At 53.4% G+C, this 57671-nt stretch carries 51 protein-coding genes and 4 tRNA genes (2 of these 55 only partly in view); 38 read left to right on the top strand and 17 right to left on the bottom strand.

Annotated elements, in window-relative coordinates; all coding sequences use genetic code 11:
- Positions 1 to 1302, top strand: the 3' portion of a protein-coding gene (gene rep / locus KKH3_RS18840) for a DNA helicase Rep (RefSeq protein WP_039363261.1). The gene continues 720 nt to the left of window position 1, outside the view; only the last 1302 of its 2022 coding nucleotides appear in the window; its start codon lies off the left edge, out of view; its stop codon occupies positions 1300 to 1302.
- A 22-nt stretch (positions 1303 to 1324) separates the two neighbouring features.
- Here the strand turns inward: rep and ppx are convergent, their stop codons facing one another.
- Entirely contained in the window at positions 1325 to 2821 is a 1497-nt protein-coding gene (gene ppx / locus KKH3_RS18835) for an exopolyphosphatase (protein WP_039363258.1), read from the bottom strand.
- Positions 2822 to 2827: 6 nt separating this feature from the next.
- Positions 2828 to 4117 (bottom strand): ATP-dependent RNA helicase RhlB, encoded by a 1290-nt coding sequence (gene rhlB, locus KKH3_RS18830; RefSeq protein ID WP_039363256.1) that lies wholly within the window; start codon positions 4115 to 4117, stop codon positions 2828 to 2830.
- Between the two features lie 118 nt (positions 4118 to 4235).
- On the opposite strand from rhlB, the gene trxA reads away from it, so the two are divergent.
- The 18 genes from trxA (at position 4236) to KKH3_RS18740 (ending at position 21161) form a co-directional block, all read left to right on the top strand.
- Positions 4236 to 4562, top strand: coding sequence for a thioredoxin TrxA (trxA, locus tag KKH3_RS18825; protein ID WP_010283883.1), 327 nt, complete (start codon positions 4236 to 4238; stop codon positions 4560 to 4562).
- Positions 4563 to 5053: 491 nt separating this feature from the next.
- A complete protein-coding gene (gene rho / locus KKH3_RS18820) occupies positions 5054 to 6313 on the top strand; it encodes a transcription termination factor Rho (protein ID WP_010283881.1) in 1260 nt (419 codons plus the stop codon).
- A gap of 290 nt (positions 6314 to 6603) precedes the next feature.
- On the top strand, positions 6604 to 7701 hold the full coding sequence (gene wecA, locus KKH3_RS18815) for a UDP-N-acetylglucosamine--undecaprenyl-phosphate N-acetylglucosaminephosphotransferase (RefSeq protein WP_139338669.1): 1098 nt from the start codon (positions 6604 to 6606) through the stop codon (positions 7699 to 7701).
- A 21-nt stretch (positions 7702 to 7722) separates the two neighbouring features.
- Positions 7723 to 8769 carry an ECA polysaccharide chain length modulation protein gene (gene wzzE / locus KKH3_RS18810; protein WP_039363250.1) on the top strand — a complete coding sequence of 349 codons (1047 nt, stop codon included), beginning with the start codon at positions 7723 to 7725 and terminating at the stop codon, positions 8767 to 8769.
- Between the two features lie 67 nt (positions 8770 to 8836).
- On the top strand, positions 8837 to 9961 hold the full coding sequence (gene wecB / locus KKH3_RS18805; protein WP_039363247.1) for a non-hydrolyzing UDP-N-acetylglucosamine 2-epimerase: 1125 nt from the start codon (positions 8837 to 8839) through the stop codon (positions 9959 to 9961).
- A 168-nt stretch (positions 9962 to 10129) separates the two neighbouring features.
- Complete coding sequence (wecC, locus tag KKH3_RS18800; RefSeq protein ID WP_039363243.1) at positions 10130 to 11392, top strand: UDP-N-acetyl-D-mannosamine dehydrogenase; 1263 nt, start codon at positions 10130 to 10132, stop codon at positions 11390 to 11392.
- On the top strand, positions 11383 to 12456 hold the full coding sequence (rffG, locus tag KKH3_RS18795) for a dTDP-glucose 4,6-dehydratase (protein ID WP_181939673.1): 1074 nt from the start codon (positions 11383 to 11385) through the stop codon (positions 12454 to 12456). The genes wecC and rffG overlap by 10 nt, the downstream gene beginning before the upstream one ends.
- A 42-nt stretch (positions 12457 to 12498) precedes the next feature.
- Entirely contained in the window at positions 12499 to 13230 is a 732-nt protein-coding gene (wecD, locus tag KKH3_RS18790) for a dTDP-4-amino-4,6-dideoxy-D-galactose acyltransferase (protein ID WP_039363240.1), read from the top strand.
- A 4-nt stretch (positions 13231 to 13234) separates the two neighbouring features.
- Entirely contained in the window at positions 13235 to 14365 is a 1131-nt protein-coding gene (rffA, locus tag KKH3_RS18785) for a dTDP-4-amino-4,6-dideoxygalactose transaminase (protein ID WP_039363236.1), read from the top strand.
- A gap of 1 nt (position 14366) precedes the next feature.
- Entirely contained in the window at positions 14367 to 15617 is a 1251-nt protein-coding gene (gene wzxE / locus KKH3_RS18780; RefSeq protein WP_039363233.1) for a lipid III flippase WzxE, read from the top strand.
- On the top strand, positions 15614 to 16699 hold the full coding sequence (locus KKH3_RS18775; protein WP_039363229.1) for a TDP-N-acetylfucosamine:lipid II N-acetylfucosaminyltransferase: 1086 nt from the start codon (positions 15614 to 15616) through the stop codon (positions 16697 to 16699). Before wzxE ends, KKH3_RS18775 begins: the two co-directional genes overlap by 4 nt.
- A complete protein-coding gene (gene wzyE / locus KKH3_RS18770) occupies positions 16696 to 18075 on the top strand; it encodes an ECA oligosaccharide polymerase (protein ID WP_039363226.1) in 1380 nt (459 codons plus the stop codon). Before KKH3_RS18775 ends, wzyE begins: the two co-directional genes overlap by 4 nt.
- Positions 18072 to 18821, top strand: coding sequence for a lipopolysaccharide N-acetylmannosaminouronosyltransferase (gene wecG, locus KKH3_RS18765; protein WP_039363223.1), 750 nt, complete (start codon positions 18072 to 18074; stop codon positions 18819 to 18821). The genes wzyE and wecG overlap by 4 nt, the downstream gene beginning before the upstream one ends.
- Positions 18822 to 19107: 286 nt before the next feature.
- Complete coding sequence (thrP, locus tag KKH3_RS18760) at positions 19108 to 20499, top strand: bifunctional threonine/serine APC transporter ThrP (protein WP_039363220.1); 1392 nt, start codon at positions 19108 to 19110, stop codon at positions 20497 to 20499.
- A 139-nt stretch (positions 20500 to 20638) separates the two neighbouring features.
- Positions 20639 to 20715 (top strand) — tRNA-Arg (locus tag KKH3_RS18755).
- A 121-nt stretch (positions 20716 to 20836) separates the two neighbouring features.
- A tRNA-His gene (locus KKH3_RS18750) sits at positions 20837 to 20912 on the top strand.
- A 42-nt stretch (positions 20913 to 20954) separates the two neighbouring features.
- Positions 20955 to 21041: transfer RNA gene (locus tag KKH3_RS18745), tRNA-Leu, on the top strand.
- A gap of 43 nt (positions 21042 to 21084) precedes the next feature.
- Positions 21085 to 21161 (top strand) — tRNA-Pro (locus tag KKH3_RS18740).
- 121 nt (positions 21162 to 21282) lie between these two features.
- On the opposite strand, the gene KKH3_RS18735 is transcribed toward KKH3_RS18740, so the two are convergent.
- Positions 21283 to 22590 (bottom strand): histidine-type phosphatase, encoded by a 1308-nt coding sequence (locus tag KKH3_RS18735; protein WP_039363216.1) that lies wholly within the window; start codon positions 22588 to 22590, stop codon positions 21283 to 21285.
- 248 nt (positions 22591 to 22838) lie between these two features.
- Between KKH3_RS18735 and purB the strand changes: the two genes are divergently transcribed.
- From purB to KKH3_RS18705, 6 genes are all read left to right on the top strand, one after another.
- Complete coding sequence (gene purB / locus KKH3_RS18730) at positions 22839 to 24203, top strand: adenylosuccinate lyase (RefSeq protein ID WP_039363213.1); 1365 nt, start codon at positions 22839 to 22841, stop codon at positions 24201 to 24203.
- A gap of 9 nt (positions 24204 to 24212) precedes the next feature.
- Positions 24213 to 24755, top strand: a complete 543-nt coding sequence (locus KKH3_RS18725) for a GNAT family N-acetyltransferase (protein WP_039363210.1) — start codon at positions 24213 to 24215, stop codon at positions 24753 to 24755.
- Positions 24752 to 25543 (top strand): amino acid ABC transporter substrate-binding protein, encoded by a 792-nt coding sequence (locus tag KKH3_RS18720; RefSeq protein WP_039363207.1) that lies wholly within the window; start codon positions 24752 to 24754, stop codon positions 25541 to 25543. Before KKH3_RS18725 ends, KKH3_RS18720 begins: the two co-directional genes overlap by 4 nt.
- 80 nt (positions 25544 to 25623) lie before the next feature.
- Positions 25624 to 26295: an amino acid ABC transporter permease gene (locus KKH3_RS18715; protein WP_039363204.1), complete on the top strand. Its 672-nt coding sequence runs from the start codon at positions 25624 to 25626 to the stop codon at positions 26293 to 26295.
- 9 nt (positions 26296 to 26304) lie between these two features.
- Positions 26305 to 27066: an amino acid ABC transporter ATP-binding protein gene (locus KKH3_RS18710; RefSeq protein WP_039363201.1), complete on the top strand. Its 762-nt coding sequence runs from the start codon at positions 26305 to 26307 to the stop codon at positions 27064 to 27066.
- A gap of 74 nt (positions 27067 to 27140) precedes the next feature.
- On the top strand, positions 27141 to 28298 hold the full coding sequence (locus KKH3_RS18705; protein ID WP_039363198.1) for a M20 peptidase aminoacylase family protein: 1158 nt from the start codon (positions 27141 to 27143) through the stop codon (positions 28296 to 28298).
- Positions 28299 to 28355: 57 nt separating this feature from the next.
- Here KKH3_RS18705 and KKH3_RS18700 read toward each other — a convergent pair whose 3' ends face one another.
- The 7 genes from KKH3_RS18700 to KKH3_RS18670 form a co-directional block, all read right to left on the bottom strand.
- Positions 28356 to 29156, bottom strand: coding sequence for an amino acid ABC transporter ATP-binding protein (locus KKH3_RS18700; RefSeq protein WP_080756562.1), 801 nt, complete (start codon positions 29154 to 29156; stop codon positions 28356 to 28358).
- Positions 29157 to 29198: 42 nt separating this feature from the next.
- Positions 29199 to 30308 carry an amino acid ABC transporter permease gene (locus tag KKH3_RS18695; protein ID WP_039363195.1) on the bottom strand — a complete coding sequence of 370 codons (1110 nt, stop codon included), beginning with the start codon at positions 30306 to 30308 and terminating at the stop codon, positions 29199 to 29201.
- Positions 30309 to 30318: 10 nt separating this feature from the next.
- Positions 30319 to 31542: an amino acid ABC transporter permease gene (locus KKH3_RS18690; protein ID WP_039363192.1), complete on the bottom strand. Its 1224-nt coding sequence runs from the start codon at positions 31540 to 31542 to the stop codon at positions 30319 to 30321.
- A 125-nt stretch (positions 31543 to 31667) separates the two neighbouring features.
- The gene (locus KKH3_RS18685) at positions 31668 to 32720 is read right to left on the bottom strand and encodes an amino acid ABC transporter substrate-binding protein (protein ID WP_039363188.1); all 1053 of its coding nucleotides are present in this window, start codon (positions 32718 to 32720) and stop codon (positions 31668 to 31670) included.
- A 221-nt stretch (positions 32721 to 32941) separates the two neighbouring features.
- Positions 32942 to 33703: a sulfite exporter TauE/SafE family protein gene (locus KKH3_RS18680; RefSeq protein WP_039363184.1), complete on the bottom strand. Its 762-nt coding sequence runs from the start codon at positions 33701 to 33703 to the stop codon at positions 32942 to 32944.
- 75 nt (positions 33704 to 33778) lie between these two features.
- On the bottom strand, positions 33779 to 35104 hold the full coding sequence (locus KKH3_RS18675; RefSeq protein ID WP_039363182.1) for an MmgE/PrpD family protein: 1326 nt from the start codon (positions 35102 to 35104) through the stop codon (positions 33779 to 33781).
- Between the two features lie 64 nt (positions 35105 to 35168).
- Positions 35169 to 36521, bottom strand: a complete 1353-nt coding sequence (locus KKH3_RS18670; RefSeq protein ID WP_039363174.1) for an MmgE/PrpD family protein — start codon at positions 36519 to 36521, stop codon at positions 35169 to 35171.
- Positions 36522 to 36858: 337 nt separating this feature from the next.
- Between KKH3_RS18670 and KKH3_RS18665 the strand changes: the two genes are divergently transcribed.
- Positions 36859 to 37509: a GntR family transcriptional regulator gene (locus KKH3_RS18665; protein ID WP_039363171.1), complete on the top strand. Its 651-nt coding sequence runs from the start codon at positions 36859 to 36861 to the stop codon at positions 37507 to 37509.
- Positions 37510 to 38108: 599 nt separating this feature from the next.
- Here KKH3_RS18665 and hemY read toward each other — a convergent pair.
- From hemY to hemC, 4 genes are read right to left on the bottom strand one after another with little or no spacing between them, the layout of a single operon-like run.
- Positions 38109 to 39302: a protoheme IX biogenesis protein HemY gene (gene hemY, locus KKH3_RS18660; RefSeq protein ID WP_039363170.1), complete on the bottom strand. Its 1194-nt coding sequence runs from the start codon at positions 39300 to 39302 to the stop codon at positions 38109 to 38111.
- 2 nt (positions 39303 to 39304) lie between these two features.
- Positions 39305 to 40429, bottom strand: coding sequence for a uroporphyrinogen-III C-methyltransferase (gene hemX, locus KKH3_RS18655; RefSeq protein WP_039363167.1), 1125 nt, complete (start codon positions 40427 to 40429; stop codon positions 39305 to 39307).
- A gap of 23 nt (positions 40430 to 40452) precedes the next feature.
- Complete coding sequence (gene hemD / locus KKH3_RS18650; RefSeq protein ID WP_039363165.1) at positions 40453 to 41193, bottom strand: uroporphyrinogen-III synthase; 741 nt, start codon at positions 41191 to 41193, stop codon at positions 40453 to 40455.
- Positions 41190 to 42131, bottom strand: coding sequence for a hydroxymethylbilane synthase (gene hemC, locus KKH3_RS18645; protein WP_039363164.1), 942 nt, complete (start codon positions 42129 to 42131; stop codon positions 41190 to 41192). Before hemC ends, hemD begins: the two co-directional genes overlap by 4 nt.
- 332 nt (positions 42132 to 42463) lie before the next feature.
- Here hemC and KKH3_RS18640 point away from each other — a divergent pair, with 332 nt between their 5' ends.
- Together KKH3_RS18640 and KKH3_RS18635 are read left to right on the top strand one after the other, a co-directional pair.
- Positions 42464 to 45022 (top strand): class I adenylate cyclase, encoded by a 2559-nt coding sequence (locus tag KKH3_RS18640; protein WP_039363162.1) that lies wholly within the window; start codon positions 42464 to 42466, stop codon positions 45020 to 45022.
- Positions 45023 to 45338: 316 nt separating this feature from the next.
- Positions 45339 to 46511 carry an MFS transporter gene (locus tag KKH3_RS18635; protein ID WP_039363160.1) on the top strand — a complete coding sequence of 391 codons (1173 nt, stop codon included), beginning with the start codon at positions 45339 to 45341 and terminating at the stop codon, positions 46509 to 46511.
- Between the two features lie 34 nt (positions 46512 to 46545).
- Here KKH3_RS18635 and cyaY read toward each other — a convergent pair whose 3' ends face one another.
- Positions 46546 to 46866 (bottom strand): iron donor protein CyaY, encoded by a 321-nt coding sequence (cyaY, locus tag KKH3_RS18630; protein ID WP_039363158.1) that lies wholly within the window; start codon positions 46864 to 46866, stop codon positions 46546 to 46548.
- 59 nt (positions 46867 to 46925) lie between these two features.
- Here cyaY and lptM point away from each other — a divergent pair, with 59 nt between their 5' ends.
- The 10 genes from lptM (at position 46926) to KKH3_RS18585 (ending at position 56343) form a co-directional block, all read left to right on the top strand.
- Entirely contained in the window at positions 46926 to 47111 is a 186-nt protein-coding gene (gene lptM, locus KKH3_RS18625; protein ID WP_039311621.1) for an LPS translocon maturation chaperone LptM, read from the top strand.
- Between the two features lie 64 nt (positions 47112 to 47175).
- Positions 47176 to 48000, top strand: a complete 825-nt coding sequence (gene dapF, locus KKH3_RS18620; RefSeq protein ID WP_039363155.1) for a diaminopimelate epimerase — start codon at positions 47176 to 47178, stop codon at positions 47998 to 48000.
- The gene (locus KKH3_RS18615) at positions 47997 to 48701 is read left to right on the top strand and encodes a DUF484 domain-containing protein (protein ID WP_039363153.1); all 705 of its coding nucleotides are present in this window, start codon (positions 47997 to 47999) and stop codon (positions 48699 to 48701) included. Before dapF ends, KKH3_RS18615 begins: the two co-directional genes overlap by 4 nt.
- A complete protein-coding gene (xerC, locus tag KKH3_RS18610) occupies positions 48698 to 49633 on the top strand; it encodes a tyrosine recombinase XerC (protein WP_039363150.1) in 936 nt (311 codons plus the stop codon). Before KKH3_RS18615 ends, xerC begins: the two co-directional genes overlap by 4 nt.
- The gene (gene yigB, locus KKH3_RS18605) at positions 49633 to 50349 is read left to right on the top strand and encodes a 5-amino-6-(5-phospho-D-ribitylamino)uracil phosphatase YigB (protein WP_039363148.1); all 717 of its coding nucleotides are present in this window, start codon (positions 49633 to 49635) and stop codon (positions 50347 to 50349) included. The genes xerC and yigB overlap by 1 nt, the downstream gene beginning before the upstream one ends.
- 206 nt (positions 50350 to 50555) lie before the next feature.
- Complete coding sequence (gene uvrD, locus KKH3_RS18600; protein WP_039363147.1) at positions 50556 to 52718, top strand: DNA helicase II; 2163 nt, start codon at positions 50556 to 50558, stop codon at positions 52716 to 52718.
- Positions 52719 to 52846: 128 nt separating this feature from the next.
- Positions 52847 to 53593: a cyclase family protein gene (locus KKH3_RS18595; protein WP_039363145.1), complete on the top strand. Its 747-nt coding sequence runs from the start codon at positions 52847 to 52849 to the stop codon at positions 53591 to 53593.
- 185 nt (positions 53594 to 53778) lie between these two features.
- Complete coding sequence (gene ysgD, locus KKH3_RS22625; protein ID WP_349814568.1) at positions 53779 to 53835, top strand: YsgD/CorL family protein; 57 nt, start codon at positions 53779 to 53781, stop codon at positions 53833 to 53835.
- A 166-nt stretch (positions 53836 to 54001) separates the two neighbouring features.
- Positions 54002 to 54952, top strand: coding sequence for a magnesium/cobalt transporter CorA (gene corA, locus KKH3_RS18590; RefSeq protein WP_039363132.1), 951 nt, complete (start codon positions 54002 to 54004; stop codon positions 54950 to 54952).
- A gap of 332 nt (positions 54953 to 55284) precedes the next feature.
- On the top strand, positions 55285 to 56343 hold the full coding sequence (locus KKH3_RS18585; protein WP_039363129.1) for an AbrB family transcriptional regulator: 1059 nt from the start codon (positions 55285 to 55287) through the stop codon (positions 56341 to 56343).
- Here KKH3_RS18585 and rarD read toward each other — a convergent pair.
- Positions 56309 to 57238 (bottom strand): EamA family transporter RarD, encoded by a 930-nt coding sequence (rarD, locus tag KKH3_RS18580; RefSeq protein WP_039363126.1) that lies wholly within the window; start codon positions 57236 to 57238, stop codon positions 56309 to 56311. The genes KKH3_RS18585 and rarD overlap by 35 nt on opposite strands.
- 97 nt (positions 57239 to 57335) lie before the next feature.
- Positions 57336 to 57671, bottom strand: partial view of a thioesterase family protein gene (locus tag KKH3_RS18575; protein WP_039363123.1) — the 3' portion only. Its footprint extends 153 nt past the window's final position; only the last 336 of its 489 coding nucleotides appear in the window; its start codon lies beyond the right edge, outside the window; the stop codon is at positions 57336 to 57338.

Raw genomic sequence — 57671 nt, 5'->3', positions numbered from 1 at the left:
GGCGATGACGATCAGTCTATTTACTCCTGGCGCGGGGCGCGTCCACAGAATCTGGTGTTGCTACAGCAGGATTTCCCCGCGCTTGATGTGATCAAACTGGAACAAAACTACCGCTCATCCGGGCGTATTCTGAAAGCAGCCAATATTCTCATCGCCAATAACCCGCACGTTTTTGAAAAGCGTCTGTTCTCGGAGCTGGGTTACGGCGATGAACTCAAAGTGATTACCGCCAATAACGAAGATCACGAAGCGGAGCGGGTCGTGGGTGAGCTGATTGCCCATCACTTTATTAAAAAGACCCAGTACGGTGACTATGCCATTTTGTATCGTGGCAATCATCAGTCGCGCTTGTTTGAAAAGATGCTGATGCAGAACCGTATCCCGTATCGTATCTCCGGCGGTACGTCCTTTTTCTCCCGACCTGAAATCAAAGATTTACTGGCTTACCTGCGCGTACTGACCAATCCGGACGATGACAGCGCGTTCTTACGCATTGTGAACACGCCTAAGCGTGAGATTGGCCCTGCGACGATGAAGAAACTAGGCGAGTGGGCAGGGCAACGTAATAAAGGTCTGTTCAGCGCAAGTTTTGATCTTGGGCTGAGCCAGTCGCTGACCGGCCGTGGGCTGGAATCCCTGCAACGGTTTACCCACTGGCTGGGGGAAATCGCCCGTCTGGCAGAGCGTGAACCGGTAGCTGCCGTGCGAGATCTGATTCATGGGCTGGACTACGAAAGCTGGTTGTATGAAACCTCGCCCAGCCCAAAAGCCGCCGAAATGCGGATGAAGAACGTCAACCAGCTATTTAGTTGGATGACCGAAATGCTGGAAGGCTCCGATCTGAATGAACCGATGACGCTGACGCAGGTGGTGACGCGTTTCACGCTACGGGACATGATGGAACGTGGTGAAAGCGAAGAGGAGCTGGATCAGGTTCAGCTAATGACGCTGCATGCGTCCAAAGGCCTCGAGTTCCCGTACGTCTTTTTGGTTGGGATGGAAGAAGGCCTCTTGCCGCATCAGAGCAGTATTGATGAAGATAACGTCGATGAAGAGCGGCGTCTGGCATACGTGGGAATTACGCGTGCCCAGCGCGAACTGTTCTTCACATTGTGCAAAGAGCGCCGCCAGTATGGTGAGTTGGTGCGCCCCGAGCCGAGTCGTTTCCTGCTTGAATTGCCGCAGGATGATGTGGTGTGGGAAACGGAAAGAAAAGTGGTTAGCGCACAAGAGCGTATGCAGAAAGGTCAGACGAACGTCGCCAACATCCGGGCGATGTTAGCAAAAGCAAAAGGGGAGTAAAGCGTTCTCCCCTATATGCTTGTTAAGCGGGAGTTTCTTCCAGCATCAGCGGCCAGTGTACGTAACTCTGCCAGCGGCTTTCTTGTTCCAGCATTTCTGCCCGTAACGGGTGCTGAGCTAGCCAGCCAGCGGGCAGAATCAAACGCAATGCTTCACCTTCTACGCGCAACCGTACTGCTGGCAGCGTGTCATCGCGGCGGCGGCTGGCAAAAATAATCGCCAGGCGCAACAGGCGGCACAGGCGCTGTGCCTGATTAACTGGCAGCGCATTTTGCTGACTGAGCGGCATTAAATCGACAGGGTTAATCTGGTTTTGCAGGAGTGTGGCTAACAGCTTTTTCTGGGCGGGCGTAAAGCCAGGGAGATCGCTATGGCGAATCAAATAGGCTGCATGCTGGGGTGACTGGCGAAAATCAATACTCAAGCCGATTTCGTGCACCAGACAGGCGCTGCGCAGTAACTCGCGACATCGGTTATCTAACTGCCAGTCACGAGCAACCTGTTGCAGAAAGTTATCTGCCAGCGTGCTGACGCGTTTAGCCTGTTCGGTATCCAGCAGATAGCGGCGTTGCAGCGTCGCCAATGTGCGATGGCGGATATCCTGGTCGACGGGCAGATGCAGCATGCCATAGACCAGCCCTTCACGCAGCGCACCTCCGGCCAGCGTCATCGTTTTGATGTCGAGTTCCTGGAAGATCGCCAGCAGAATGGCTAATCCGCTAGGAAAAACCAGCGCGCGTTCCAGCGTCAGGCCATCAATTTCCAATTCTTCCAGCTTATCGCACTGAATCGCATGCTCTTTAAGCTGTCTGAGTTTCGGCAGAGTAATATATTCATCCATTCCCTGCGCGACCATAATTTCCTGTAGCGCTTGAACTGTGCCGGAAGCACCGACGCAGATTTGCCAGCCCTGTTCGCGTAGCGAAGCCGCGACAGGACGCAGCATTTCACGCGCCGCCTGCTCAGCGCGTTCAAAGTTACCGGCTTCCAGATTACGGTCGCTGAAGTAACGATCCAGCCAGGTTACGCATCCCATCGGGAGGCTGATCAACTGCGTCGTTTTTGCGCCGATTCCCGTTGCCAGTTCGGTACTGCCACCGCCAATATCCACGACCAGACGCGCATCTGGGCCACCTGTCGTATGTGCTACACCTTGATAAATCAAGCGTGCTTCTTCTTCACCGCTGATAACCTGAATCGGCAAGCCCAGAATTTCCTGAGCCCGTTGCAAAAACTCGTCAGCGTTCGTTGCCAGTCGTAGGGTTGCGGTAGCGACGACGCGCACCTGATCCTGCGGAATGTCCTGCAAGCGTTCAGAGAACAGTTGTAGACACTGCCAGCCACGCTGCATCGCTTCCTGCGAGAGCCGATTCTGCTTATCCAGTCCTGCCGCAAGGCGGACTTTACGCTTTATTTTCGCCAGCGTCTGAATGCTGCCTGCGGTTTCCCGGGTGACCAGCATATGAAAGCTGTTCGAGCCGAGATCGATGGCAGCGTAAAGTGAAGAAGAGCTCAGCATCGACGGTTAGTCCGCTCGTTTACGGTTATTTCGGGGCGCTCCGCTGCGGCGCGGCGCATTGTGTCGGCGCGGGCCATTATTGGAACGCGGTGGACGCGTTAAACGCTTCGGCGCGGGTAAATCACTCATCAGCGCGTCACTGTTGTATTTGCTGACAGGGATACCGTGACCGATATAGGTTTCGATAGCGGGAAGGTTCAGCGCGTACTCTTCACAGGCCAGGCTGATAGAGAATCCGCTTTGTCCTGCACGGCCCGTACGGCCAATACGGTGAACGTAGTCTTCGCAGTCATCCGGCAGATCGTAGTTGAAAACGTGGGTAACAGAAGGTATATGCAAACCGCGTGCTGCAACGTCCGTTGCCACCAGAATATCCAGATTACCTTGGGTAAATTCTTCCAGAATACGCAGGCGTTTTTTCTGTGCGACGTCGCCCGTCAGCAGCCCAACGCGATGACCATCGGCAGCCAGATGACCCCAGATGTCTTCGCAGCGGTGTTTGGTATTCGCGAAAATAATGCAGCGATCCGGCCACTCTTCTTCCAGCAGCGTCTGGAGCAGGCGCATTTTTTCTTCATTGGACGGATAAAACAGTTCTTCTTTAATGCGGTGGCCGGTTTTTTGTTCCGGTTCAACTTCCACGTACTCGGCGTTATTCATCTGTTCAAACGCGAGTTCACGCACTCGGTAGGAGAGCGTAGCGGAAAAGAGCATGTTTAGTCGCTGCGCCGCTGCGGGCATGCGGCGGAATAGCCAGCGAATGTCTTTGATAAAGCCGAGATCGTACATACGATCGGCTTCGTCCAGCACGACGACCTGAATCGCGCCCAGATTGATGTGGTTCTGCTTAGCGTAGTCGATCAGGCGACCGGTGGTGCCGATCAGAATATCAACGCCGCTTTCCAGCACTTTAAGCTGTTTGTCGTAGCCGTCGCCACCGTAGGCTAAACCTAATTTTAGCCCAGTTGCATGAGACAGCGCTTCTGCATCAGAGTGAATCTGGACAGCCAGTTCACGGGTTGGTGCCATAATTAAAGCACGCGGCTGATTGGTCTGACGCTCTGCGTTTGCAGGGTGTGAAAGCAGATAATGGAAAGTAGACGCGAGAAAAGCCAGCGTCTTGCCGGTACCGGTTTGCGCCTGACCCGCCACATCACGCCCTGACAAAGCTAATGGCAGAGCTAACGCCTGAATAGGCGTACAGTTATGAAACCCTTTACTTTCAAGAGCTTCAATAACCTGCGGGTGCAGGGCGAAGTCGGAAAACTTCTGTTCAGTTAAGTGTGTTTTGCTCATAGTGTGGTAGAATATCAGCTAACTATTGCTTTACGAAAGCGTATCCGGTGAAATAAAGTCAAGCCGTTGTTGGTTAATGCTACACCAACAAGGTAGAAATAATCCTGCGGAGTAAAATATGAGCGATAAAATAATTCACCTGACTGATGACAGCTTCGGCACGAAAGTATTGCAAGCTGAGGGCGCTATCTTGGTTGATTTCTGGGCTGAGTGGTGTGGTCCTTGCAAAATGATCGCTCCTATTCTGGATGAAATCGCCGAAGAGTTTGAAGGCAAACTGACGGTTACCAAGCTGAACATTGATGAAAACCCGGCTACGGCACCAAAATATGGTATCCGTGGTATTCCTACTCTGCTGCTGTTTAAAAACGGTGAAGTGGCTGCGACGAAAGTCGGCGCACTGTCCAAAGGGCAACTGAAAGAGTTCCTGACGGCGAATCTGTAATTAGCTTGGCTCCTTAGGGGGTTGCCGGCGGGCGCAATTGGGCAATATGCAATTCTCATATTGACTGCTTGCCGCTCGTCGGGAAGCGTGTTAGATTCTTTATCACTGCATATCGTACTTGCCTATGTTTAAGCCCTTAGGCTTAAGCCTGAAAGTTAGAGTCTAAAGCATTATTCTGTGTCGAAATCGAAAAAATCGTTGTTTTACAAGGTCATTGTTCTACAAAACGATTGTTTTACAACACGTTTGTGATCCGATTTGGGCAGTCTACTAGTTTTACAATAATTGGTTTTATGTGTCTTCGATCTCCTGCCGTTGATTTATGCGGATATCGTTTATGCGGATGTCGTTTTGCGCGGATGTAATGCGCTTCAGGTGTGAAACCAGACAGGAATCCGGTGGTTGAAGGCTGTTATAGAGGCACGGATGTTCCTGCCATACCATTCACGTTAATAGTTCGAGATTTACCCCGAGTTAAAGAACCCACCACTATGAATCTTACCGAATTAAAGAATACGCCAGTTTCTGAGTTAATTACTCTTGGCGAAAATATGGGACTGGAAAACCAGGCCCGCATGCGTAAACAGGATATTATCTTCGCTATTCTGAAACAGCATGCCAAAAGCGGCGAGGATATTTTCGGCGATGGTGTGCTGGAGATATTGCAGGATGGCTTCGGCTTTCTCCGCTCCGCAGACAGCTCCTACCTCGCAGGCCCCGATGATATCTACGTTTCTCCCAGCCAAATCCGCCGTTTTAACCTCCGCACTGGTGACACCATTTCTGGCAAGATTCGTCCGCCGAAAGAAGGTGAACGCTACTTTGCGCTGCTGAAAGTTAACGAAGTTAACTACGACAAACCTGAAAACGCCCGTAACAAGATCCTGTTCGAAAACTTAACGCCGCTGCACGCAAACTCTCGTCTGCGTATGGAACGTGGTAACGGTTCGACAGAAGATCTGACGGCGCGTGTGCTGGATCTGGCTTCGCCGATCGGCCGTGGTCAACGTGGTTTGATCGTTGCACCGCCGAAAGCGGGTAAAACCATGCTGTTGCAGAACATCGCGCAGAGCATTGCTTACAACCATCCTGACTGCGTGCTGATGGTGCTGCTGATTGACGAGCGTCCGGAAGAAGTGACCGAGATGCAGCGTCTGGTGAAGGGTGAAGTGGTTGCGTCAACGTTTGATGAACCGGCTTCCCGTCACGTTCAGGTTGCTGAAATGGTGATCGAAAAAGCGAAGCGTCTGGTTGAGCATAAGAAAGACGTTATCATCCTGCTGGACTCCATTACCCGTCTGGCGCGTGCCTACAACACCGTGGTTCCGGCTTCGGGCAAAGTGTTGACAGGTGGTGTGGATGCTAACGCCTTGCATCGTCCGAAGCGTTTCTTCGGTGCGGCGCGTAACGTCGAAGAAGGCGGTAGCCTGACAATCATCGCCACCGCGCTGGTTGATACCGGTTCCAAGATGGACGAAGTGATTTACGAAGAATTTAAAGGTACAGGTAATATGGAACTGCACCTGGCGCGTAAAATCGCAGAAAAACGCGTGTTCCCGGCGATTGATTACAACCGTTCCGGTACGCGTAAAGAAGAACTGCTTACCACCTCTGAAGAATTGCAGAAGATGTGGATTCTACGCAAGATTATCCACCCAATGGGTGAGATTGACGCGATGGAATTCCTCATCAACAAGTTGGCGATGACGAAAACCAACGATGAATTCTTCGATATGATGAAACGTTCATAAATCCGGGCGTTCATCTATATATACCCTAAATCATTCGAGTTGCAGGACAAAACGTTAACGTTTTGAACAACGCACATGCGGCTTGATGTATGGCGGGTACATTACGGATAACTCGGGGAACGCCACGCTGGGTCGTGGCGTTTTTTTATCCCCTCATTGATCGGACGTGAAGGGGCTTTCTATTGAGAAGCCTCGGTTATCACTCAATTTGTGCTGGCGATCAATGTGGGCGATAGGATATAAGGCGTAAACCGAGTCTATACTGAACAGCTACAGCGCAGCTGTTAACGGTGAACTTACTCACTATGAGTACCGAATTACTATTTATTTTCTTGTTTTCTTTAGGCTTTCTTTTTTTTGCTCGCAGCATCGCGGGTAAAATAGGTCTTGTCGATCGTCCCAACTACCGTAAACGCCATCGGGGTCTTGTGCCTCTGGTTGGCGGTATCTCCGTGTATGCGGGGATCTGCTTTACCTACTTCATTACCGATCAATATATCCCCAACTTCCGTCTTTACCTGCTGTGCGCGGGTGTACTGGTGTTTGTCGGCATGCTGGACGATCGTTTTGATATCAGCGTGAAAATTCGTGCTGTTGTGCAGGCGTTTGTTGCCGTAGTGATGATGGCTTTCGCGGGCTTGACGATACACAACCTGGGATACATTTTCGGTCCGTGGCAGATGGGCCTGGGGCCGTTTGGCTATCTGGTCACGCTGTTTGCCGTTTGGGCGGCGATTAATGCGTTCAATATGGTGGACGGGATCGATGGATTGCTTGGCGGAATGTCCAGTGTCTCATTTGGGGCGATGGGGATTTTGCTGTATCTGAGCGGCCACACGAATCTGGCATTGTGGTGCTTCGCCATGATTGCCGCGACCTTACCTTACATTCTGCTTAATCTCGGTATGTTTGGATCACGCTACAAGGTGTTCATGGGCGACGCAGGTAGCACGATGATTGGCTTCACGGCCATCTGGCTCCTGATTCAAACAACGCAAGGCCCACAGCATCCGATTAATCCAGTTACTGCATTGTGGATCATCGCTATTCCGCTGATCGATATGATCGCCATCATGTATCGGCGTTTGCGCAAAGGGATGAGTCCGTTCTCGCCTGACCGGCAGCACATCCATCATTTAATGATGCGGGCTGGTTTTTCTTCCCACCAGGCGTTTGTGTTGATTACGCTTGCTGCCGCCTTGTTGGCTGCGGTTGGCGTGTTGGGAGAATATTTCTTTTTTATACCCGAATGGATTATGTTGGCATTATTCTTGCTTACATTTCTACTGTATGGCTACTGCCTGAAACGAGCATGGCGGGTCGCCCGTTTTATCAAGCGAATCAAACGCCGTATGCGGCATTCTGATGAGCAAAAGCAGTCATCCTGACCAAATAATTTTGGGGAAGTAATGAAATCAGAGAACTTGTCTACCGGGAATGCGTTGATTGATAACGAACTGGATATCCGTGGTTTATTTCGCCTGTTGTGGCGTGGAAAGGTGTGGCCGATAGCGTTCGGCCTGCTTTTTGCCGTCGTGGCACTAGGCTATTCCTATCTTGTGAAACAGGAGTGGAGCGCGACAGCGATTACCGACAAGCCGACGGTCAATATGCTGGGGGGCTATTATTCACAGCAGCAATTCCTGCGTAACCTCGACGCTCGATCTTTTTCTACGCCTCAGCCAGAGCAACCGTCTATTTCGGCTGATGCTTATGATGAATTCATCATGCAATTAGCGGCTTACGATACCCGCCGCGATTTCTGGTTGCAGACCGATTATTACAAGCAGCGGCTGGAAGGTGATGCAAAGGCGGATGCCGCTCTGTTGGATGAGCTGGTCAACAACATTCAGTTTACGCCGCGTGACGACGGGAAAAAAACCAATGATTCCGTGAAGCTGGTGGCGGAAACCTCTGCGGATTCCAACACGTTGCTTCGTCAGTATGTGGCTTTTGCCAGCCAGCATGCAGCCAGTCACCTGAATGAAGAGATCAAGGGTGCCTGGGCTGCCAGAACCATTTTCATGAAGTCGCAGATCAAGCGTCAGGAAGCGGTAGCGAAAGCGATTTACGATCGCGAAGTCCGTAGCATTGAACTGGCGTTGAAAATCGCTCAGCAGCAAGGTATTAGCCGTAGTCAGACGGATACACCCGCAGACGAAATCCCCGCATCGGAAATGTTCCTACTTGGCAGGCCGATGCTTCAAGCCCGACTGGAGACGTTGCAGACCAGCGGCCCGCATTACGAACTGGATTACGATCAAAATCGCGCGATGTTGGCGACGCTGAACGTTGGTCCAACGCTTGAAGCCGCTTTCCAGACGTATCGTTATTTGCGTACGCCGGAAGAGCCGGTGAAGCGCGACAGCCCACGCCGGGCATTCCTGATGGTGATGTGGGGGGCGATTGGTGCGCTCGTCGGTGCGGGTGTTGCCTTGGCTCGCCGTCCGCACTAACCAGCTTGCTGATTCGCGTCTGATGCTCAGCGAGCGTCTGCGTCTAACCTGATTAAAGAGATTCAATGTGAAAGTATTGACTGTTTTCGGCACCCGGCCGGAAGCCATAAAAATGGCACCGCTGGTTCATGCCTTGGCTCAGGATGGAGCCTTTGAATCGAGGATTTGCGTGACAGCCCAGCACCGGGAGATGCTGGATCAGGTACTGCGCTTGTTCGATATTACGCCGGATTACGATCTGGATATTATGCGACCGGGACAGGGACTCAGTGAGATATCCTGCCGGATTTTATCGGGACTTGAACCCGTTATGGCAGAGTTCAAACCGGATCTGGTGCTGGTACACGGCGATACCACCACGACGTTGTCAACCAGTCTGGCGGCTTTTTATCAGCGTATCCCCGTCGGCCATGTAGAAGCGGGATTGCGTACGGGCGATCTCTACTCGCCTTGGCCAGAAGAGGCTAACCGCAAACTGACCGGGCATTTGGCGATGTACCATTTCGCCCCGACAGAAAATTCACGCCAAAATTTACTGCGTGAGCATCTGTCTGGCCGGCATATTTTTGTGACGGGTAATACGGTGATTGATGCGCTGTTCTGGGTGCGCGATCGTATTCTCGGGGACGCTGCGTTACGCCGCAGCCTCGATGAAAAATATGCTTTTTTAGACGACAACAAGAAGCTGATTCTGGTTACCGGACACCGCCGTGAGAGTTTTGGCGGCGGTTTTGAGCGCATTTGCAGCGCGCTGGCAGATATCGCCCGTCGACACCCAGAAGTACAAATTGTGTATCCGGTTCACCTGAATCCTAACGTCAGTGAACCAGTGAATCGCATCCTGAGCGGCATTGATAATGTGATGCTGATTGCACCGCAGGACTATCTGCCTTTCGTGTATTTGATGAATCGTTCTTACATGATTTTGACCGATTCTGGCGGCATTCAGGAAGAGGCGCCGTCGTTAGGCAAGCCCGTCTTGGTGATGCGTGATACGACAGAACGGCCGGAGGCGGTTGAAGCGGGGACGGTTAAGCTGGTAGGTACGGAAGTCACCAGCATTGTCGATGCAGTCTCTGTGCTGTTGACGGATGAAGAAGCGTATCAAGCAATGAGCCGCGCCCACAATCCTTATGGTGATGGACAAGCCTGTCAACGCATCGTTGATGCTTTAAAAAATCATAGGAAATGATTTTTAGCGCCGTCCTGCGGCGACCCGATTTACAGAATGCAAACGGTGATAATGGAATAGAAGAGTAAAGCGTTTGCGCCAGGGAGGTATTCACAGCGTCTTTACGATCTATCCATTATCACCGCTTAATGCATATCTCAGTATCCGAGAAATAATTATGGTGACACTATGAGCTTTACTACCATTTCCGTAATCGGTTTGGGCTACATCGGTTTACCCACTGCCGCGGCGTTTGCGTCGCGCCAGAAAAAAGTCATCGGTATCGATGTGAACAAACTGGCGGTCGAAACCATTAATCGCGGCGAGATCCATATCGTCGAGCCCGATCTGGATTCGTTAGTCAAAGTCGCTGTAGAAAATGGTTACCTCCAGGCTTTGACAAAGCCTGTGCCAGCCGATGCTTTTCTGATCGCCGTTCCTACCCCTTTCAAAGGCGATCACGAACCCGATCTGGCCTATGTTCAGGCGGCTGCGGCATCCATCGCGCCTGTTCTGAAGAAAGGCGATCTGGTGATTCTGGAATCAACATCCCCGGTGGGGGCGACGGAGCAAATGGCCGAGTGGCTGGCCGACGCCCGCGCGGATTTGACGTTTCCGCAGCAGGTTGGGGAAACGGCGGATATCAATATTGCCTATTGTCCTGAGCGCGTGCTACCGGGGCAGGTCGTGGTCGAACTGATTAAAAACGATCGCGTCATTGGCGGGATGACCCCAGTGTGCTCTGCCCGTGCGAGTGAACTGTATAAAATCTTCCTCGAAGGTGAGTGTGTGGTTACTAACTCCCGCACCGCCGAAATGTGCAAGCTAACGGAAAACAGCTTCCGCGACGTCAATATTGCTTTCGCCAATGAGCTTTCGCTGATTTGTGCCGAACAAAACATTAACGTATGGGAACTTATCCGATTGGCAAATCGCCATCCTCGCGTCAATATCCTGCAACCCGGCCCTGGCGTCGGTGGACACTGCATCGCAGTCGATCCCTGGTTCATTGTGGCGCAGAACCCGCAGCAGGCTCGGTTGATTCATACCGCCAGACTGGTGAACGATGGTAAACCGCTCTGGGTGGTCGATCGTGTAAAAGCGGCCGTGGCGGATTATCTGGTGAAAACGGATAAACGTGCCAGCGAGGTTACGGTGGCCTGCTTTGGGCTGGCGTTCAAGCCCGATATTGACGATCTGCGTGAAAGTCCCGCTGTGGGGATTACGTCCATGATTGCACAATGGAATACCGGTGTGACGTTAGCCGTCGAACCGAATGTCAAACACCTGCCGTCCGTGTTGGCCGGACAGGTAAAACTGGTCGATACCAGCAGTGCATTAAAAGAAGCCGATGTGCTGGTAATGCTGGTCGACCACCGTCAATTTAAAGCGATTAACTCAGAAGATGTGAAACAACAGTGGGTTATCGATACCAAAGGAGTATGGCGTTGAAACGTATTTTAATTACCGGTGGTGCTGGATTTATTGGTTCAGCGTTGGTCAGATACATTCTGACGGAAACGCAGGACAGCGTCGTTGTTGTCGATAAGCTGACCTACGCGGGCAACCTATCTTCGCTGGCACCGGTCGCTGCTAGCGAACGTTTTGCGTTCGAACAGGTGGATATCTGCGATCGTGCTGAACTGGACCGTGTCTTTACGGCTTATCAGCCTGCGTTGGTGATGCATCTGGCGGCAGAAAGCCACGTCGATCGTTCTATCGATGGCCCGGCGGCATTTATCGAGACCAATATTGTCGGCACCTATACGATGCTGGAAGCGGCACGCCACTACTGGCAGAACTTGGCTGATGCGGACAAGAGTGCGTTCCGTTTTCACCATATCTCTACCGATGAAGTGTTTGGTGACCTGCACGGAACGGACGATCTGTTTACAGAGACTACGCCTTATGCGCCAAGCAGCCCTTATTCCGCATCGAAAGCCTCCAGCGACCACTTGGTTCGCGCCTGGCTGCGCACCTACGGGTTCCCGACCATTATCACCAACTGCTCGAATAACTACGGCCCTTACCATTTCCCAGAGAAGCTGATTCCGCTGGTGATCCTGAATGCGGTCGCGGGCAAACCGTTACCGGTTTACGGTGACGGCGCGCAAATCCGTGACTGGCTGTTTGTCGAAGACCACGCTCGTGCATTGTACAAAGTAGTAACGGAAGGCGAAATCGGCGAGACGTACAACATCGGTGGTCATAACGAGCGCAAAAACATTGAAGTCGTGCAGACCATTTGCGCGTTACTCGAAGAGCTGGCACCGAATAAGCCCGCTGGCATAGAGCATTACCGCGATCTCATCACCTATGTGAAAGACCGCCCAGGCCACGATATGCGTTATGCGATCGATGCCGGGAAAATTGAACGTGAGCTGGGCTGGCGTCCAGAAGAAACGTTTGAAACAGGCATGAGAAAAACCGTTAGCTGGTATCTGAATAACGAAAAATGGTGGCGCAGCGTGCAGGATGGTTCTTATACCGGCGAGCGTTTAGGGTTGAACGACTAACCCTGTGCCTGACCCAGATGGCGGAAATGAAGGAGCGAAACGATGACCTATCCGATATCAATAGGAAAGGGAGAGATTCGTGCCACGGTTGAACCGCTGGGCTGGGAGAGTGAATTCTTCCAGATTGACAGCGGTAAGCTGAATTTTTCGCCTTCTGCGCCTGCGTTGTCGCCCGATGCACTGAACGCATTGACGCTGACGCAGGCCAAAATTGCGGCGGACAATCTGGTGCTGGCGGATGCGCTTGCCGATCTGGGTTTTCGATTGGTGGAAGGCGAAGTCGATCTCAGCCTGCCGCTGCAACGGGCTACTGTGGTGACACTGTTACCGTGCTGGCGTGAAGCGACATTCGACGATATTCCTGCCCTGAGAGATGCGGCGTCACGTGTTTTTGCACTGAGCCGTTTTCGTTCTCCGTGGTACCAGCCGGAGGATAGCGGACGTTTCTATGCGCAGTGGGTTGAAAATGCCGTGCGCGGTACGTTCGATCACTGCTGTTTACTCGCGGAAGATGCCGCTGGCAATCCACAAGGATGGGTCACGCTACGTAGAGTGGATGACACAGATGCACGTATCGGGCTACTGGGCGTTTGGCCGGGTGTTACGGTACGGGGAATCGGTTCACAGCTGATGGCGCTGGCGGAAATGTGGTGCCGACAACAAGGATTGATACGTCTTCGGGTCGCGACGCAGGTTGGTAACGTAGCGGCGCTTCGTCTTTATCTTCGCCGTGGTGCCACGATTGAGAGCACGGCGTATTGGTTATACAGGTGAACACATGATTCCATTTAATGCGCCACCAGTTGTCGGTACGGAACTGGACTATATGCAGGCTGCCATGAGCAGCGGTAAATTGTGCGGTGATGGGGGGTTTACCCGCCGTTGTCAGCAGTGGCTGGAACATTATTCCGGCAGTAAAAAAGTCCTGCTCACGCCTTCCTGCACTGCTTCGTTGGAGATGGCGGCGATACTGCTCGACGTTAAGCCTGGCGATGAAGTGATCATGCCGAGCTATACCTTCGTTTCTACTGCCAACGCCTTTGTGTTGCGCGGTGCGAAAATCGTGTTTGTCGATATCCGCCCAGATACCATGAACATTGATGAGACGAAGATCGAAGCGGCAATTACGGAAAAGACGCGCATTATCGTGCCGGTTCACTATGCGGGCGTGGCCTGCGAGATGGACGCGATTATGGCGCTGGCGAAGAAATACGATTTATATGTCGTGGAAGATGCCGCGCAGGGCGTAATGTCCAGCTACAAAGGCCGGGTTCTGGGATCTATCGGCCATATCGGCTGCTTCAGCTTTCACGAAACCAAGAATTACACCTCGGGCGGCGAGGGCGGTGCCACGCTGATTAATGACGCAAGACTGGTAGAGCGCGCGGAAATCATTCGTGAAAAAGGCACTAACCGGAGCCAGTTTTTCCGCGGGCAGGTGGACAAGTACACCTGGCGGGATATCGGTTCAAGCTACCTGATGGCGGACATTCAGGCTGCTTATCTCTGGGCACAGTTGGAAGCGGCGCGGCCGATCAACGAGCGTCGTCTGAAACTGTGGCAGAATTACTATGCGGCATTCAAATCATTGGCCGATGCCGGGCGTATTACGTTGCCGACCGTGCCTGCCAATGGCATTCACAACGCGCACATGTTTTATATCAAACTCAGCTCTCAGGACGACCGCAGCGCGTTTATCAATTACATGAAAGAAGCGGAAATCATGACGGTCTTTCATTATATCCCGCTGCACAGTTGCCCGGCTGGACTGAATTTTGGTCATTTCTCCGGTGAAGATCGCTATACCACGCAGGAAAGCGAACGGCTGGTGCGTTTACCGCTGTTCTATAACCTGTCGGACGTCAATCAGCGGACGGTCATCAATACCATTCTGAGTTTCTTCTCCTGATATGTCGTTGGCGAAAGCATCGATATGGACGGCAGGTTCCACGCTGATAAAAATCGGCGCAGGGCTGGTGGTTGTCAAACTGCTGGCGGTCGCTTTTGGCCCCAGCGGCGTAGGTATGGCGGGGAATTTCCGCCAGCTTATTACGGTGCTGGGCGTGTTAGCCGGTGCCGGGATCTTCAATGGCGTCACCAAATACGTGGCGGAGTATCAGCAACAGCCGGAACGATTGAGGCCGCTGCTCGGTACGTCTGTCACGCTGGTACTGGGCTTCTCCACGCTGTTGGCGATTCTCTTTCTGGCGGCCGCAACGCCTATCACCAATCTACTGTTTGGGCATGACGACTATCGCGATGTGGTACGTGCGCTGGCGTTTATCCAAATGGGTATCGCCTACGCCAACCTGTTTCTGGCGATCCTCAAAGGCTATCGGGATGCGATAGGCAACGCGCTGGCCGTGATTGGCGGCAGCCTGATCGGGCTGGCGGCTTTTTGGCTGTGTCTGCAACTGGGTGGCTACGTTGGTGCTTTGGTGGGGCTGGCGCTGGTGCCCGCGCTGCTGGTGATCCCTGCGGGAATTATGCTATTGCGGCGTACACCGCTGGCGTTGACATCGCTAAAACCAGCGTGGGATCGTGCGATTGCCAGCCAGCTAGGCAAGTTTACGCTGATGGCGTTGATGACGGCGGTGACGCTGCCCGTTGCGTACATCATGATGCGTAACCTGCTGGCGGCGCATTACAGCTGGGATGAAGTGGGAATTTGGCAGGGCGTCAGCAGTATTTCCGATGCTTACCTACAATTTATTACCGCCTCCTTTACTGTGTATCTGTTGCCGACGCTTTCGCGTCTGACGGATAAAGCGGCGCTATCGCAGGAGATCGTTCGCTCGCTGAAATTTGTGCTGCCCGTCGTGGCAGGCGTCAGCTTTTGTGTATGGCTGCTGCGAGATTTTGCCATCTGGCTGCTGTTCTCCAGCGAGTTCACGGCAATGAGAGATCTCTTCGTTTGGCAATTGGTAGGCGATGTAATGAAAGTGGGCGCTTACGTCTTTGGCTATCTGGTCATTGCGAAAGCGGCGCTACGCTTTTATCTGCTCACAGAAGTGAGCCAGTTTCTCTTGCTGACTGGGTTTTCCCACTGGTTGATTCCGCTTTATGGCGCACAAGGTGCGGCGCAGGCCTATATGGCAACCTACCTGGTCTATTTTTTGCTTTGTTGTTGCGTATTCATTATTTACCGTAGGCGAGCATGACGACACTGATTCATGTATTGGGATCTGACATCCCGCATCATAACCAGACCGTTTTACGTTTTTTTAACGACGTACTGGCGACGGAACTCCCCGAACAGCAGATTCGGCACTTCATCGTGGCTTCCCATGATGGCATTTCATCGGCCGATTTCCCTGCGCTGCGTATCGAAACTTGCGTGGATAAGAAAACGCTGGCTGAGGCAGTTATCGCCAGAGCCAAAGCGAACCGCAAGATGCGCTTTTTCCTGCATGGGCAGTTTAACCCCACGCTGTGGCTGGCGTTGCTGAGTGGAAAAATCAAGTCTGAGCAGGTTTATTGGCACGTTTGGGGCGCGGATTTGTATGAAGAAGCGAGCAGCCTGAAGTATCGCCTGTTTTATCTGTTGCGGCGTATGGCGCAAAAGCGTGTCGGACATGTGTTTGCCACGCGTGGCGATCTGGAATGGTATCAGCAGCGTTCACCTCGGGTGCCGACCTCATTGCTGTACTTCCCAACGCGAATGAATCCAGCACTAACGGGCATGCAGGTGGATAAACCACTGGCAGGGCCGATGACGATTCTGGTCGGCAATTCAGGCGATCGCACCAATCGTCATCAGGAAGCGCTGCGGGCGATTCACCAACAGTTCGGGAAAAATGTGCGGGTCATTGTGCCGATGGGTTACCCCGCGAATAACGCGTCCTACATCGCGCAGGTGGAAAAGGACGGTTTGGCGCTGTTCGGCGTGAAAAATTTCCAACTGCTGAAAGATCAACTGGCGTTTGATGATTATCTCAACATGCTGCGCACCTGTGATTTGGGCTATTTTATTTTCGATCGCCAGCAGGGAATCGGGACGTTATGCCTGCTGATTCAGTTTGGCGTGCCGTTCGTGATCAGCCGGAAAAATCCGTTCTGGCAGGATCTCACGGAGCAAGGGCTGCCCGTGCTGTTTTACGGTGACGAATTGGATGAGGCGTTGGTGCGTGAAGCACAGCGCCAGCTGGCATCGGTGGATAAGCACCAGATCGCGTTCTTCAATCCCAATTATCTGCAAGGCTGGCGGGATGCGTTGGCGTTGGCAGCGGGAGAACCGGTATGACGCTGGGGCAATTTGGTGGGCTGTTTGTCGTCTACCTGATTTCAGTCATCTTTATCCTGAGCCTGACCTGGATGGAGTTTCGGCGGGTGCGTTTTAATTTTAACGTGCTGTTTTCCCTGCTCTATTTATTGACGTTCTATTTTGGTTTTCCGTTTACCTGCGTTCTGGTGTTCCGGTTTGGCGTCGACGTGGTTCCTGTGCAGTTTCTGCTTCAGGCGATGCTGTCTGCGACGGCGTTCTATGCGATCTATTACGTCAGCTATAAGACACGGCTACGCCAGAAAACCTCCGCACCGCGTGCGCCACTCCTGACGGTGAACCGGGTTGAAGCCAATCTGACCTGGCTGCTGTTGGCGTTGATTGCGGTAGCCACCGTCGGTATTTTCTTCCTTAACAATGGCTTCTTGTTGTTTAAGCTGCGTTCTTACAGCCAGATATTTTCCAGCGATGTGTCCGGCGTGGCGTTGAAGCGCTTCTTCTACTTCTTCATTCCGGCGATGCTGGTGGTGTATTTTCTGCGCCAGACGCAGCGTGCGTGGCTACTGTTCCTCGTCGGAACAGTCGCGTTCGGGATGCTGACGTATGTGATTGTCGGTGGAACGCGCGCAAATGTGATTATCGCCTTCGCCCTGTTTTTGTTTATTGGTATTGTGCGCGGCTGGATTACCCTCTGGATGCTGGTTGCGGCTGGTGCGTTCGGGATTGTCGGGATGTTCTGGCTGGCGCTGAAGCGCTATGGGCTGGACGTCAGCGGTGATTACGCATTTTATACGTTCCTCTATTTAACCCGTGACACCTTCTCGCCCTGGGAAAACCTGGCGCTGCTGTGGCAGAACTACGACAAGATTGAATTCCAGGGGCTGGCACCGATCGCCCGTGATTTCTACGTCTTTATTCCCTCTTGGCTATGGCCGGACCGTCCGAATCTGGTGTTAAACAGTGCGAACTATTTCACCTGGGAAGTGTTGAATAACCACTCTGGGCTGGCGATATCTCCCACGCTGTTGGGCTCACTGGTGGTGATGGGTGGCGTGCTGTTTATCCCGCTCGGGGCGATGGCAGTAGGACTGGTTATCAAGTGGTTCGATTGGGTGTACGAGTTAGGGAAGAACGACAGCAATCGCTATAAGGCCGCTATTTTGCAGGCGTTCTGCTTTGGGGCGGTATTCAATATTATTGTGCTGACGCGTGAAGGCGTAGATGCTTTTGTTTCGCGAGTGGTGTTTTTCTGTCTGGTATTCGGCCTGTGCCTGCTCATTGCCAAGCTGCTCTACTGGCTGCTGGAAAGCGCCGGGTTAATCCGGCAGCGTCTGATGCGTATGCGTGCCACGCCGACACCCAACACCGTGAATCCTGTGATAAAGGAGCAGGTATGACAGCGTTAAAAACCACAGAGACCATTCCTCTGTATACCATTCGTGGTTTGCCCATTCACGGTTTTCGTAATATGGCGCAGTTTGTTGATTACCTGTTTGCGGGCGAACGGGTTGAAACGGGCACGCTCGTCGCGATTAACGCTGAGAAAGTGCTAACGGCGGAAAAAGACGTGGCGCTGCGTGCATTGCTCGATCGCGCAGAATACAAGTATGCGGACGGCATCAGCATCGTGCGTTCCATTCGGCGCAAGTATCCGCAGGCTGACGTCACACGAGTTGCGGGCGCTGATCTGTGGGAAGCGCTCATGGAGCGGGCAGGCAAATCGGGCACGCCGGTTTTTCTGGTGGGCGGTAAACCTGATGTGTTGGCACAAACGGAAGCGAAACTGCGAGCGCAGTGGAACGTGAACATTGTCGGCAGTCAGGATGGGTATTTCACGCCAGAGCAGCGTGATGCCCTGTTCGAACGTATTCGTACCAGCGGTGCACAGATTGTTACCGTTGCGATGGGGTCGCCACGACAGGAAATCCTGATGCGGGATTGTCGTCACCACCATCCTGATGCGTTGTACATGGGTGTGGGCGGAACCTATGACGTCTTTACCGGGCATGTGAAACGCGCCCCGCTCGTGTGGCAAAACTTAGGACTGGAGTGGCTGTATCGCTTATTGTCCCAGCCGAGCCGTATTTTCCGACAGTTTAAATTATTGAAATATGTCGCCTATCACTACAGTGGTCGCCTATAGCTTCATTGAATTGGCGCGTTAACCGTGCCAACCTTTCTCTGCGAAATATTGCCCTGTTTTTTTATTCCTATTCGATTTTAATTATCTGTTTTCCCGTCAATCGGAAAGACAGAATTCTATCTTTGGCGTATTCGTCATCCCTGATGTGTTATTCACACTCACATTACGGTATTTTCATGGCCGCTGATTTGAGGCGAGGGCACATTTTTTCTAATCGATCGCCCTTCTGAATAAGAACAATAACCGGCAGCAGCCGGGATAAGCACAACATAAAGACAGAGGATATATGGCAGAAGATGTAAAGCAGGAAAAACTCCATAGGGGGTTAGAAGCCCGACATATTGAGCTGATTGCGCTGGGTGGCACAATCGGCGTCGGGCTGTTTATGGGCGCCGCCAGCGCGCTGAAGTGGGCGGGGCCATCAGTATTATTGGCCTATATTGTCGCTGGAATCTTCGTTTTCTTCATCATGCGCTCAATGGGAGAGATGCTCTATCTGGAGCCGGTCGCGGGATCGTTTGCCGTCTACGCGCATAAATACATGAATCCCTTCTTCGGTTATCTCACCGCGTGGGGCTATTGGTTTATGTGGATGGCGGTCGGGATTTCGGAAATTACCGCCATTGGCGTATATGTTCAGTACTGGTTCCCCGATTTGCCGCAGTGGATACCGGCTATTGCCGCGGTCGCGCTGGTTGCGGGCGCAAACCTTGCGGCAGTAAGGCTGTATGGCGAAATCGAATTTTGGTTCGCCATGATAAAAATCACCACCATCGTTGTGATGATTGTCGTTGGCGTCGGCATTATTTTCTTCGGCTTTGGTAACCACGGTCAGGCGACCGGATTCAGTAATCTGACCGAGCACGGTGGCTTCCTCGCGGGAGGCTGGAAAGGTTTGCTGTTCGCGCTGTGTCTGGTGGTGGCATCCTATCAGGGCGTGGAGCTGGTTGGCATTACGGCGGGTGAGGCGAAAAATCCACAGGTGACGCTGAAACGGGCGATCAACAACATCCTGTGGCGCATTCTGATTTTCTATGTAGGCGCGATCTTCGTTATCGTGACGATTTTCCCCTGGAATGAAATTGGTACGTCCGGCAGCCCATTTGTACTGACGTTCGCGAAAATCGGTATCACCGCGGCGGCGGGTATCATCAACTTTGTGGTGTTGACGGCCGCGCTGTCTGGCTGTAACAGCGGCATGTATAGCTGTGGACGTATGCTGTATTCGCTGGCCAACAACCGTCAGCTTCCCGCCTGGTTAGGTAAAGTGACGGCCAGCGGTGTACCGGCTGCGGGCGTCATGATTTCGATTCTTTGCCTGATGGCGGGGTCGGTGCTGAATTACATCATTCCTAACCCGGAAAAAGTGTTTGTCTATGTTTATAGCGCCAGCGTACTGCCGGGCATGGTGCCGTGGTTTGTGGTGTTAATCAGCCAATTGCGTTTTCGTGAACAGCATCGTGCCGCGCTGGTCGCACATCCGTTTAAATCGGTGTTGTTCCCGTGGGTAAACTACCTGACGATGGCGTTTTTGCTGTGTGTGCTGGTGGGAATGTATATAAATATCGATACACGGATGTCTTTACTGGTCGGTGTCGCGTTTTTAGCCGTGGTCAGCCTATGTTATTTCGCGTTGGGACTGGGCAAAAAAACGTCGCTGACAGAGGGTAAATCGTAGTAGTTAGGGGCGGGAAGGGCGGAACGGTATGTTATTTAGCTTGGAATGAGCAAATCATAATCAAACGCATCATTTCGATAAAAAAGCACTAGACAGCCAGTCGCTAAGCCCGTAATATCCCGCCCCGCAACGGCGCTAAGCGCCCGTAGCTCAGCTGGATAGAGCGCTGCCCTCCGGAGGCAGAGGTCTCAGGTTCGAATCCTGTCGGGCGCACCATTATATTTTTATGAAGTATGTTGTGTGCAAGAGCTGCGGTGGTACACTTTTTTTCGTAAAGAAAGTATCCCGTAAAAAGGAAGTACCGCGTAATAAGTAGTTGATGTAAAGTGTGGTGATGGTGGCTATAGCTCAGTTGGTAGAGCCCTGGATTGTGATTCCAGTTGTCGTGGGTTCGAGTCCCATTAGCCACCCCAGATTTTGCAGATAGAGCAGTTGATTGATAGTTTGTGAGTTATGCGAAGGTGGCGGAATTGGTAGACGCGCTAGCTTCAGGTGTTAGTGTTCTTACGGACGTGAGGGTTCAAGTCCCTCTCTTCGCACCACACACAAACAAGAACATCAGTGATGTTCAAAAAGCAGTACATTCGGCGAGTAGCGCAGCTTGGTAGCGCAACTGGTTTGGGACCAGTGGGTCGGAGGTTCGAATCCTCTCTCGCCGACCAATTAAAAAGAAAAGCACATCGAAAGATGTGCTTTTTTTTCGCCTACAATTTGCCTTTTCTGGTGAAAGTCTTGTCGGATTTATCAACCCGACAAGACGCGGTTTCCCTGCCACGTAATGCGCTACGGCGCGTAATGCACTGGCGCCAGCGCGCTGCTATCGATACGTTCTCGCATTGATTTTAGTGCGGTATCAAAAGGACACAGTGTGCCTTTTTCTGTCTGCTGACAGCCCTGAGAGGTAAATTCCTCTTTCAGTAACGGCTGCCGATCGTCAAGCTGCGTCAGTGAACGAATCTGATCCAACGACTGCGTCTGGAAATAGATGCGCAAAAAACGCTGCTGAGTGGTGGTATCGCGCCAGCGTTCGAAGACCAGGCTGCCCGCGGGTGGAATATTATCGGCGGTATCGCCGGGTAGCTGCCAATGAAACCGCAACAGTGTGCGCAGGTAGGCGATATTGGTGTCGTGAGCGACATACAGCAAGTAAGGGACGGCTGGTGGCTCGCCTTGTGTGCTGTCCTGCTCTTCCTGCGTCCCTTGTGCCAAAGCCTGTGCGATTTGCTGCATGAATAGCGAACCGCCGCGCTGTGCGATATAGGGAACATCATTAGTGAAGTCGTATTTAGCGGTCATTGGAGCCATCAGCGGGCTGAGATCCTGTGTGTTGCGGACATGACCAAAGGCAACCTGTGCCAGTGGCAAGTTTTCGCTGTATTCCAGCAGAAAAACCTCGCTCATATTCGCCAGCGTATTCAGGCCACTGATAGACATCGAGCCGTCTTTACCCTGTTTGAATGCCCAGGGTTTATCAAACACCGGGCAGGGCTTGTCTGCTTCGCATACGGCCTGCTTTAACAGCTCGATGCTGGGCTTAAGACGCTGATAGGCAAGATCCAAATCACCCCCCATGGCTTTCAGTACCTCAGCTTTTGCTCGGTCGGGGTCAAGCGTGCCAATCCCCATTTTATCCCCGTGGAACAGCGGGTCCTGTTTTTCATCCTCAACGGCATGCGTCGCAACGCCGCAGCCCGGAAACATGCCGTCCATATAGGCTTGTGCGGTTGCACGGGTGCGTTGTAGCGGACTGGCGAGCACATAAAGCTGCTGTTCTGCCGGACAACCTGAAGCAAACAGATGCTGTTGGCGATAATACTCGCCCTCGTAGCGGCCTTTTAATACGGTAGCGGCATAGCCATGTCCGGTTAATTCGCCTTCCCGCGTGACCCATTGAGGCCACTGTCGGGCCGTGCCGGATTCCAGTGCGGTCGTGTTGGATTCTGTTGGAGGACGTACGCCGTGACGGCTGACTTCAACGACCTTTTCCAGAAGATAGCGATCCTGAGCCTGGGCCTGAGTAGAGAAGGCTGAAATAATGATCATGGTAATCAATAAGCTACGGGGAATACGTAATGTCGTGTGGTAAAGCATGATAATCCTTCGTCAGCGGTCATACGGATAAGGAGTTTCATTGTAGGAAGAGTAAAGTGACAAAGGGGTTTTTCAGCAGAGGAGAGAGTGTTAGCGAACATTTCTACATGCATAGTTTGCAATCAAACTTTTTGATCTAAGATAGATCCCAAAGGTATAAAGCGCATAATTTCCGCATGTTATATTTTTAAAAATTAAAAAGACGACATAAATCCCCGCCTGATAAATCCAACACTAACGAGTTAATTATGGCATCACATCTTATTGATTTTCTTCTTATAGGGAATAATTTTGGCACGCCTGAAATGCGCGGCGTCTGGTCCGAGCATAACCGCCTGACGAAACAGGTCGAAGTCGAAGTTGCCCTGGCACTTGCCGAGGGTGAACTGGGTGTCATTCCGCTGGACGCGGCAAAAACCATTGCAGAAAACGCTGACGCAAGCGCGCTTAACGTTGAAGAGATTGCAAAAGATGCGGCACGCATGAAGCATTCTCTGATGCCGACGATTGCCGCGATTCAGAAACAGTGTGGTGCCGCGGGTGAGTTTATTCACTATGGCGTGACCACGCAGGACATCGTTGATACTGCGACGGTGTTACAACTGAAACAATCTTTTGATATTGTCATCAGAGATACACAACTGCTGGCCGTTGAATTGAAACGTCTGGCCAAGAAATACCAGCATACGCTGATGGCCGGTCGTACCCACGGTATGCAGGCGCTGCCCACCACGTTTGGCTTCAAACTGGCTGTCTGGCTGGATGAGTTTATCCGCCACCTCGAACGTCTGAATGAAATAAAAGAACGTGTTTTGGTTGGCAACATCAACGGTGCGATTTGCACCTATGCCTCTTTTGGCGAGAAAGGGCCGGAAATCGAGCGTCTGACGCTGGATAAACTAGGGCTGAATACGCCGAATATCGGCTGGCAGTCTGCCCGCGATCGCTTCTCCGAATATGCTTCTGTTACGGTTCTGATCAGCGGTACGCTGGGCAAAATCGGCAACGAGCTGTACAACCTGATGCGCACCGAGATTAACGAAATCGAAGAGCCGTTCTCCGAAGGGAAAATCGGTTCTACTACGATGCCGCATAAACGCAACCCTGCCGCATTGGAAGGGCTGGCGAGCCTGACTGCTCCGCTGTTTAAGAGCGCCGCGCTGATTCATGAATCCATGAAAGTTGAGCATGAGCGTGATGCGATGAGCTGGCGTGCGGAATGGATCGCACTGCCGGAAATCAATATCTATCTGTCTGCTCAGCTTCAGAATGCGCTTGGCATCCTGCGTGGCATGTCTGTCAACGAGAAGCAGATGCTGGCGAACCTCGATCTACAAAATGGCCTGCTGCTGTCCGAGAAAGTGATGTTCGAGATTGGTAAACGTCTCGGCAAGCAGACTGCTCACCATCTGGTTTACGAATGCTCAATGCAGGCATTCGAGCAGAATCAGTCCTTTAAATCGGTACTGCTGGCCCACCCGGTGCTTTCTGAACAAGTGACTGCCGCCGATCTGGACGAATGGCTGAATCCGGCGAACTACGTTGGCAGTGCGCCGCAGAAGGTTGATGATGTGATTCGCTATGCGGATAACTCCGGGCTGCTGCCAGCATAAGGTGACATCATGAGTATCGTATTTCGTCAGGCTACGCTTGCGGACGATGAGACCTATCTGGCACTGGCGCTGGCGGCATTTGAGCCGATTCGCCAACTGGGTATCAATTTTTCTGCCGCCCATGCGGATATCGACATGGTGCGTACGCATATTGCCTCACACGGCGTGTATGTGATGGAAAAAGACGGCGAGATGGTGTCGTCATTTACCATCCGTTATCCGTGGGGGCCGGAGCCGGGCCCGTTCGGTTTGCCCCATTTGGGCTGGTTTGCGACGCATCCTGGTTATAAAAAACAGGGGCTGGGTAAGCAAATGATGAACTGGCTGGAAGAAGACATTCTGATTAACCAGCTCAAAGCCCCTGCGGTGTCGCTTGGCACCGCGCAAAACCACCCGTGGCTGATTGAGATGTACAGGAATTATGGTTTCAAGGAAGTCGGGCAGACGAATCTGGGAAAAGGACACCTGACAATCTGGATGGAAAAAATCCTTGATAACCAATTGTATGACCAGTGGAAAGATAAAAACTCAAAAAGAGAGGCCGTAAAATGATGAAAAAAATAACGTTGTCTGTTCTGGCGCTGACGACCGCCTTTCTTGTCGCTGGCTGTGACTCTGGGAAGAGCGGCTCTGAGCAGGAAAAAGTACTGAAAGTGGGTTCAACAGGCCAGAGTTATCCAAGCGGCTTCAAGCAAGATAACAAGCTAGTCGGGTTTGACGTTGAAGTGACGGAAACCATCGCGAAAGATCTGAACTACAAAGTCGAGTGGGTTACCGCCGATTTCAGTGGTCTGATGGGGCAACTGGAAGCGAGAAAACTGGATACGGTAGCGAACGTGGTGGCTATTACGCCAGCGCGTCAGGAAAAGTATAACTTTGCCCAACCATACAGCTATTACGGTAGCCAGATTGTAACGCACAAAGACAACACCAACATTAATACATTGGCTGACCTGAAAGGGAAGACAGTAGCGGGTGTTCTGGGTTCCAACCACGTTAACAACCTGAAAAAAGCCTTTGCCGACGGCAGCGTGAATATCCGTACCTATGAAACGCGCGATGGCGCGATGAACGATGCGTTGTCTAAACGTGTTGAAGGCTATGTGAACTCACGTCCTATCCTGCTGGCGGAAATCAATAAGCGTAGCCTGCCGTTCAAACTGGTCGGTGAGCCGCTGGTGGTTGAAGAAGTGAGCTTCCCATTCCATAAGGACGAAAATGGTGATGCATTACGTAAACAATTCGATGCTGAATTGACGAAAATGCGTGAAGATGGACGCCTGAAAGCGCTCGCCGAAAAATACTTTGGCGAGGACATCTCTGTTCCACCGAAAAAGTAACGTTATTGCCGCTTGTCGGTTGACTTATCACCTTCTCCACCGGCGCAGTATGGCCGGTGGAAGCATTAATGGTATGACTCATGAATGTCGATCTTGCCTACCTGTTAAAGGTCTTTCCTCAGGTATTAATGTATTTGCCGACCACGTTGTTCCTTGCCGTGGTTTCGATGTTTTTTGCTATGGTTCTCGGACTGGTACTGGCGTTAGTCCGTGAAAGCAAGATCGTCGTGGTAGTAAAAATCGTTGAGCTGTACATCTCGCTGTTCCGCGGCATTCCGTCGCTGGTTCAGCTGTTTATCATCTACTTTGGCTTGCCGCAGTTATTCCCCGGCTTATCCAATCTGGATGCGATGACGGCAGCGATTATCGGCTTTAGCCTGAAAACATCCGCCTATATGGCTGAGATTTTCCGTGCGGGCTTATCCTCGGTGGATTTCGGCCAGACGGAAGCGGGCCTATCCATTGGTATGAGTAAAGCGCAGGTCTATCGCCGCATCGTGTTGCCTCAGGCTATGTTGAATGCGCTGCCAGCGACGGGAAACACCTTCATTTCCCTGATTAAAGATACCTCGGTGGCCTTTGCGCTGGGCGTCTCTGAACTGTTCGCGGAAGGCAAGATGATTGCCGCTGAATCTCTGCGTTTCTTTGAGACCTTCCTGGTTGTGGGTCTGATTTACTGGTTGGTGATCATTGTTTACTCCTGGCTGCAAAAACAGCTGGAGAAGAAACTGAATCACTCGCTACAGCGATAAGGGGCTGACATGATCAGTGTAAAGAATCTTTCTAAACGCTTTGGCGATCAGGTGGTGTTGGACAACATCAGTCTGGATATCGCGAAAGGCGAAGTTGTGGCGATTATCGGTCCATCGGGTTCGGGTAAATCCACGCTGCTGCGCTGTCTAAACCTGCTGGAAACGCCAGAGTCGGGCACGATTGAAATTGGTGAGCAAACGCTGGATACGCGTCATTACACCTCTAAAGAAGCCTACGCGCTACGCCGCCAGACGGCGATGGTGTTCCAGAGTTACAACCTGTTTAAGAACAAGACGGCGCTGGAGAACGTGACGGAAGCGCTGATTGTTGTGAAGAAAATGCCGAAGAAGCAGGCGGATGAAATCGGTCTGGCTTTGCTGGAACAGGTTGGTTTGCTGCCGCAGGCGGCACAGTATCCGGTGACGCTGTCCGGTGGACAGCAGCAGCGCGTGAGTATTGCGCGTGCGCTGGCGGTGGATCCGAAGGCTATTCTGTTTGATGAACCGACCTCGGCACTTGACCCAGAAAGGGTACACGAAGTGCTTCAGGTGATTCAGAAGCTGGCTAAAAACGACACCACGATGGTGATCGTCACCCATGAAATGCAGTTTGCGAAAGAAGTGGCTGACCGGGTGATCTTCATGGCGGACGGCCACATCGTTGAAGAAGGCCCGGCGGAGCAGGTGATTAGCTTCTCGGACAACCCGCAAACCCAGCGTTTCCTGCGTCAGTTGACCAAGCTGCCTGAGCCGCTTGAGTACGACATTTAGCACATACGTAGATACACCTGCACGCCTGAACAAGGCAGCCCTGTTTGGCAGGGCACGATATGGAGCAAGTATTCATGAGAACAGCAACTCAGCACGAGCCTCTGGCTCAGTTTATTCAGGCATTTCGCCACGATTTACACCGCCATCCTGAACTGTCGAATCAGGAGTTCGAGACCACGAAGAAGATTCGTGCGGTATTGGAAAAAGAAGGAATTCGTATCCTCGATCTGCCATTGAAAACCGGTCTGGTTGCGGAAGTGGGGGGGTTACAAGACGGGCCGCTGGTCGTGGTGCGTTCCGATATCGACGCCCTGCCGATTGAAGAAGAGTCTGGCGTAGAATTTACGTCGCTCAACAAAGGCGTAATGCACGCCTGCGGCCATGATTTTCACTCTTCCGCGGCGCTGGGTGCAGCGATTCTGTTGAAGAAAATTGAGCCGGAGCTGAAAGGCACGGTGCGAATTTTGTTTCAGGCTGCTGAAGAGACAGGATTGGGCGCGCCGGAAGTCATCGCCGTTGGCGCGTTGGACAATGCGGTAGCGATTTTTGGCATTCACAACGATCCGACACTGCCCGTTGGCGTCATCGGTGGGAAAGATGGCGCATTGACGGCGGGCGTTGACCGCTTTGAAATCAAGATCGCAGCGAAAGGCTGCCATGCCGCGAAGCCGCATGAAGGCAACGACCCGATTATCATTCTGGGTCAGCTGATTTCTGCCGTACAAACCATTATCAGCCGTACGGTATCGTCCGACAATAACGCGGTGGTGTCGATTACGCAGGTACATAGCGGTAGCACCTGGAACGTGATCCCAGACACGGCCTACGTTGAAGGCACGGTCAGAACGTTTAATCAGGACGCGCGTGATTTGATTGAACAGCGTTTCCGTCAGATCGTAGCGGGTATCGCCAGCACCTTTGGCGCAGAAATTGAGTTCCTGTGGCACGCAGGGCCACCGTCGGTGATCAACACGCCAGAGTGGGTTGAGTTTGCGCTGAATGTGGCAAGTGACGAAGGGTTTGAAGCACGCCGCGTGGAAGCCAGCCCGATTGGTGAAGATTTTGCGTTCTATCAGCAGAAATTGCCGGGGACGTTCATGATGGTCGGCTCCGGCGGGCCGTATGCACTGCATCACCCGAAATTCCGCGTTGATGACAGCGCGCTGTTCCCGACCGCGCACTATCTGTATCAGGTCGCGAAACAGAGTTTAGAACAGCTGTCCTCGCGCTAATTCACGGTTACGTCATGCTATCCGCGTCGATTTCTCGATGCGGATATTTTTTGTTTATCAATGGCTCAGAATCTGATCCAGGAATTGGCGCGTACGCGGATGTGATGGCGTGTTGAAGAAGTCCTGCGGCGGGGCAGATTCCACAATGCTGCCATCGGCCATCAGAATGACGTTGTCCGCGACCGTTTTAGCAAAACCCATCTCATGGGTGACGACGATCATCGTCATGCCGGATTCCGCCAGATCGAGCATCACATCCAGCACCTCTTTAATCATCTCAGGATCCAGCGCAGAGGTGGGCTCATCAAACAACATGATTTCCGGCTGCATGCACAGTGCCCGGGCAATGGCCACACGCTGCTGCTGGCCGCCAGAGAGCTGTAGCGGGAATTTATGCGCCTGATTGGCGATATGCACCTTTTCCAGATAGTGCATCGCTAAATCAATGGCTTCCTGCTTCTTACGCTGTTTGACCAGTGTCGGGCCGATCGTCAGGTTATCCAGCACGCTCAGGTGGGGAAACAAATTGAACTGCTGGAACAGCATGCCGATGCCGGAGCGCACGCGGTTGATGTTCTTGATGTTGTCGTTAACTTCAATGCCGTTCACGCGGATATGCCCGTCGTGGTGCTCTTCCAGTCGGTTAATGCAGCGGATGAGCGTGGATTTGCCGGAGCCGGAAGGGCCGCAAATCACCACGCGTTCTCCCTTCTCTACGTTCAGCGTTACGTTATTCAGCGCCTGAAACGCGCCGTACCACTTGCTGACGGCATCGATCTCAATAATGACGTTGTTGTTTGTCAGTACATTGTTTGTAACTGCATCGTTTGTAACGAAAGTGTCTGCGGCTAAGCTCATGATAACAAAGCTCCTGTCTGTGTTTTCATCAACGGCTATCGCTTAACCGTGATACGTTTCTGGGTTACGGCTGGCATCAATGCGTTTTTCCACCCACAGCGCGTAGCGTGAGAGTAGGAAGCCAAACAGCAGATAGATAGCCGAGATGAAAAGGTACGTTTCAATGTAATAACGCCGCCATAGCGGGTCTTGCATCACCGAACTCGTGGCGGTGAGGATGTCGAACAGCCCGATAATGATGACGAACGAGGTATTCTTCATGGCAGCGATAATATGGTTGGTCATAGCGGGCAGGCAGATACGCAGCGCCTGCGGCAGGATGATTTTGGTCGTCGTGTGCCAATAGCCGAGGTTGAGTGCCATCGCTGCTTCGTATTGCCCGCGTGGAACGGACTGTAAACCACCGCGAATCACCTCAGCCTGATAGCAGGCGAAAAACAGCGCGATGCCGATGATGATGCGCAGTAGCTTGTTGATTTCCATGCCTGCGGGCAGGAACAGCGGAAAGACGTTTACGGCAACGAACAGAATCGTGATGAGCGGCACGCCGCGCAGGCCTTCGATAAAAATAACCGACAAACCACGCAGAAAGGGCAGCGGTGAGCGTCGCCCCAACGCCAATAAAACTGAAACCGGCATACCGATAACGACCGTGCCGCTAAACAACAGAATTGTCAGCGGCAGTCCGCCCCATTCGCTGGAAGGCACGTAAGATAAGCCAAACACGCCACCAGACATCAGGATGGCGATGCCGACTACCGCGACGATCCACAGCGGTAAGAGGATGCGCGAGTGCCAGAAGCGCGGCATCAGCGACAGGCCAAGCGCCAGAAACCAGATTCCCATCGCCAGTATCAGACGCCAGTGTTCATCGTAAGGATAAAGGCCAAACAGGATGGGGCGATGCTTTTCCACGATCACCGCCCAGCAGGCGCCAGCGGCCACGCGGCAGATGTCAGGGTCAGTGGTGTACCACACGGCATCGAGAATGCCCCAGTGCAGCAGTTTATTGCCGACGTTCCACATCAACACCGCGAGTAGCAGTGTGAGTACGGTTTGCGGCACGCTGCTGAACAGGTGGCGACGCAGCCACAGCAGCGGCGTGCGCAAGCGGCTGGGAACGGCGGAGAGTGACAGTACCGGAAATAACATTCAGTGCTCCTCAGCGCTCTTTGATGGCGACGACGCGGTTAAACAAGTTCATCAGCAGCGATGTCACGATGCTGACCGTCAGGTAAACCACCATCATGATGGCAATCACTTCGAGCGCTTGACCGGTCTGATTCATCAGCGTGTTACTGATGTTCGCCAGCTCCGGGTAACCCACCACGACTGCGATTGAGCTGTTTTTTGACAGGCTGACATATTGACTGGTCAGCGGCGGAACGATGACGCGCATGGCCTGTGGAATGATGATGTGGCGCATCATGTGCCACGGCGAAAAGGACAGCGCGCGTGCCGCCTCCAACTGGCCTTTGGGGATAGACTGAATCCCCGCCCGCACAATTTCTGCGATAAACGCGGAGGAATAGAGTGCAATGCCAAGCAGCAGCGCCGTAAATTCAGGGCTGACGGTAAAGCCACCGCGGAAGTTAAAGCCGCGTAGGATAGGTCGGTCAAGCTCTGCTGGAGCGCCGGAAAGCCACCAAACCAGCAGCGGTAACCCGATGATCGCGGCCAGTGTCAGGCGACCTGTAGGCAGAGAGCGGCCCGCATTTTCCCGCAGGGAGCGTGCGAGGCGATTCAGGATCAGGCTAATCAGTACCGCGATAAGCAGGGCGACTCCCGTCCACAGCCAGCCGTGGTGTGCGGCGGGGACGGAAAAAGACAGTCCGCGGTTGGTCAGAAATCCCAGGCTCCCAAGCTCGATGGCGTCGCGTGGCGAGGGCAAATTACGGATCACCACCGACCAGAAAATCACCTGCAAGATCACGGGGATATTGCGCATTAGCTCGATGTATCCCCCGGCAAGCCGCGCCAGTAGCCAGTTGCGGGAGACGCGGGCGATTCCGACGGAGAAACCAAGCAGCGTGGCGAGTACGATGCCGCATAGCGTGACGTACAGAGTATTCAGTAACCCGACGCCAAGCGCGCGCAGATAGCTGTCTCGCGGGGTAAACGCGATGAGCTTTTCACCAATCTCAAACTGTGCGGTGTGATCAAGAAAACCGAAGCCGGTGGCAATGTTTTGCGAACGCAGGTTTTCGACCACGTTGGCGTACAGCCAGTAGCTGAAAGCGACAATCAGGAGGCCGAGCAGGCACTGATAAATCCAGGCGCGTAGGGACTTACTGTCAAACGCATTCAACAGACGGCGCGAATAAGGTAGTGTTCCCAGCCACGGTGGTGCAGAGGCTGACGATAGCGTCTTCTGTGATGATTTCATTACCGGCGGTCTTTTCTTCTGGCCAGTACCGCTGCTCAACATGCGATCTGATAGCGGTAGGGCGTGAATGCGATGGCATGGCATCAGCGCAGAGATTTCCGGGCTGATGCCGATGATTTAGCGAATTAACGAATGGGCAGGCCGTAGAGCAGACCGCCTTTCGTCCAGAGATTATTCAGGTCGCGCTCCAGCGGGGCTGGGGTATCTGGCCCGAAGTGGCGGTTATAAATATCGCCGTAATTGCCTACCTGCTTAATCAGGTTATAAGCCCACTGGTTATTCAATCCTAACTTCTGGCCGTAATCGCCAGTGACCCCAAGCAATGCCTGTATATCTGGATCTGTGGATTTGAGCTTGCTGTCCACGTTCTGCTGGCCGATTTCCATCTCTTCGGCGTTGAACGTGGCATACACCACCCATTTCACGATGTCGTACCACTGATCGTCGCCCTGACGGACTGCCATTGCCAACGGCTCTTTTGAGTAAATCCCCGGTAGAATGACGTGGTCAGAGGGCTTTTCCGCATCGAAGGTGCGCACGCCGGGCAGCGCCACTTTATCGCGGGCAATGACATCGCAGCGTCCAGACAGGTAGGCTGCGACGTATTCTTTATTGTTCTCAATAACTACTGGGGTGTAATGCAGGTTGCGTGATGCAAAAATCTGCGCGACGTTGCGTTCGGTGCTGCTGCCCGGCGTGATGCAGACGGTCGCGCCGTCCAAATCTTCCACCTTCTTCACATTGGCGCTGGTACGCACCATAAAGCCCGTTCCGGTATAGAAGGTCGGCGGTGCGAAGTTCAGGCCCAGCGACGTATCGCGCGACAAATCGGCAGTGATATTGCGTGACAGCACGTCAACTTCACCAGACTGAATCGCTGGGAAGCGCTGTGCGGTAGACAGGGCGGCAAAACGCACTTTGCTGGAATCGCCAAAAATAGCGGCGGCTAACGCGCGGCAATAATCGACGTCCAGCCCGGTCCACTGCCCTTTGCTATCAATCGCAGAAAAGCCGTGGCGTGCCGGGTGCACGCCGCAAACCAGCTCACCGCGTGCTTTGATCTTTTTGAGCGTTTCGCCATTTCCAGCGTCAGCGGCAGTGGCCTGAGCAACAGGCAGCAAGAGACTCCCTAAAGTCAGCGCTGTGGCAGTCGTCAATGAGAGTAGTTTTCTCAGCATAGTATCCTCAGAATAGTCGGTGTTGTTTTAACGTGTTGTAATTAATTGTTTTTATTATGGTGCGTTCATTTGTATACAAATGTTCTCAATGTTACATTCAAATGGCAAATAGCATATTTCTCTATCTAAAGCTGAATAGTGGATATAGCCATTTTGGGGATCACATGAAGGGGAAAAGAGAACTGCGCCTCGCACGGTAAACAAGGCACCGAAGGGAGAGATTAGCGGGCGAGCAGGCCTTGTACGCCTTGCCAAATGAGCTGAGCGCTGAGAATCAACATGGTGAGGCGAAAAGTGGTGCGGAAAAGTTTTTCGGGCAGATTATCCAGCAGGCGCGTGCCCAGCCAGGTACCCAGTACACCGCTGGCAATCATTGCGGCCAGCATCGGCAGCCAGTCGTGATAGGCAAACCCCATCAGCCCGAATGCCAGAATCTTCAAGCCGTGCTGTAACACCATGCAAAGCGCATGTGTGGCGATCAGCGGCTGTTTGGTCAGCCCTTGAGAACTGATAAGCCCTGCGACCATCGGGCCTGTTGCGCCGACGATCATGGTGCCGAGGCTGGTGAGCGCGCCGCCCAGAATGAAGAACAGCCGGTTAACCGGTTTTGGTGCGGTGCGTTTACGGAAAACTGACCACAGAATGAAAAGAGCCAGCGCGATTTTTGCCACGTTGTCTGGGATCCAGACTGCAATAGGGGCACCCACTGCGATGCCAATGACGCTGCCGATGAAAAACCACAGCGCCAGCGGCCAGACGATATACAAACGTTGGATTAGGCTACGGCTGAGGTTAGAGCCTAGCTGGACAATGCCGTGCACTGGCAGCAGGCTGCTGACTGGCATACCCAGTCCCATGATGGCAAGCAGGGTGACGCCGCCGCCCAAGCCCAGCGCTGCCGTTAGCGCCGATGTCAGGAAGCTGCAAAAAATCAGGATACCGGCAAAGAGCGGCGAGATGTCGGGTGGAACAAGATCTAGCATGGTGGAACCCATCGCGTGGTAGAGCAAATGATAATGCCTGATGCGATTAAGGCGTATCAAGCATCCTTCCTGCTGTTAACGATAATCGTCGCGTAACAGGCGTTGGTATAACGCCAGCGCCTCGTTGCGCGGCAACGCCTGACTGGCACAGTCGATAAATTTCTCCGCAATCAGGTTGTCCGGCAGCGGGTTCTCCGCGCTGGAGCCGAGTGCGCCTCCCACGCGACGATGATAGGTATTCCCATCATGAGCCACCAGCGTGACGTGCGCCGTATGCGTAGTGGCTTCGTCATGGCAGATCAGCTCAACGCGCGCCATCAGCGACTGCGTAGTTGGGTCGTGTAGTGCTGCATCGTCAATAAAATCATCCAGCGTCAGCTTCCCTTGCACCCAGGCGCGGGCAATGCAGTAATGCAGGCTGAATTTCCCTGCCAGCGGTGTCTCCGGTGCGGGAATGTTGATATGCGGGAAGCGGATGGGGTGGATGGCAATCTGAATGCGTTCCAGCGACTCGGGAGACAGCCCGGTTTCCTCACGCAGCGCCAGCAGCCCATCCAGCGGTGCCAGAATGGCGTAGCAGCAGGGAAAATATTTAAAATTATTGCCTTTTACGGGGTCCAGAATATGGGACGGTGCAGACCAGGGTTCGGTTAACGGCGTGGTATCGACGTTTTCAACTGCACGGTTGTAGACGTTGAAATAGCCGTGGTGATGTTCAAACGCGGTATCTCCCGCACTGTATCCCTGACGCGCCAATAATACTGCCATGACGGCGCTGCGGTTGGCGTGGCCGACCGCCAGTGATTTCGTCTGGCTGCCAAAGTTGGATTTTATGCCGGAGGCCAGCGATGCGGTGATTGCAAAGGCGGTCGCCGTTTCTGCTTCGCTAAGCTTCAACAGCACCGCACAGGCGGCTACGCCTGCGAAAATGCCGACGGACGTTGTCGGGTGCCAGCCGTTGCGATATTGGAAAGGACTGACGGCTTTGCCCATGCGTGCCGCGGTTTCATAGCCGCACAGATAGGCGTGCAGGATGGCTTCTCCATCGGCTTCCTGCTCATCAGCCAGTGCCAGCAGCGCGGGAAGCACGGCAACGGAAATATGCCCGTGCAGCCAGGAATTGGAATCGTCGAAATCAAGTAAATGTGCGGATGTGCCGTTCAGCAACGCGGCGTCCAGCGCGTTGAGTTTGAGGTCCGTACCGAAAATCCGGCTCCTTCCCGCGGCAGCCGAGGGAACTATCACCGTCCTGAGTTTTTGCGCCCCGTCCTGAACTCCCCCGGCGAGTGTGACGCCCAGCGTGTCAATCACAGCGGTTCGTGCGTGTGCCAATACATCGGCAGGGAACGTCTGGCGAGAAAATTCCAGCAGATTATGGGCAAGCTGGCGGGCAATGGTCATGAAAGTATCCTGTCGTTATCGTGAAATTTTTTATGTCGAATCGTTTATGTCGAACGGCAACGCGTTAGCCCGCTAATAGCTCGGTGAGTGCAGCGAGTGAACCCGGCTGCTCAAAGTGAAAAGCTGCCTGATAGAGTCGATCGCTACGGGCTGCTCCTAACACGGGAATAGTCAGGGCGTCGAACTTGGCACGCAGCTCGGCGTCGGTCAGTGGGTTTTGCGGATGGCCGCGATAAACATCGGTTTCCGCGTGTAGTGTTTCACCGTCTTCCAGTTCGATATCGATAAACGCGGAGCTGGCCGATTGCCCCTCGACTGCATCGATCTGCAAGCGCGACAGCAGCTGGCGCGGTGCCGGGTCGTCGACGGTCTGCTGTGTGAAATCGGTATCGTTGAGGCGATAGCCGCTCAGCGCCAGCGCAATACAGTGTGGAATGCTGAATTTGCTCTCTAGCGGGCTTTGCGGGTTGGCGATCCCGGCGTTCACCATCCCCATTGGATGGACCTTGGCATGAATGCGGGCGATAGCGCGGCCTTTTAGCTGTGGATAGAGCTTAAGCGCGGTTTCGATTGATGCATGCGTTCCCCGACAGCTGGCATACAGCTTGTAGCCATTACCCAGTAGCTCCCAGCTCTCGCCAAAATCGAGCGGCGGGATGACGGCACTACCGTCTTGCACGAATGTTTTCACCCAGCCATCGGTTTCATAAAAGTGATGGGCGGCAATAAAGCCCTCATCAGCCAGTTCTGCTGCTGTGATGCCGTCCATTGCCGCTTTACCTGCATGAAACGGTTTGCCGTGCGTACCGGATGATTTCTGTAATCCCCCCATCATGGTTGCGGCCGCGCCCAACGCGTTGGCAATCGCGTTGGGTTCAAGGCGCAGAATGGAAGCGGCGACAGCAGCAGCTCCCGCGCGTCCGACAATCGACGTCGGGTGAAATCCTCGGCGTTGCAAGTTGCGGCCCACGCCGGGCACCCAGCCTCCACCTAGCCTGGCCATGACTTCAAAGCCAGTGATGAAAGCGATAAGCGTTGTGCGCTCGTCCGCACCGTAGTGCTGCGCCATAGCCAGCGCGGTAGACCAGCACGGGCCGCTGGGGTGGCCCGCGCCAGCCGGATGCGTATCGTCATAGTCGGCTGCATGAGACAGCGTTCCGTTGATCAGGGCCGCCAGCGACGGTGTAGTTTTTGTACCGAGAATAATTTGCGCATTGCCCTGAGCCTGCCAGCGTTGCGCCACGCGCAGAACCGCGCTGGCTGCGTCGTCTCCTACTGCACCAATAGAGACGCCAAGATAGTCAATGAGCGCTCGCTTGGCTTCGTGCCAGACGGAGTCGGGGATCGTAATCGTGGAGGCGGTATGAATAAACTGGCTGAGTGCGTTGCCGCGAGGAAACGTCGGGGTGGCAGACATCGTAGGAGCTCCTTAGGCGAAAACGCGATGATGTTGCCAGCACAGTCGAACGGTTCTGGGATTCACGTTTTGTCTTGTTGAATGCATTTGTATACAGTATGTGGCGAAAAGCATATGCAATCGCCCATTCACTGACAAAGACGCTTTTTCGCTAAGCTAAGCACAAAATATGCGATTCGATATCTTGCTAAAGGCAGGGCGTCGGGCAAACTTGAATTTTTCTCAATGCATGACGATCCACGGCGTAGCATAAACGCGCGAACCGCCATAAAGGCGAGGATTTTTACCCGTCTGCGCGTGCTCCCGTTTTGACCGTCACACGACATATCAAGGGATTATGAACTTAACACTTAACGACAAAGAGCTGGCGCTGTCGCCGTTCGAGATACTGATTAACGCGATCGAGAAGGGCGAGCTGCTGCCTGGTGAACGTTTGCAGGAAACACGGCTGGCGCAGCAGTTTGGGCTGAGCCGTACGCCGATTCGTGAGGCGCTGCATCGGCTTGAAGCGCTGGGATTGGTGGAACCTGGTCCTCAGCGCGGGCTAATGATTGCGCAGATTAGCTATGAGCGGCTGCATCAGCTTTTCGCCGTGCGTGAAGGGTTAGAGAGGTTGGCGATGGAACTCGCCGTGGCTTCTGCGTCGGCAGAAGAACTGGAACTACTGCAAGATATGGTTGAAGTGGAGAAGACGCTCACCGACAGCAGAAAACTGCACGATCATAACCGGCTTTTTCATCGTCAGATTTATCGGGCGACCCATAACCCGTATCTGAACGAGATGCTGGAAAACCTGCGTATTCATCTGTCGCTATTGCGCGGAACCACCTATGAATCGACGGAACGTACCGAAGAGGCGCGGCGTGAACATCAAGCCATTGTGGAAGCGTTGGTGCGGCGTGATAAGGACGCCGCACAAGAGGCGGCTTGCCAGCATATTCGTAACGGTTACCGCGCCCGATTAAGCATGTTGAATCAACAGCTTTGATAAGGCTGTCGGAAAAACACGACACTCTAGGGGTTCCGCTGTCGCAAAAAAGAGACATTTAATTCATTGATTCATAATGATTAATATTTTACATGATAAATGCGTCTCTGAATGGCGACAGGTTTTGTGAGCGCGATCTCGTTTTTGTCGCCCAACCGGTTTTGAGTTCTCTATCACTGAGTAAATAAAAATATTATTGATTATTAACTGGTTATCGTTTTTTTATGCGGTCTTGATAATAAAATTATGCATGTTGGCATAATTTATGCTTAAATAAGAGGGTAGATGCTCATTCCACCTTCTATGTTTGCTCCGGCTTCATAATCCTGGGAATGACGCAGAGCCAATTTGAGGTGCCTATCGTCCAACTCCAGATGAAGATGCAAATCTCCATCGGGCCTTCCGGACATAACGTTGAGTGAGGCACCATTCTGTTGTCTGACAGACCTGATATTTTCAACGCTTACCGTTTATCGGTAAGCGTTTTTTTTGGTCTGGTGAAAATGTTCGATAGCCGCCTTTTACCGGGTTATTCAGGACGGGTCATACAAAAGAATAAGGCTCCAAAAAGGAGCCTTATGAAAGGAATAGCACATTAATTAGTCGGCAGGTTGCTGTAGCGTGAGCAACAGCCCTTCGCGCCGCATTTGTGCCGCTTCATCCGGCAGACGCAATCGATCGAGTGCGTCGGCGCGCCAGGCATAATCATAAGCGTCTGGACGCAACGCTAGCGCGGTGTGGAAGGCATCGCTGGCCTGCTGCCATTCGCCGTGTTTCATTAGCAACTGACCTAACGTACTGCTCAACAGCGGCGTTGCTCCCTGTTGCTTGATGTACTGATGCAGCATTTTTTCCAGCTGTTCCGGGTTTCCGGCTTTGAGGCGTGGCATCAGCAAGATCAAGCGCTCGTCATACTGACGTTTGAGGCCGTCGAGAATGATCTTCTGGGCGGTATCATGATCGTCACACTCGATCAGGTGCTCAGCCATCGCGACCTGAAGCGGGATCTCATGGCGAACTTTACGGCTCTGATTATTCCACCACGATTTCAGCCCTTCGCTGCCGCCATCCGCCATCGCCTGATTCATCAGACCGATATAGGCCTGCTGTTGCAGATCCAGTAAACGTTCCTCAGGGTACAGATTGATCTTGCGCATCGCAGGCAGAATATCCAACAGCGCACTATAGGCATGGGTGCGTAGGAAAGCCTGTTCCGCTAAACGCAGTACCTCAGGATGGCGGGGCGCGACCTCCAGCAATTTGTCCACGCCGTGACGTGCAGCATGATCTTCATTACGCGCCAGTTGAATACGCACGCGCGTAATATCCACCGGAAGCTGATCGGTATCTGCAACCTCGGCGGCACGTTCCAGATATTGTTTGGTGCGGAATTCGTCACCGCGCTGCTGGGCGGCTTCGGCAGCCAGCAGGTAGTTAACTACAGGCTGCTCGGCATGGTCGGCATTGCGCGTCAGCAGCTTCTCTACCTGTAAATAGTCTCCCTCGGCCAGCTTGAGCAGTGCGGCTTTGGTCTGTTTTCTGGCACGGCTGCGTTTTCGGCCGAGAAACCAGCCGCGCGTGCGGGAGCCGGTACGAAAGATCCGGCGGATCACCCATTCCACCGCCAAAAAGGCGAGGAAGAACAGCACCAGCATGATGACCAGACCGGTCACGCTGGTTTGAATGTCGTAGTTATCCGTTTGGATCAGGACGTAGCCTTGGTGACCTGCGACGATCGGGCCGATCACTACGCCTGCAATCAGGATCAGGAACAGCAATAAGACTTTCAGCATGTTCACTCTCCCTGCTGTGTGGCTGGCGCCTGAGCCAGTAGGTTACGAACGCGCGTTTGCATCAGTTTTTCCAACAGTGCCTGACTTTGTAGTTCTGTTGGGACATCCAGTGAAACTGACTGCTGGCTTAAGGCATCGAGCTGATCCAGAAAGGCCTGCGTCGTAGGATCAGTGGTATCAAAGTAGGCGCGAACCCAGGTTGCTGCCGTTTCCAGCGACTGTTTATACACTTCATTCTGGTGGCGAGGAATGGCCTGTGCGGCAACCAGCAGACGTGAGCGGATATTCTCACGCAGATACACATCCTGATTCGGTGCCAGCAGCGGTTCGGCCGCGCTGTCACGGCGGCGAATGGTGATAAAATCAGCCAGGAAATTGTGCCAGCTCTTGCTTAGATTTTGTCGCCACTCGCTCAAAGAGGCGGACAGCTCGGTGCTGTTGGCATCCATCGGCGCTTCATCGGTGTTGTTGTCGGCGAGCTGCAAGTTGTCCAACTGGTCGGTAAGCTGATTTACTTTCAGTATGATGCCGTCAAAATCGACCTGGCTCACGCCCGCCAGTGCCCCAATATCGTTGGTTAACGCCCGGCGAATTTCTATCAGGCTGGGATCGTTCATCTCTGCCAGACTCGCGTCCGCACTTTTCAGCAACGCGCCTGCGGTGGTGACATCTTTGTCGCTCCACAGTTTACGTCCTGCCAGTTTCACCAGAAAATCGGCCTGAGCAATTAGCCAGGTATTGGTGTCATGGCTGGAAAGGGCTGCCAGTTTATCGCGCAGCTCGTCTGACTGACGCGTTAACGCCTCAAGACGCTGTGCGGCAGTCTCCTGTGCTTTACCTTGTTGCTGTTGAGCGTCCAGCCACTGCTGCTGCTCTTGCTTGTGCTGCTGCTGCAATGTGCTTAACTGCGTTTCCAGGCGTTGAAGCGCAGCAGTGTCTTTCTGCGCCTGCTGGTGGCCGTGGTAATACAATCCCGCGCCTATTGCCAGCGCAATCACAATCGCGATCGCCCCCAGCACGGCACCGCTACGTTTTGGCTGCGGTGTGGGATCCTGCTGCTGATGCGCGGGTTCAACCCGTTCAGCAACCTCGTCGGCTGGAGCTGTGGGGGTATTGTGTTCCGTCATAATGGTACATCCCATGATCAGGTTTATTGTAGTGCGCGCATGAGCGCATCGTTATCGGCGTTATCGGCCACCCGGATATCGCGCCAGCCGAGCTGACGAGCCTGTTCTGCCAGTCGTTCGCTGACGACGATCAGTTGGCAGCCGAGTAACCAGGAAGCCCGATAGTAATCAGGTACTAAAGTATAGATCCGTTGTAGCATTTCTCCGCTGGTGATCACCAGTTTGTCGATGCCTATTTGTTGCCAGTGGCGGCTTTGCTCCAGTCCGTCGTAGTGAACGTCTCTACGCTGATAACATTCACAGTAGGTCACCTGTGCGCCGCGTTCGGTTAGCGTCTCTCCCAGTAGTTCCCTTCCACCATTGCCACGTAATAATAGTGCACGTTTCCCAGCAACATCTTGCAGGTCAGGCAGTTGCAGGAGTGTTTCGCTGGTTTCACGCTCAGGTGGATAGGTTACCGGATGTGCGCTGATTTTATGTAACGCCAGTGCCGTAGTACGGCCGATGGCGTAATAAGCGAGATGGGCAGGCCAGCTAATGCCCGTACGTGCCAGCATCGGATCGGCGTAATGAATCGCGTGTTGTGAAAGTGCAAACACCAGATCGTCGGCGTGCAGTGCTTGCAACAGGGTTGGTAGGCTGGTGAGTTCTCGTCCGGGAGAAAACTCGATCAGCGGGCTGTGCCAGGCGTTGTAGCCGAGCTTGCTTAAACGGGTCACCAGTTGTTCGCCAGTTGGTGACGGACGGGTAACCAGAATCGTCATGATGAGCGTGACCCTTGATAAACGGCTTGAAGGATGGCGCTGGCACCTTTTGCCAGTAGCTCTTCAGCCAGTGCAATCCCGAGTTGTTCGGCATCGGAGATGTTCCCTTTACGTTCACCGACGATCATTTGGCTGCCGTCTGGCGCACCAACGAGCGCACGCAGCCACAGCGTATCGCCTTCCAGTTCGGCGTAGCTGCCAATCGGCACCTGACAGCCGCCTTCAAGGCGCACATTCATCGCACGTTCAGCCAGTACGCGAGCCGCGGTAGCGGGGTGATTGAGTGGGGCAAGGAGTTGACGGACATGTTGGTCATCCAAACGGCATTCGATGCCGATCGCACCTTGTCCGACGGCAGGCAGAGATTCTTCCGGGCTTAACGCACAGCGGATGCGCGCTTCAAGGCCAAGACGTTTCAGACCGGCGACGGCAAGAATAATGGCGTCATACTCGCCGTTGTCCAGTTTTGACAGGCGTGTGCCGACATTGCCGCGTAAATCACGAATCACCAGATCGGGACGTCGGGCGCGCAGTTGGCACTGACGGCGCAGGCTGGAAGTACCGACGCAACTGCCTTCCGGTAACTGTTCGAGGTTGTCATAACGGTTGGAGACAAACGCGTCGCGCGGGTCATCGCGTTCGCAAATGGTGGTCAGGCCGAGGCCATCCGGGAATTCGACAGGGACATCTTTCATGGAATGGACGGCAATATCGGCGCGCCCTTCAAGCAGCGCCAATTCCAGCTCTTTAACAAACAATCCCTTACCGCCGACCTTCGCCAGTGGCGTATCAAGGATGATGTCGCCGCGGGTTACCATCGGCACTAACTCCACGTGTAAATCCGGGTAGAGGTGATTCAGACACTGCTGAACATATCGTGCTTGCCACAGGGCGAGCGGGCTTTGTCGGGTGGCAATTCTAATAATATTGGCTAACATGCTTGATACCGTTTTTATCATTTTCCGCCATCGTATCATTGATGGTGCGTTGGTGTCAGGTTGTGGGCATGAGCGGCGCGCCTTTTAAAACGGTCTGAAATTCGGGTGCCGCAAGTCGAGTAAATAAGCCGTGCTGATGCAGTCGGGTAGGGAAATTCGTAATAAAGCAAGATAGGTAAGTCTAACTTTCTTTACTTTCTTTACGCCCAATCAGCAAGGTGTTAAATTGATCACGTTTCCAGCAATAATTCGCTAAACATTCTTCTAATTTCATCATGCGGATTTGGAACACGGGGTTTTTCTAGGCACTGGGATAAATCAGGCGAAACGTCTTGTACTTCTACATCGAGACTTTGAAGCAAAGACTGGATGCGATCAACCAACTGCGTGTTGACCGTGCTCTGGGAGCAATGAAGCCCGCTTTTCAGCAGGTTTACAGTCTTCTGCCCATTTTATTACATCATCATCACCCGTTGATGCCAGGCTACCTTGAAGGCAAGGTGCCTCACGGTATCTGCACTCACACGCCTGATGAAAAGCAACAACAGTACCTTGATGGCATCGCGTTGCGTTGGGGTCAGTTTGACTGTTCTCATCCGCAGGGTGAGCTGCCGATCACGGGCATCTATTCCATGGGAAGTACCTCATCTATCGGGCAGAGCTGTAGCTCCGATCTCGATATCTGGGTGTGCCACCAATCCTGGCTGGATAGCGAAGAGCGTCAGCTATTACAGAAGAAATGTACGCTGCTGGAGCAGTGGGCAGCAGCGCAGGGCGCTGAGGTCAGTTTCTTCCTGATGGATGAAAGCCGCTTCCGCCACAATGAAAGCGGCAGCCTGAGCGGTGAAGACTGCGGCACCATGCAGCATATCCTGTTACTCGACGAATTCTACCGTACCGCCGTGCGTATGGCTGGTAAACGTATTCTGTGGAACATGGTGCCGGTCGAAGAAGAATCCCACTACGACGAATATGTGTTGTCGCTGTACTCGCAGGGGGCTCTGGCTCCTAACGAGTGGATGGATTTAGGGGGCTTAAGTACGCTGTCGGCGGAAGAGTATTTCGGCGCGAGTCTCTGGCAGCTCTATAAAAGCATCGATTCCCCTTATAAAGCCGTGCTGAAAACGCTGCTGCTGGAAGCCTATTCCTGGGAATACCCGGATACCAGCCTGCTGTCGACCGAAATTAAAAAGCGCCTGCATGACGGCGAGATCGTCTCTTTCGGTCTTGATCCTTACTGCATGATGCTGGATCGCGTGACGCACTATCTGACGGCAATCAACGATCCCACGCGCCTCGATCTGGCGCGTCGATGTTTCTACTTAAAAGTCTGTGAAAAGCTCTCCAGAGAAAAAGCCTGCGTTGGCTGGCGTCGCCAGATTCTGAGCCAACTGGTGCAAGAATGGGGTTGGAGCGACGAACATCTGGCTATGCTGGATAACCGCGCTAACTGGAAAATCGAGCAGGTACGCGAAGCACATAATGAGTTGTTGGATGCGATGATGCAGACCTATCGCAACCTGATTCGCTTCGCTCGCCGCAATAATCTTAGCGTCAGCGCCAGCCCGCAGGATATCGGTGTGTTGACCCGTAAACTGTATGCCGCGTTTGAAGCGCTGCCGGGTAAGGTTACCCTGCTGAACCCACAAATTTCGCCCGATTTGTCGGAGCCGAATTTAACCTTTATTTATGTTCCGGCGGGTCGTGCGAACCGTTCCGGCTGGTACCTGTATAATCAGGCACCGTCGATGGATGCAATCATCAGCCATCAGCCGCTGGAATATAACCGCTATCTGAACAAGCTGGTGGCGTGGGCGTATTTTAACGGTCTGCTGACGCCAGGCACGCGTCTGTACATTAAAGGCAACGAACTGTGCGACATCACGCGTTTGCAAGCGTTGGTGGACGACGTAGCCAGCCATTTCCCGCTGCGTTTGCCTGCGCCGACGCCGAAGGCGTTGTACAGCCCGTGTGAAATTCGTCATCTGGCGATTATCGTTAATCTGGAACACGATCCGACGGCGGCCTTCCGCAATCAGGTCGTGCATTTCGATTTCCGTCATCTGGATGTCTTTAGCTTCGGCCAGCAGCAGCAGTGTCTGGTTGGTAGTATCGACCTGCTGTATCGCAACTCGTGGAATGAAGTACGTACGCTGCATTTCAGCGGCGAACAGGCGGTGTTGGAAGCGCTGAAAACCATTCTGGGCAAAATGCATCAGGATGCGGCGCTGCCGGAATCGCTGGAAGTCTTCTGCTACAGCCAGCACCTGCGCGGGCTGATTCGTACCCGTGTACAGCAGTTGGTGTCCGAATGCATTGAGCTGCGTCTGACCAGTACGCGTCAGCAGGAGCCAGGGCGTTTCAAAGCGGTGAAAGTCGCGGGTCAAACCTGGGGTCTGTTCTTCGAACGGCTGAGTGTATCGGTGCAGAAGCTGGAAAATGCGGTCGAGTTTTATGGCGCAATTTCTAACAACAAACTGCAAGGCCAGCCGGTTCAGGTTGAAACCAACCATGTGCATTTACCGCCAGTGGTCGATGGCGTCGCTAGCGAAGGGATCATCCAGTTCTTCTTTGAAGATCTGACAGAAAATCAGGGCTTTAATATTTATATTCTGGATGAGTCTAACCGCGTTGAGGTCTATCACCACTGTGAGGGCAGTAAAGAAGAGCTGGTGCGCGATGTCAGCCGCTTCTATTCGTCTTCGCATGACCGCTTCACCTATGGATCCAGCTTTATCAATTTCAATCTGCCGCAGTTCTACCAAATCGTACAGTTGGACGGCCGCACGCAGGTGATCCCGTTCCGCAGCAGCGCACTTTCTCACCTGTGCATCACGCCCGTGGTGGATGATGAAGTGATGACAATGAAGCAGCGGCTACAGATTTTATAACCACTCTATACCCTAAATAATTCGAGTTTCAGGACAAAAACGGCAAGGCGTTTTTGAACAGCGCTTGCGCTGACCCCGAAGGGGTGAGGCCATAAGGCCGAATAACGCGGCGAATGAGAGAATCCCGATGAGCTTACTCAAGTAAGTGATTCGGGTGACCGACAAATCTGCCAGAGGCAGGTTTGAACGCTGCTTGCAGCGGCCCCAACGGGCGAGGTACACGTCAGTGTGCCGAGTAGCGAAGCCAACGCACATGCAACTTGAAGTATGACGGGTATATACCCGGCTTTCAGCGTATTCAGGAAGGGATGTATTGATGGATTCGTTGCAACGTCGAAATCTGATACTGCTGGCGCTCGGACAAGGGCTGACCGGCAGTATTATTTCCCTGATGACACTGTGCTCTACGCTGGTTGGCGTATCGATGACGCCCGTTCCTTTTTTGACCACGCTACCGATTACCGCGACGGTGTGTGGTGCAGCGCTCATGATCTACACCGTTTCGTCGTTGATGACAAAATATGGCAGGCGCCATGCGTTCATCATCGGCACGCTGCTGGGGCTGGCTGGCGCGCTTTTGGCGGCGCTGGCGATTGTGCTACACAGTTTCTCCCTCTTTGTCTTTTCGACGTTTGTTCTGGGGATGTCCTGCGCTTTCAATCAGTATTATCGCTTCGCCGCGGCGGAGATATTTACCGATAATCAGCAGAAAAATCGGGCGATTTCATGGGTCATCAGCGGCGGTATCCTCGGCGGTTTTCTCGGCCCGTTCGCGGCTAGCCACTCTTCTCATCTTTGGGCGTCTTACCCGTTTTTCGGTAGTTTTATTGCGGCAGCATTCATCTGTGTTATCACGTCACTATTGTTACTTGGCCTTAAACTGCCTCCGATGCCCAGTGTGATGGCCAGTGCCCAGCGTAGTGAACCGCTGGCGGCGATCCTGAAAAGCCGGGTGTTTGTGTTGGGAACGGCAAGCTGTTCCATCGGGTTTGTGGTGATGACGCTATTAATGAATTCTGTGCCGCTGGCGATGCACCAACACCACTTTTCCGTCAGCCACAGCGCGACGGTGTTGCAATGGCATTTTGTGGCTATGTATGCGCCCGCGCTGCTGTTAGTGCTGCTGGCGAAGCGGCTGACGCCGGTTCAGGTGGTGGTGATTGGCATGGTGTGTAACGTTGTCGGAGTAGCGGTAGCGCTGAGCGGTTTGACGTTCTGGCACTTCCTCTTTGCGCTGATGCTGTTCGGCGTCGGGTGGGCGTTTATGTTCAACGGTGGGACATTCATGCTGAATGCATTTACCCATTCCGTGCATAAATCTCGTTTACAGGGGATTAATTCGCTGGTGATTTACGTGCCTAACGCGCTGGCCTCGTTGTCTGCCGGTAGCCTGATGGCGCTGACCAGCGGTTGGCCGTTGGTCAATATGGTGGGTATCGGCATGCTGTTGTTGCTGGTTCTGGGGCTGATCGTTCTGGGACGGCGCTAATGTGTAGAGCGCCGCGAGGTCGTTGAAAAGGCCGTTACCCGAAGTGGACGGTTTCCCCTGCCTGAGCCGAGCAGGCTGCTGACAGCAACGCGATAAAATCTTCACCGCTGCGGTCGCATACCCAGCGTGCTTCCTGACGGTTGAAGTGGTAACCACCTGCTTTGGTCGCCAGCCAGATTTGGTGTAGCGGCTCCTGCCGATTGATCACGATTTTGCTACCGTTTTCGAAACTCAGCGTCATCACGCCGCCGTTGGTTTCATAATCGATATCGGCATCACCCTCAAACCGATCCAACGTTTCTTCCAACTGAAGCATGAGTTGGTCGGCTAATTGGTGAAACTCGCTATCGTTCATTTTCGATTCCTATTGATTTTCATGATCCACCTGCGATTATAGAGAGCATACGAGTATTAATGACAGGTCTTAACGTGATGAAGAACGTATTTCGCCAGTTTTTTCTGGTGTTGGCCGTAGTGAGTTTATTCGGTTGTGGTCTGAAAGGTCCGCTTTATATGCCTGCCGATGGCAAATCCGGTGTGTCAACGACTCAGCAAAATGAGAACCAGCCGCCGCAAAAGAAAACGTCAATGCGTCCTTAATGCGTGACGACAGTAATAAATAACAGGTCACGCGCCCGGTTAAGTCAGCGGGGGAGTCAGGATAATGCAGTTCGCTAAGATGCACGGATTAGGCAACGATTTCATGGTTGTTGATGCCGTTACGCAAAACGTTTATTTTTCACCCGAATTGATTCGCCGTTTGGCGGATCGACATTGTGGTGTAGGGTTCGACCAACTGCTGGTCGTCGAGCCGCCTTACGATCCTGAACTGGATTTTCATTACCGCATTTTTAACGCGGATGGCAGCGAAGTGGCACAGTGCGGTAATGGCGCGCGCTGCTTTGCTCGCTTTGTCCGCTTGAAAGGGTTAACTAACAAGCGCGACATCGCCGTCAGTACGCAGACTGGCCGGATGGTACTGTCTGTGACGGATGATGAACTGGTGCGCGTCAACATGGGCGAACCCAATTTCGAGCCGCAACAGGTGCCTTTTCGCGCGGTCAAAGCGGAGAAAACCTACATCATGCGTGCCGACGAGCACACGGTGCTGTGTGGCGTGGTGTCGATGGGCAACCCGCACTGTGTGATTCAGGTTGAGGATGTGGACACGGCGAAGGTGGAAACGCTGGGGCCGCTGCTGGAAAGCCACGAGCGTTTTCCCGAGCGTGCCAACATTGGTTTTATGCAAATTGTTGATAGCCACACTGTCCGTCTGCGGGTGTACGAGCGTGGTGCGGGAGAAACGCAGGCGTGCGGTAGCGGCGCGTGTGCTGCCGTGGCGGTGGGGATCCAGCAGGGGTTATTGTCCGCGAGCGTTCGCGTATCTCTGCCGGGCGGGGAGTTGGATATCCAGTGGGATGGGCCGGGACATCCGTTATTCATGACCGGGCCTGCAACGCATGTCTACGATGGATTTATTCATTTATGAAGAATGTCGAGGAACAGGCAGAACGTGAGATCGCACTCAGTGACGAGATGGTTTTGCAGTTCCTGCAACAGAATCCCGATTTTTTTATCCGTAATGCGCGTCCCGTCGAGCAGATGCGCATTCCTCACCCCGTCCGGGGAACCGTGTCGCTGGTGGAATGGCAGTTGGCACGTCAGCGTAACCACATTACGCAGCTTGAGGAAGAAATCACGCTGTTGATGGAACAGGCGGGTGCGAACGAAGTGCTGTTTAATCGCCTGCTCGGGTTACAAACCGAATTGGCCTCTGCGGACAGCCTGACGGATATGCTGGATCGCTTGCAGCGCTGGGCGCGTCAGCTTGGCCTGGCGGGCGCAACCGTTCGTCTATTCAGCGATAAATGGCGTATTGGTGCGCCTTCTGGGTTTACCCATCTTGGGCTTAATCGCTCCACGTTTGAGCCGTTGCGCATTCAGCGCTTCGGGCAAAAGAATCATTACCTCGGCAGTTTGAACGGGCCTGAACTGTTGCTCCTGCTGCCGCAGGCCAGGCAGGTTGGGTCGGTCGCGCTATCGCTGATGGGAAATCACCACGATTTGGGCGTGCTGATTTTCAGCAGCCGCGACAGCCATCATTATCAGGATGGCATGGGAACCGTGTTGCTCCAGCAAATGGCCATGATGCTGCCAGCGATGCTGGCGCGCTGGGTTGAGCGGGTATGAGCCGGCAGCCCGCGCCATCGGAGGTTCCTTCCTCTTCGCCGTTACAAACCGATGTCGATGCGTTCCTGCGCTACTTGAAAGTAGAACGTCAGCTAAGTCCGCTGACGCAGACCAGCTATTCGCGCCAACTATCAGCGGTTATCACGATCCTTTCCGCTGCGGCTGTGACTGACTGGCGTAGACTGGATGCCTCTGGCGTGCGTTCTGTGGTGTCTCGCAGTAAGCGAGATGGGCTACATTCCGGCAGTCTGGCGCTACGTTTATCGGCATTACGCAGTTTTCTTGACTGGATGGTGTCGCGCGGTGTGCTGGCGGCAAACCCGGCTAAAGGGGTATCCGCGCCGCGAGCGGGTCGCCCATTACCCAAAAATATGGATGTGGATGAGACGAATCGCCTGCTGGAAATCAATGTGGACGATCCCCTCGCGGTGCGTGACCGTACGATGCTGGAAGTCATGTACGGTGCGGGGCTGCGTCTGGCGGAACTGGTCGGTATGGATTATCAGCACATCGATCTGGCAAGCGGTGAAGTCTGGGTGATGGGGAAAGGCAGTAAAGAGCGCAAATTGCCGATAGGAAAAACGGCGGTAACCTGGCTGGAACGCTGGCTGGCGCTGCGCGAACTATTTGGCCCACAGGATGATGCTGTGTTTATCTCTAATCAAGGGCGACGTATTTCGATGCGCAATGTGCAGAAGCGTTTCGCCGAATGGGGAATTAAGCAGGGCGTCAATAGTCATGTTCATCCTCATAAATTACGTCACTCCTTTGCGACGCACATGCTGGAATCCAGCGGCGATTTACGAGCGGTACAAGAGCTACTTGGCCACGCTAACCTGACCACGACGCAGATTTACACCCATCTTGATTTTCAACATTTAGCCTCCGTGTACGATGCCGCGCATCCACGCGCCAAACGAGGGAAACCCTGATGCATTTTTACCGCTCTCTTGGCCCGATCCGGGCGATCACGTTCGATCTGGATGATACGCTGTACGATAACGCGGACGTCATTCGACGCACGGGGCAAGAGTCAATCCACTTTCTGCAACAGTACCATCCTGCACTTCGTGACTTTCAGGCAGATGACTTTCAGAATTTACGCCAGACCTTGCTTGAACGCGAGCCGGACATCTATCACGACGTGACCGAATGGCGTCGTCGTGCGGCTGAACTGGCAATGCTGGAACGTGGACTGAGTGCCACAGAAGCTAAGGATGGCGCAAAAGCGGCAATGGAAAATTTTGCCCATTGGCGTAGCCAAATTACGATTACGGAAGAAACCCACCAGACGCTGGCGGCGTTAGCCGAGAAAGTGCCACTGGCGGCGATCACCAATGGCAACGCGGAACCACACCGGTTCGGCCTCGACCGCTATTTTTCCTTCATCCTGCGCGCGGGTCCGCACGGCCGTGCTAAGCCGTTTGATGACATGTACCATTTGGCGGCAGAAAAGCTCAATCTGCCGTTGCAGGAAATCTTACATGTCGGTGACGATCTCACGACCGATGTCGCAGGGTCGATCCGCTGCGGTATGCAGGCCTGCTGGATTAACCTGCGTGAAGGCAGCCTGACGCAAATTGGCGATGCTCGACTGCTGCCACATATTGAAATTTCGCGGTTGGCATCGCTGTCGGCGTTGTTATAATCACGGCATTAATCTGTATAAATCATCAGTGGAAATGCTCCTTACATGGGCTAATACTGGTCACTTAAGCTCGTTATTAGGGGAAACACAGGGGGAGGTTCCCGCAGGGAGGCCTCACCCCTGTGGTCGCCCCGTGTATCTCGATGCTTAAACGATCGACATTACTTACATGTGCAGCGTTTCCCGTCACCGGATAACCCGTACCTATGGACGTTTCTGATCTGCTCGATGGCCTCAACGACAAACAGCGTGACGCGGTAGCCGCGCCGCGCAGCAATTTATTGGTGCTGGCGGGGGCAGGCAGCGGCAAAACTCGGGTACTGGTACATCGCATTGCCTGGCTCTTGTCCGTCGAAAACTGTTCGCCTTACTCCATCATGGCGGTGACGTTTACCAACAAAGCGGCGGCGGAGATGCGCCACCGTATCGACCATCTGATCGGGACCAGTCAGGGTGGTATGTGGATTGGTACTTTCCACGGGCTGGCACACCGCCTGCTGCGTGCGCACCATATGGATGCCAATCTGCCACAGGATTTCCAGATTCTGGACAGCGACGATCAGTTGCGTCTGCTGAAGCGGTTGATTCGGGCGCTCAATCTGGATGAGAAACAGTGGCCACCGCGTCAGGCGATGTGGTTCATCAACGGGAAGAAAGATGAAGGTCTGCGCCCGCAGCACATTGAAAGCTACGGCAATCCGATCGAGCAAACGTGGCAGCGCGTCTATCAGGCCTATCAGGAAGCGTGCGAGCGCGCCGGGCTGGTGGATTTTGCCGAACTGCTGCTGCGTGCGCACGAACTGTGGCTGAACAAGCCGCATGTGCTGAACCACTATCGCGAACGTTTTACCAATATTCTGGTGGACGAATTCCAGGACACCAACCGCATTCAATACGCCTGGATCCGCATGCTGGCAGGCGACAGTGCCAAGGTGATGATCGTCGGGGATGACGATCAGTCGATTTACGGCTGGCGCGGGGCGCAGGTCGAGAATATTCAGCTGTTCCTGAAGGATTTCGCTGGCGCAGAAACCATCCGTCTGGAGCAGAACTATCGTTCGACCAGCAACATCCTGAAAGCAGCGAATGCGCTGATTGCCCACAACGGTGGACGTCTCGGCAAGAACCTGTGGACGGACGGGGTTGAGGGCGAGCCGATTTCGCTTTACTGCGCATTCAACGAATTGGATGAGGCGCGTTACGTCGTCAACCGGATTAAAGCCTGGCAGGAAAATGGCGGTGCGCTGAGCGATAACGCCATTCTTTACCGGAGCAACGCCCAGTCGCGCGTACTGGAAGAGGCGCTGTTACAGCAGAGTATGCCGTACCGCATCTACGGCGGCATGCGCTTCTTCGAACGTCAGGAAATCAAAGATGCGCTGGCTTATCTGCGCCTTATCGCCAATCGTAACGACGATGCGGCGTTCGAGCGAGTGGTGAATACGCCGACGCGCGGCATTGGCGATCGCACGCTGGACGTAGTGCGCCAGACGGCACGCGATCGTCAGTTGACGCTGTGGCAATCCACGCGGGCGCTGTTGCAGGAGAAAGTACTGGCTGGGCGGGCGGCGGCATCGCTGCAACGCTTTATCGAGCTGATTGATGCGCTGGCCTATGAAACTTCTGAGCTGCCGCTGCATATTCAAACCGACCGGGCGATTAAGGATTCCGGCCTGTGGAGCATGTACGAACAGGAAAAAGGCGAGAAAGGGCAGGCACGAGTAGAAAACCTGGAGGAATTGGTGACGGCCACGCGCCAGTTCAGCTATCAGGAAGAAGATCAGGATCTGATGCCGCTACAGGCTTTCCTGTCGCATGCTGCGCTGGAAGCGGGTGAAGGTCAGGCAGATGCCAATCAGGATGCGGTACAGCTTATGACGCTGCATTCGGCAAAAGGGCTGGAGTTCCCGCAGGTGTTTATCGTCGGTATGGAAGAAGGCATGTTCCCAAGCCAGATGTCGCTGGATGAAGGTGGACGTTTGGAGGAAGAGCGTCGTTTGGCTTATGTCGGCGTCACGCGTGCGATGCAAAAGCTGACGATAACCTACGCGGAATCCCGCCGTTTATACGGCAAAGAAGCCTATCACCGGCCTTCCCGATTTGTCGGTGAACTGCCGGAAGAGTGTGTGGAAGAAGTGAGGCTACGCGCCAGCGTCTCCCGCCCGGTGAATCATCAGCGCCTCGGCACACCGATAACCCAAAACGACAGCGGCTACAAATTGGGGCAGCGGGTTCGCCATGCCAAGTTCGGCGAAGGCACGATCGTGAATCTGGAAGGCAGTGGCGATCACGCCCGCCTTCAGGTTGCGTTTCAGGGGCAGGGCATTAAATGGCTGGTTGCCGCCTATGCCCGGCTGGAAACGGTGTAATCGTCATGTGTGCGACGGCATAACTTATAAAAATCCTGTATTAATCTTTATCGTCATTTTCGACAATGCTAGGTGGCCTGCCGCGTATCTATGGATGTGTGGTATTACAATAAAAAAGGAGCATGCCCATGACGCTAGACCAGATTATTGCCGAGTTACAGAAGAAGAAATGGGTCGATCTCACGCATGCGGTGACGGAGTCGATTCCTATTTTTAGCGCGTTTGAAGGTGTGTTGCAGCGCGAGACGCTATTTAACGTTGAAGAGCATGGCTTTTTCGCACAGTCCGTGACATTCGCGACGCAGACGGGGACGCATATTGATGCGCCGGGGCATTTTGTCGCGGGCAAACGTTATCTGGATCGTATTGATAATAAAGAGCTATTGCTGCCGCTAGTGGTGCTCCACAAACAAGACGCCGTTGCGCGCGATCCCGATTACCGCCTGTCGGTTGATGACATTCTGACGTTTGAGCGCGAATACGGGGAAATCCCGTCAGGCAGCTTTGTCGCGTTTGCCAGCGGCTGGAGCACGCGCTGGCCAGATAGTGATGCCTTCGCCAATAGAGACGAACAGGGCAACAGCCATACGCCGGGTTGGTCGCTTGAGGCGCTGACGTTCCTGTTTGAAGAGCGCGGCATTAGCGCGGTGGGGCACGAAACGTTGGATACGGATTCCGCCGCTGATTTCCGTCGCAATAACGGGCTTATCGGCGAATTCTTCGTGTTGAACCAAAATGCCTGGCAGGTCGAGGTACTGAATAACCTGCATCAGCTGCCGCCTACTGGCGCTTATATTCACGTCAGCTACCCCAATTTCGCTGATGCACCCGGCTTCCCTGTTCGTGCCATTGCCTATTTGCCGGACAACGCCTGATCGACAGACGCCGTTCCTTTTTGCCTTGGGGACTGCTTTTTTACCGCTTTAGTACCGGATTTATTGGATAAACCCCATTCATTTGACCAATATTTTACAGCGTGTTTCCGCCGAGGTTTTAAAGTTGAAGTCTTTTTCATCTCGGCGTAACATGCGCGCATCATTATTCTCGGAGGACTAACGCCTTGGACACACCCAGTCGATACTGGCTCACTAACCTGTTCATTAGGTACAACTTCTAAGGCTATCTTCCTCTGCTGATAGCCTTCGTGGTTGTCAGCGACGCTGTTTTTGTCGCTACGAGTCAGATCCGTCGAACGGACTGAAACCTGCTGGTGACACCTCACCTTTGTTTCTGTGCTTCAATCGCGTTGTCCATCTCTGCTACTGAAAGGGGAGCTATGGCCCATGCTGAGCGCATTTAAACTGGATAATTGCCGTTTATCTCGTCTGGAACTGGATGACTCCGATGATCTCACCACGTCAGTTTGGGTCGATTTGATCGAGCCGGAAGACGATGAGCGTGAAAAAGTACAAAACGAACTGGGACAAAGCCTGGCAACCCGCCCGGAACTGGAAGACATTGAAGCGTCGGCGCGTTTTTTTGAAGACGAAGACGGCCTGCATATTCACTCCTTTTTCTTTTTTGAAGATGCTGACGATCACGCTGGTAACTCTACCGTGGCGTTTACTATTCGCGATGGTCGCCTGTACACCTTGCGCGAGCGTGAACTACCTGCGTTCCGCCTTTATCGCATGCGCGCCCGTAACCAAACGCTGGTAGACGGCAATGCTTACGAACTGCTGCTCGATCTCTTTGAGACTAAAATTGAGCAGTTGGCGGACGAAATCGAGAACATCTACAGTGATTTGGAATCGCTGAGCCGCATCATCATGGAAGGGCGTCAGGGAGACGAGTACGACGACGCGTTGTCAACGCTGGCGGAACTGGAGGATGTGGGCTGGAAGGTTCGCCTGTGTCTGATGGATACCCAGCGCGCGCTGAACTTTCTGGTGCGTAAAGCCCGCTTGCCATCCGGCCAGTTGGAGCAGGCGCGCGAAATTCTGCGCGACATCGAGTCTCTGCTGCCGCACAACGAATCCCTGTTCCAGAAGGTTAACTTCCTGATGCAGGCGGCGATGGGCTTCATCAACATCGAGCAGAGCCGGATTATCAAGATCTTCTCGGTGGTTTCCGTGGTGTTCCTGCCACCGACGCTGGTGGCATCAAGCTACGGAATGAACTTCGAATTCATGCCGGAGCTGAGATGGTCGTTTGGCTATCCGGGCGCGATCGTGTTGATGATCCTTGCCGGACTGGCGCCGTACCTCTACTTCAAACGTAAAAACTGGCTCTAAGTTTTCACCGATGCGCCTGACGGGGATTCACCATCAGGCGCACAGCGCTTCTTCCCTTCAATGTAAAATTCCTTTCCTGCTTGATAGTTTTCCACCTTACTATTCTTGTTTATTCTCCAACTATTCTGTTTATACTCGTCATACTTCAAGTTGCATGTGCGTTGGCTGCGTTCAGTCACCCGAATCACTTACGTGAGTAAGCTCATCGGGATTCCTTCGCTTGCCGCCTTCCTGAAACTCGAATTATTTAGAGTATGGAATGGTGGACTGCTTTTCTGTTCTTACTTTCTATTTTTACTCTTACTCTTTATTCCTAAACAAGGGTCGTGTGCATGAAAGGGATGTCACCGTGGATGCAATGGGGAATCCTGCTGTCGGTCTCATTAATTCTGGGGTTTGGGTTACAGGTTTACCACGTTCCCGCCGCGCTGTTGCTGGGGCCGATGATGGTTGGCGTCGTCATGGGGTTAAACGGTGCGACGATTCGCATCCCGCCTGTCTGCTTTGCGGGCAGCAATGCCGTTCTGGGCTGTCTGGTTGCACAAAGCCTGTCATTTTCCATCCTGAAACCGTTGATGAGCGAATGGCCGCTGGTGCTGTTCATTCTGCTGGCGACGCTGGCTGCCAGCGGGCTATCTGGTTGGCTGCTGGTCAAATTTAGTGAACTACCCGGCACGACCGGTACCTGGGGAGCATCGCCGGGCGGTGCGTCTGCGATGGTCGCGATGGCCGGAGAATTCGGCGCGGACGTGCGGCTGGTCGCCTTCATGCAATATTTACGCGTGTTGATGGTGACCGCTTCTGCCGCGTTTGTGGCACGCCTGAGTTTGGGCGACGAGGCGGCGGAAAACAGTGCGATGCTGGTCTGGTTTCCCGCACTGGACTGGCGCTTTCTGGCAACGCTCGGCGTAGCGTTTGGCAGTGCCTGGCTGGGAAGACGCTTGCGCATCCCCTCCGGTGCGCTGCTGGGGCCGATGATTATCGGTTCAATGCTGCATGCCAGCGGCACCTTGCAACTGCAAACCCCGGAATGGCTGCTGGCGTTGGCCTATGCCTTGATCGGCTGGAGCGTCGGGCTCTGCTTCACTCGCCCCATCTTTTTGCTGGCGATACGCACGCTGCCGCACATGATGACCTCGATAGTCGGATTGATGCTGCTGTGTGGCGGCATGGCGTGGATGGTGACGAAAATGATGCCGGTGGATATGCTGACCGCCTTTCTGGCGACCAGCCCCGGCGGGCTGGATTCGATTGCGATTATCGCCGCAGGTAGTCGGGTCGATATGGCATTTGTCATCGCCATGCAGACGCTGCGGCTGTTTTCGACGCTGTTATTCAGCCCGATCTTATCGCGCTTTATTTCCCGTCGTGTGGCGGCGGGGAAACTGTAGCTGGCGTGCGCCGCAGCTTACGCTGTGTATAAATTGCATCCAGAATGAACAACCCTAGCGCACCCCAGATGAAAGCAAACGTTACCAGTTTGTCGCTGCTAAACGCTTCACCGTAGAACACCACTGCCAGCATGAACATGATGGTAGGGCCGAGGTACTGGAAAAAGCCGAGCGTCGACAGGCGTAGGCGCATCGCTGCCGACGTAAAGAACAATAGCGGGACCGTGGTGACGATGCCTGCCGAGAGCAGCAGCAGATTCAGCGACCAAGGGTTGGCTGTCAGATGACTGCTTGGCGTGTCGGCAATAAAAAACAGATAAATGACCGCAATCGGCAACAGCCACAGCGTTTCGATTAGCATGCCGGTTTGCCCGTCGATGCCAATCTTCTTACGCAGTAAACCGTATAACGCGAAACTGAATGCCAGCCCGAGCGCGATAATCGGCAGCGATCCGAATGTCCACAGCTGAACCAGTACGCCCGTCACGGCAAGCAGCACGGCTAGCCATTGCAGACGGCGAAAGCGTTCGCCCAGAAAGATCATGCCTAGCATGACGTTGACCAGCGGGTTGATAAAATACCCCAGACTGGCTTCCAGCATGTGATGGTTGTTGACCGCCCAGATATACAACAGCCAATTCCCGCCAATAAGCACCGCTGTTAATGCCAACAGAAACAGATGCTTGACGTTACGGCAGGCAAGGCTCACCTGACGCCACTTCCGGCCGATGGTCAGCAAGATCAGCATAAAGAAGAATGACCAGATAATACGGTGTGTCAGTATTTCATTGGGTGGAACGTGCTCAAGCAGCTTGAAGTAAACGGGAGCAATTCCCCAAATAAAATACGCGGCGAGGGCGAAAAAGATCCCCTCACGGGTTTGTTGCGCGTTCATGGGTGACTCGATAAGGACGGCGGGAAAACGCTAAGTCTACTCAAAACGGTGAGCGCTTTCACGTAAAGTGTTGATGACAATTTTTGCTAACTAAAGGTTACCCAACAATATAGGTTGCGGTGGCACTAGCGAGATGTGAACCCTGTTCGTTATGCAGCTCGGCGCGTGCAACGGCGATTTTATTACCACCGCGCAGCAGCGTGCTGGTAATAGTGAAGCGTTCCCCATAGCCCGGACGTAGATAATCTACCCGCATGTCAATGGTTCCCATGCGTGCGAGTCGATGATGAAATTCCTGCTCGCTGATCGTCTCATGGCGCAGCAACGTGTTGCCGACGCAGACTAATCCGGCGGCAACGTCCAACCCGGCTGCAATCACGCCGCCATGCAGGATCTTTTGTGCTGCGTTGCCGATGAGCTTATCCTGCCGAGC

The organism is Pectobacterium actinidiae (assembly GCF_000803315.1).
GTDB classification, from domain to species: domain Bacteria; phylum Pseudomonadota; class Gammaproteobacteria; order Enterobacterales; family Enterobacteriaceae; genus Pectobacterium; species Pectobacterium actinidiae.
This window is presented reverse-complemented; position numbering and strand designations above follow the sequence as displayed.

Excerpts from the sequence above, each read along its gene's own strand:
- KKH3_RS18705 (WP_039363198.1), top strand. The coding sequence starts at position 27,141 with ATGAGAACAGCAACTCAGCACGAGCCTCTGGCTCAGTTTATTCAGGCA.
- wecD (WP_039363240.1), top strand. The coding sequence starts at position 12,499 with ATGACCTATCCGATATCAATAGGAAAGGGAGAGATTCGTGCCACGGTT.
- KKH3_RS18585 (WP_039363129.1), top strand. The coding sequence starts at position 55,285 with ATGAAAGGGATGTCACCGTGGATGCAATGGGGAATCCTGCTGTCGGTC.
- hemC (WP_039363164.1), bottom strand. The coding sequence starts at position 42,131 with ATGTTAGCCAATATTATTAGAATTGCCACCCGACAAAGCCCGCTCGCC.
- wecC (WP_039363243.1), top strand. The coding sequence starts at position 10,130 with ATGAGCTTTACTACCATTTCCGTAATCGGTTTGGGCTACATCGGTTTA.
- KKH3_RS18735 (WP_039363216.1), bottom strand. The coding sequence starts at position 22,590 with ATGCTTTACCACACGACATTACGTATTCCCCGTAGCTTATTGATTACC.
- thrP (WP_039363220.1), top strand. The coding sequence starts at position 19,108 with ATGGCAGAAGATGTAAAGCAGGAAAAACTCCATAGGGGGTTAGAAGCC.
- KKH3_RS18710 (WP_039363201.1), top strand. The coding sequence starts at position 26,305 with ATGATCAGTGTAAAGAATCTTTCTAAACGCTTTGGCGATCAGGTGGTG.
- KKH3_RS18670 (WP_039363174.1), bottom strand. The coding sequence starts at position 36,521 with ATGTCTGCCACCCCGACGTTTCCTCGCGGCAACGCACTCAGCCAGTTT.
- xerC (WP_039363150.1), top strand. The coding sequence starts at position 48,698 with ATGAGCCGGCAGCCCGCGCCATCGGAGGTTCCTTCCTCTTCGCCGTTA.
- rho (WP_010283881.1), top strand. The coding sequence starts at position 5,054 with ATGAATCTTACCGAATTAAAGAATACGCCAGTTTCTGAGTTAATTACT.
- wzyE (WP_039363226.1), top strand. The coding sequence starts at position 16,696 with ATGACGCTGGGGCAATTTGGTGGGCTGTTTGTCGTCTACCTGATTTCA.
- KKH3_RS18680 (WP_039363184.1), bottom strand. The coding sequence starts at position 33,703 with ATGCTAGATCTTGTTCCACCCGACATCTCGCCGCTCTTTGCCGGTATC.
- KKH3_RS18595 (WP_039363145.1), top strand. The coding sequence starts at position 52,847 with ATGACGCTAGACCAGATTATTGCCGAGTTACAGAAGAAGAAATGGGTC.
- lptM (WP_039311621.1), top strand. The coding sequence starts at position 46,926 with ATGACAGGTCTTAACGTGATGAAGAACGTATTTCGCCAGTTTTTTCTG.
- KKH3_RS18690 (WP_039363192.1), bottom strand. The coding sequence starts at position 31,542 with ATGAAATCATCACAGAAGACGCTATCGTCAGCCTCTGCACCACCGTGG.
- wzxE (WP_039363233.1), top strand. The coding sequence starts at position 14,367 with ATGTCGTTGGCGAAAGCATCGATATGGACGGCAGGTTCCACGCTGATA.
- KKH3_RS18635 (WP_039363160.1), top strand. The coding sequence starts at position 45,339 with ATGGATTCGTTGCAACGTCGAAATCTGATACTGCTGGCGCTCGGACAA.
- KKH3_RS18700 (WP_080756562.1), bottom strand. The coding sequence starts at position 29,156 with ATGAGCTTAGCCGCAGACACTTTCGTTACAAACGATGCAGTTACAAAC.
- KKH3_RS18685 (WP_039363188.1), bottom strand. The coding sequence starts at position 32,720 with ATGCTGAGAAAACTACTCTCATTGACGACTGCCACAGCGCTGACTTTA.
- rhlB (WP_039363256.1), bottom strand. The coding sequence starts at position 4,117 with ATGAGCAAAACACACTTAACTGAACAGAAGTTTTCCGACTTCGCCCTG.
- KKH3_RS18725 (WP_039363210.1), top strand. The coding sequence starts at position 24,213 with ATGAGTATCGTATTTCGTCAGGCTACGCTTGCGGACGATGAGACCTAT.
- rffG (WP_181939673.1), top strand. The coding sequence starts at position 11,383 with ATGGCGTTGAAACGTATTTTAATTACCGGTGGTGCTGGATTTATTGGT.
- rarD (WP_039363126.1), bottom strand. The coding sequence starts at position 57,238 with ATGAACGCGCAACAAACCCGTGAGGGGATCTTTTTCGCCCTCGCCGCG.
- KKH3_RS18720 (WP_039363207.1), top strand. The coding sequence starts at position 24,752 with ATGATGAAAAAAATAACGTTGTCTGTTCTGGCGCTGACGACCGCCTTT.
- rffA (WP_039363236.1), top strand. The coding sequence starts at position 13,235 with ATGATTCCATTTAATGCGCCACCAGTTGTCGGTACGGAACTGGACTAT.
- KKH3_RS18775 (WP_039363229.1), top strand. The coding sequence starts at position 15,614 with ATGACGACACTGATTCATGTATTGGGATCTGACATCCCGCATCATAAC.
- KKH3_RS18615 (WP_039363153.1), top strand. The coding sequence starts at position 47,997 with ATGAAGAATGTCGAGGAACAGGCAGAACGTGAGATCGCACTCAGTGAC.
- cyaY (WP_039363158.1), bottom strand. The coding sequence starts at position 46,866 with ATGAACGATAGCGAGTTTCACCAATTAGCCGACCAACTCATGCTTCAG.
- yigB (WP_039363148.1), top strand. The coding sequence starts at position 49,633 with ATGCATTTTTACCGCTCTCTTGGCCCGATCCGGGCGATCACGTTCGAT.
- wecG (WP_039363223.1), top strand. The coding sequence starts at position 18,072 with ATGACAGCGTTAAAAACCACAGAGACCATTCCTCTGTATACCATTCGT.
- KKH3_RS18695 (WP_039363195.1), bottom strand. The coding sequence starts at position 30,308 with ATGTTATTTCCGGTACTGTCACTCTCCGCCGTTCCCAGCCGCTTGCGC.
- hemX (WP_039363167.1), bottom strand. The coding sequence starts at position 40,429 with ATGACGGAACACAATACCCCCACAGCTCCAGCCGACGAGGTTGCTGAA.
- dapF (WP_039363155.1), top strand. The coding sequence starts at position 47,176 with ATGCAGTTCGCTAAGATGCACGGATTAGGCAACGATTTCATGGTTGTT.
- corA (WP_039363132.1), top strand. The coding sequence starts at position 54,002 with ATGCTGAGCGCATTTAAACTGGATAATTGCCGTTTATCTCGTCTGGAA.
- trxA (WP_010283883.1), top strand. The coding sequence starts at position 4,236 with ATGAGCGATAAAATAATTCACCTGACTGATGACAGCTTCGGCACGAAA.
- hemY (WP_039363170.1), bottom strand. The coding sequence starts at position 39,302 with ATGCTGAAAGTCTTATTGCTGTTCCTGATCCTGATTGCAGGCGTAGTG.
- KKH3_RS18715 (WP_039363204.1), top strand. The coding sequence starts at position 25,624 with ATGAATGTCGATCTTGCCTACCTGTTAAAGGTCTTTCCTCAGGTATTA.
- hemD (WP_039363165.1), bottom strand. The coding sequence starts at position 41,193 with ATGACGATTCTGGTTACCCGTCCGTCACCAACTGGCGAACAACTGGTG.
- ppx (WP_039363258.1), bottom strand. The coding sequence starts at position 2,821 with ATGCTGAGCTCTTCTTCACTTTACGCTGCCATCGATCTCGGCTCGAAC.
- uvrD (WP_039363147.1), top strand. The coding sequence starts at position 50,556 with ATGGACGTTTCTGATCTGCTCGATGGCCTCAACGACAAACAGCGTGAC.
- KKH3_RS18675 (WP_039363182.1), bottom strand. The coding sequence starts at position 35,104 with ATGACCATTGCCCGCCAGCTTGCCCATAATCTGCTGGAATTTTCTCGC.
- wzzE (WP_039363250.1), top strand. The coding sequence starts at position 7,723 with ATGAAATCAGAGAACTTGTCTACCGGGAATGCGTTGATTGATAACGAA.
- KKH3_RS18665 (WP_039363171.1), top strand. The coding sequence starts at position 36,859 with ATGAACTTAACACTTAACGACAAAGAGCTGGCGCTGTCGCCGTTCGAG.
- purB (WP_039363213.1), top strand. The coding sequence starts at position 22,839 with ATGGCATCACATCTTATTGATTTTCTTCTTATAGGGAATAATTTTGGC.